This is a genomic window from Heyndrickxia sporothermodurans (assembly GCF_003055045.1).
Lineage (GTDB): Bacteria > Bacillota > Bacilli > Bacillales > Bacillaceae_C > Heyndrickxia > Heyndrickxia sporothermodurans.
In genome coordinates, this window is record NZ_NAZB01000019.1 from 56,730 (window position 1) to 114,400 (window position 57,671).

Annotated in this window: 64 protein-coding genes (1 of these 64 only partly in view); 57 read left to right on the forward strand and 7 right to left on the reverse strand. The window is 34.8% G+C overall.

Annotated features, from left to right (window positions below; translation table 11 throughout):
* Together B5V89_RS07900 and B5V89_RS07905 are read right to left on the reverse strand one after the other, a co-directional pair.
* Positions 1-53 carry the 5' end (the start) of a spore coat protein CotJB gene (locus B5V89_RS07900; RefSeq protein WP_108071356.1) on the reverse strand. Its footprint begins 238 nt before the window's first position, so only the first 53 of its 291 coding nucleotides appear in the window; it begins with the start codon at positions 51-53; its stop codon lies off the left edge, out of view.
* Positions 34-252: a spore coat associated protein CotJA gene (locus B5V89_RS07905; RefSeq protein WP_066228725.1), complete on the reverse strand. Its 219-nt coding sequence runs from the start codon at positions 250-252 to the stop codon at positions 34-36. The genes B5V89_RS07900 and B5V89_RS07905 overlap by 20 nt, the downstream gene beginning before the upstream one ends.
* A 186-nt stretch (positions 253-438) precedes the next feature.
* Between B5V89_RS07905 and B5V89_RS07910 the strand changes: the two genes are divergently transcribed.
* The 4 genes from B5V89_RS07910 to B5V89_RS07925 all read left to right on the forward strand — a co-directional run bounded on the left by B5V89_RS07910 (position 439) and on the right by B5V89_RS07925 (position 4,306).
* Positions 439-1,071: a CBS domain-containing protein gene (locus B5V89_RS07910; protein ID WP_108071358.1), complete on the forward strand. Its 633-nt coding sequence runs from the start codon at positions 439-441 to the stop codon at positions 1,069-1,071.
* Between the two features lie 130 nt (positions 1,072-1,201).
* A complete protein-coding gene (locus tag B5V89_RS07915; protein WP_108071360.1) occupies positions 1,202-1,753 on the forward strand; it encodes an adaptor protein MecA in 552 nt (183 codons plus the stop codon).
* 212 nt (positions 1,754-1,965) lie between these two features.
* Positions 1,966-3,243 (forward strand): Glu/Leu/Phe/Val family dehydrogenase, encoded by a 1,278-nt coding sequence (locus B5V89_RS07920; protein ID WP_108071362.1) that lies wholly within the window; start codon positions 1,966-1,968, stop codon positions 3,241-3,243.
* Between the two features lie 103 nt (positions 3,244-3,346).
* The gene (locus B5V89_RS07925) at positions 3,347-4,306 is read left to right on the forward strand and encodes a YpdA family putative bacillithiol disulfide reductase (RefSeq protein WP_066228714.1); all 960 of its coding nucleotides are present in this window, start codon (positions 3,347-3,349) and stop codon (positions 4,304-4,306) included.
* A 64-nt stretch (positions 4,307-4,370) separates the two neighbouring features.
* Here the strand turns inward: B5V89_RS07925 and B5V89_RS07930 are convergent, their stop codons facing one another.
* Positions 4,371-5,342, reverse strand: coding sequence for an asparaginase (locus B5V89_RS07930; protein WP_181294262.1), 972 nt, complete (start codon positions 5,340-5,342; stop codon positions 4,371-4,373).
* 111 nt (positions 5,343-5,453) lie between these two features.
* Between B5V89_RS07930 and prsW the strand changes: the two genes are divergently transcribed.
* From prsW to rpsA, 8 genes are all read left to right on the forward strand, one after another.
* Positions 5,454-6,158: a glutamic-type intramembrane protease PrsW gene (gene prsW, locus B5V89_RS07935; protein ID WP_066228709.1), complete on the forward strand. Its 705-nt coding sequence runs from the start codon at positions 5,454-5,456 to the stop codon at positions 6,156-6,158.
* Between the two features lie 138 nt (positions 6,159-6,296).
* Positions 6,297-7,094 carry a spore cortex-lytic enzyme gene (gene sleB, locus B5V89_RS07940; protein WP_425319827.1) on the forward strand — a complete coding sequence of 266 codons (798 nt, stop codon included), beginning with the start codon at positions 6,297-6,299 and terminating at the stop codon, positions 7,092-7,094.
* Positions 7,095-7,106: 12 nt separating this feature from the next.
* Positions 7,107-8,456 carry a germination protein YpeB gene (gene ypeB, locus B5V89_RS07945; RefSeq protein WP_108071366.1) on the forward strand — a complete coding sequence of 450 codons (1,350 nt, stop codon included), beginning with the start codon at positions 7,107-7,109 and terminating at the stop codon, positions 8,454-8,456.
* Positions 8,457-8,553: 97 nt separating this feature from the next.
* Entirely contained in the window at positions 8,554-9,204 is a 651-nt protein-coding gene (locus tag B5V89_RS07950) for a flagellar brake protein (RefSeq protein WP_066228698.1), read from the forward strand.
* A gap of 87 nt (positions 9,205-9,291) precedes the next feature.
* Positions 9,292-9,495, forward strand: coding sequence for a YpfB family protein (locus B5V89_RS07955; protein WP_066228695.1), 204 nt, complete (start codon positions 9,292-9,294; stop codon positions 9,493-9,495).
* Between the two features lie 94 nt (positions 9,496-9,589).
* On the forward strand, positions 9,590-10,270 hold the full coding sequence (gene cmk / locus B5V89_RS07960) for a (d)CMP kinase (RefSeq protein WP_107920389.1): 681 nt from the start codon (positions 9,590-9,592) through the stop codon (positions 10,268-10,270).
* Complete coding sequence (locus B5V89_RS07965; RefSeq protein WP_108071368.1) at positions 10,267-10,851, forward strand: lysophospholipid acyltransferase family protein; 585 nt, start codon at positions 10,267-10,269, stop codon at positions 10,849-10,851. Before cmk ends, B5V89_RS07965 begins: the two co-directional genes overlap by 4 nt.
* Before the next feature lie 184 nt (positions 10,852-11,035).
* Positions 11,036-12,175, forward strand: a complete 1,140-nt coding sequence (gene rpsA / locus B5V89_RS07970) for a 30S ribosomal protein S1 (RefSeq protein ID WP_108071370.1) — start codon at positions 11,036-11,038, stop codon at positions 12,173-12,175.
* Between the two features lie 96 nt (positions 12,176-12,271).
* Here rpsA and B5V89_RS07975 read toward each other — a convergent pair whose 3' ends face one another.
* Positions 12,272-12,406, reverse strand: coding sequence for a YpzI family protein (locus tag B5V89_RS07975; protein WP_066228686.1), 135 nt, complete (start codon positions 12,404-12,406; stop codon positions 12,272-12,274).
* Positions 12,407-12,510: 104 nt separating this feature from the next.
* Here B5V89_RS07975 and B5V89_RS07980 point away from each other — a divergent pair, with 104 nt between their 5' ends.
* The 29 genes from B5V89_RS07980 to B5V89_RS08120 all read left to right on the forward strand — a co-directional run bounded on the left by B5V89_RS07980 (position 12,511) and on the right by B5V89_RS08120 (position 38,400).
* Positions 12,511-13,113, forward strand: coding sequence for a YphA family membrane protein (locus B5V89_RS07980; RefSeq protein WP_108071372.1), 603 nt, complete (start codon positions 12,511-12,513; stop codon positions 13,111-13,113).
* Between the two features lie 249 nt (positions 13,114-13,362).
* Complete coding sequence (gene der / locus B5V89_RS07985; protein ID WP_066228838.1) at positions 13,363-14,673, forward strand: ribosome biogenesis GTPase Der; 1,311 nt, start codon at positions 13,363-13,365, stop codon at positions 14,671-14,673.
* Positions 14,674-14,715: 42 nt separating this feature from the next.
* The gene (locus B5V89_RS07990) at positions 14,716-15,756 is read left to right on the forward strand and encodes an NAD(P)H-dependent glycerol-3-phosphate dehydrogenase (RefSeq protein WP_108071374.1); all 1,041 of its coding nucleotides are present in this window, start codon (positions 14,716-14,718) and stop codon (positions 15,754-15,756) included.
* Between the two features lie 288 nt (positions 15,757-16,044).
* The gene (locus B5V89_RS07995; protein ID WP_066228678.1) at positions 16,045-16,248 is read left to right on the forward strand and encodes a DUF2768 domain-containing protein; all 204 of its coding nucleotides are present in this window, start codon (positions 16,045-16,047) and stop codon (positions 16,246-16,248) included.
* A 35-nt stretch (positions 16,249-16,283) separates the two neighbouring features.
* Positions 16,284-16,991 (forward strand): hypothetical protein, encoded by a 708-nt coding sequence (locus B5V89_RS08000; protein WP_425319822.1) that lies wholly within the window; start codon positions 16,284-16,286, stop codon positions 16,989-16,991.
* 250 nt (positions 16,992-17,241) lie between these two features.
* On the forward strand, positions 17,242-18,720 hold the full coding sequence (gene spoIVA / locus B5V89_RS08005; protein WP_108071378.1) for a stage IV sporulation protein A: 1,479 nt from the start codon (positions 17,242-17,244) through the stop codon (positions 18,718-18,720).
* A gap of 248 nt (positions 18,721-18,968) precedes the next feature.
* Positions 18,969-19,241, forward strand: a complete 273-nt coding sequence (locus tag B5V89_RS08010) for an HU family DNA-binding protein (RefSeq protein ID WP_066228667.1) — start codon at positions 18,969-18,971, stop codon at positions 19,239-19,241.
* Positions 19,242-19,445: 204 nt separating this feature from the next.
* The gene (gene folE / locus B5V89_RS08015) at positions 19,446-20,012 is read left to right on the forward strand and encodes a GTP cyclohydrolase I FolE (RefSeq protein WP_066228664.1); all 567 of its coding nucleotides are present in this window, start codon (positions 19,446-19,448) and stop codon (positions 20,010-20,012) included.
* A 117-nt stretch (positions 20,013-20,129) separates the two neighbouring features.
* Positions 20,130-20,915, forward strand: a complete 786-nt coding sequence (locus tag B5V89_RS08020) for a heptaprenyl diphosphate synthase component 1 (RefSeq protein WP_108071380.1) — start codon at positions 20,130-20,132, stop codon at positions 20,913-20,915.
* Between the two features lie 31 nt (positions 20,916-20,946).
* Positions 20,947-21,654: a demethylmenaquinone methyltransferase gene (locus tag B5V89_RS08025; RefSeq protein ID WP_066228658.1), complete on the forward strand. Its 708-nt coding sequence runs from the start codon at positions 20,947-20,949 to the stop codon at positions 21,652-21,654.
* 16 nt (positions 21,655-21,670) lie between these two features.
* Entirely contained in the window at positions 21,671-22,633 is a 963-nt protein-coding gene (gene hepT / locus B5V89_RS08030) for a heptaprenyl diphosphate synthase component II (RefSeq protein ID WP_066228655.1), read from the forward strand.
* A 103-nt stretch (positions 22,634-22,736) separates the two neighbouring features.
* Entirely contained in the window at positions 22,737-23,183 is a 447-nt protein-coding gene (gene ndk / locus B5V89_RS08035) for a nucleoside-diphosphate kinase (RefSeq protein WP_066228652.1), read from the forward strand.
* A 122-nt stretch (positions 23,184-23,305) separates the two neighbouring features.
* Complete coding sequence (locus B5V89_RS08040; protein ID WP_107920398.1) at positions 23,306-24,079, forward strand: CheR family methyltransferase; 774 nt, start codon at positions 23,306-23,308, stop codon at positions 24,077-24,079.
* Positions 24,080-24,234: 155 nt separating this feature from the next.
* Positions 24,235-25,407: a chorismate synthase gene (gene aroC / locus B5V89_RS08045; protein ID WP_108071382.1), complete on the forward strand. Its 1,173-nt coding sequence runs from the start codon at positions 24,235-24,237 to the stop codon at positions 25,405-25,407.
* Positions 25,408-26,466: a 3-dehydroquinate synthase gene (aroB, locus tag B5V89_RS08050; protein WP_108071384.1), complete on the forward strand. Its 1,059-nt coding sequence runs from the start codon at positions 25,408-25,410 to the stop codon at positions 26,464-26,466.
* 16 nt (positions 26,467-26,482) lie between these two features.
* On the forward strand, positions 26,483-26,851 hold the full coding sequence (gene aroH / locus B5V89_RS08055) for a chorismate mutase (protein ID WP_107920400.1): 369 nt from the start codon (positions 26,483-26,485) through the stop codon (positions 26,849-26,851).
* 9 nt (positions 26,852-26,860) lie between these two features.
* Positions 26,861-27,964, forward strand: a complete 1,104-nt coding sequence (gene hisC / locus B5V89_RS08060) for a histidinol-phosphate transaminase (protein WP_066228634.1) — start codon at positions 26,861-26,863, stop codon at positions 27,962-27,964.
* A 34-nt stretch (positions 27,965-27,998) separates the two neighbouring features.
* Positions 27,999-29,102, forward strand: a complete 1,104-nt coding sequence (locus B5V89_RS08065; RefSeq protein WP_108071386.1) for a prephenate dehydrogenase — start codon at positions 27,999-28,001, stop codon at positions 29,100-29,102.
* 37 nt (positions 29,103-29,139) lie between these two features.
* Positions 29,140-30,435: a 3-phosphoshikimate 1-carboxyvinyltransferase gene (gene aroA / locus B5V89_RS08070; protein ID WP_108071699.1), complete on the forward strand. Its 1,296-nt coding sequence runs from the start codon at positions 29,140-29,142 to the stop codon at positions 30,433-30,435.
* Positions 30,436-30,513: 78 nt separating this feature from the next.
* A complete protein-coding gene (locus B5V89_RS08075; protein ID WP_108071388.1) occupies positions 30,514-31,401 on the forward strand; it encodes a hypothetical protein in 888 nt (295 codons plus the stop codon).
* Positions 31,402-31,437: 36 nt separating this feature from the next.
* Positions 31,438-32,700 carry a tetratricopeptide repeat protein gene (locus tag B5V89_RS08080; RefSeq protein ID WP_108071390.1) on the forward strand — a complete coding sequence of 421 codons (1,263 nt, stop codon included), beginning with the start codon at positions 31,438-31,440 and terminating at the stop codon, positions 32,698-32,700.
* 35 nt (positions 32,701-32,735) lie between these two features.
* Entirely contained in the window at positions 32,736-33,275 is a 540-nt protein-coding gene (locus B5V89_RS08085) for a ReoY family proteolytic degradation factor (RefSeq protein WP_244913472.1), read from the forward strand.
* Positions 33,276-33,462: 187 nt separating this feature from the next.
* Positions 33,463-33,921 carry a YpiF family protein gene (locus B5V89_RS08090; protein ID WP_108071394.1) on the forward strand — a complete coding sequence of 153 codons (459 nt, stop codon included), beginning with the start codon at positions 33,463-33,465 and terminating at the stop codon, positions 33,919-33,921.
* A 155-nt stretch (positions 33,922-34,076) separates the two neighbouring features.
* The gene (locus B5V89_RS08095) at positions 34,077-34,586 is read left to right on the forward strand and encodes a QcrA and Rieske domain-containing protein (protein WP_108071396.1); all 510 of its coding nucleotides are present in this window, start codon (positions 34,077-34,079) and stop codon (positions 34,584-34,586) included.
* Between the two features lie 14 nt (positions 34,587-34,600).
* Positions 34,601-35,275, forward strand: a complete 675-nt coding sequence (gene qcrB / locus B5V89_RS08100) for a menaquinol-cytochrome c reductase cytochrome b subunit (protein WP_058002373.1) — start codon at positions 34,601-34,603, stop codon at positions 35,273-35,275.
* A 57-nt stretch (positions 35,276-35,332) separates the two neighbouring features.
* The gene (locus tag B5V89_RS08105) at positions 35,333-36,106 is read left to right on the forward strand and encodes a menaquinol-cytochrome c reductase cytochrome b/c subunit (RefSeq protein WP_066228611.1); all 774 of its coding nucleotides are present in this window, start codon (positions 35,333-35,335) and stop codon (positions 36,104-36,106) included.
* A gap of 89 nt (positions 36,107-36,195) precedes the next feature.
* Positions 36,196-36,798 carry a lipoprotein heptaprenylglyceryl N-acetyltransferase LhaT gene (lhaT, locus tag B5V89_RS08110; protein ID WP_108071398.1) on the forward strand — a complete coding sequence of 201 codons (603 nt, stop codon included), beginning with the start codon at positions 36,196-36,198 and terminating at the stop codon, positions 36,796-36,798.
* A gap of 79 nt (positions 36,799-36,877) precedes the next feature.
* Positions 36,878-37,663 carry a sporulation protein YpjB gene (locus B5V89_RS08115; protein WP_108071400.1) on the forward strand — a complete coding sequence of 262 codons (786 nt, stop codon included), beginning with the start codon at positions 36,878-36,880 and terminating at the stop codon, positions 37,661-37,663.
* 59 nt (positions 37,664-37,722) lie between these two features.
* Positions 37,723-38,400, forward strand: a complete 678-nt coding sequence (locus B5V89_RS08120; RefSeq protein ID WP_108071402.1) for a zinc metallopeptidase — start codon at positions 37,723-37,725, stop codon at positions 38,398-38,400.
* Between the two features lie 25 nt (positions 38,401-38,425).
* Here B5V89_RS08120 and B5V89_RS08125 read toward each other — a convergent pair whose 3' ends face one another.
* On the reverse strand, positions 38,426-39,298 hold the full coding sequence (locus B5V89_RS08125; protein WP_108071404.1) for a YitT family protein: 873 nt from the start codon (positions 39,296-39,298) through the stop codon (positions 38,426-38,428).
* A 277-nt stretch (positions 39,299-39,575) separates the two neighbouring features.
* Here B5V89_RS08125 and B5V89_RS08130 point away from each other — a divergent pair, with 277 nt between their 5' ends.
* The 16 genes from B5V89_RS08130 (at position 39,576) to nth (ending at position 54,138) form a co-directional block, all read left to right on the forward strand.
* Entirely contained in the window at positions 39,576-39,875 is a 300-nt protein-coding gene (locus tag B5V89_RS08130) for a nucleotide pyrophosphohydrolase (protein WP_084347486.1), read from the forward strand.
* Between the two features lie 26 nt (positions 39,876-39,901).
* On the forward strand, positions 39,902-40,705 hold the full coding sequence (gene dapB / locus B5V89_RS08135; RefSeq protein WP_066228593.1) for a 4-hydroxy-tetrahydrodipicolinate reductase: 804 nt from the start codon (positions 39,902-39,904) through the stop codon (positions 40,703-40,705).
* A 20-nt stretch (positions 40,706-40,725) separates the two neighbouring features.
* Positions 40,726-41,139 carry a methylglyoxal synthase gene (gene mgsA / locus B5V89_RS08140; RefSeq protein ID WP_066228591.1) on the forward strand — a complete coding sequence of 138 codons (414 nt, stop codon included), beginning with the start codon at positions 40,726-40,728 and terminating at the stop codon, positions 41,137-41,139.
* Complete coding sequence (bshB1, locus tag B5V89_RS08145; protein ID WP_066228588.1) at positions 41,132-41,836, forward strand: bacillithiol biosynthesis deacetylase BshB1; 705 nt, start codon at positions 41,132-41,134, stop codon at positions 41,834-41,836. Before mgsA ends, bshB1 begins: the two co-directional genes overlap by 8 nt.
* Entirely contained in the window at positions 41,833-42,987 is a 1,155-nt protein-coding gene (gene bshA, locus B5V89_RS08150; RefSeq protein WP_066228585.1) for an N-acetyl-alpha-D-glucosaminyl L-malate synthase BshA, read from the forward strand. The genes bshB1 and bshA overlap by 4 nt, the downstream gene beginning before the upstream one ends.
* Positions 42,984-44,192 (forward strand): CCA tRNA nucleotidyltransferase, encoded by a 1,209-nt coding sequence (locus B5V89_RS08155; RefSeq protein ID WP_066228582.1) that lies wholly within the window; start codon positions 42,984-42,986, stop codon positions 44,190-44,192. Before bshA ends, B5V89_RS08155 begins: the two co-directional genes overlap by 4 nt.
* Complete coding sequence (locus B5V89_RS08160; RefSeq protein ID WP_066228579.1) at positions 44,162-45,145, forward strand: biotin--[acetyl-CoA-carboxylase] ligase; 984 nt, start codon at positions 44,162-44,164, stop codon at positions 45,143-45,145. Before B5V89_RS08155 ends, B5V89_RS08160 begins: the two co-directional genes overlap by 31 nt.
* A 300-nt stretch (positions 45,146-45,445) precedes the next feature.
* Positions 45,446-46,279 carry a 3-methyl-2-oxobutanoate hydroxymethyltransferase gene (panB, locus tag B5V89_RS08165; protein ID WP_066228575.1) on the forward strand — a complete coding sequence of 278 codons (834 nt, stop codon included), beginning with the start codon at positions 45,446-45,448 and terminating at the stop codon, positions 46,277-46,279.
* Position 46,280: 1 nt separating this feature from the next.
* Positions 46,281-47,132 carry a pantoate--beta-alanine ligase gene (gene panC / locus B5V89_RS08170; protein WP_108071406.1) on the forward strand — a complete coding sequence of 284 codons (852 nt, stop codon included), beginning with the start codon at positions 46,281-46,283 and terminating at the stop codon, positions 47,130-47,132.
* Between the two features lie 14 nt (positions 47,133-47,146).
* Positions 47,147-47,530: an aspartate 1-decarboxylase gene (panD, locus tag B5V89_RS08175; protein ID WP_108071408.1), complete on the forward strand. Its 384-nt coding sequence runs from the start codon at positions 47,147-47,149 to the stop codon at positions 47,528-47,530.
* A gap of 117 nt (positions 47,531-47,647) precedes the next feature.
* Positions 47,648-50,452 (forward strand): ATP-dependent DNA helicase DinG, encoded by a 2,805-nt coding sequence (gene dinG, locus B5V89_RS08180; protein ID WP_108071410.1) that lies wholly within the window; start codon positions 47,648-47,650, stop codon positions 50,450-50,452.
* Positions 50,453-50,621: 169 nt separating this feature from the next.
* The gene (locus B5V89_RS08185) at positions 50,622-50,792 is read left to right on the forward strand and encodes a YpmA family protein (RefSeq protein ID WP_066228562.1); all 171 of its coding nucleotides are present in this window, start codon (positions 50,622-50,624) and stop codon (positions 50,790-50,792) included.
* 12 nt (positions 50,793-50,804) lie between these two features.
* Positions 50,805-51,287: a cell wall elongation regulator TseB-like domain-containing protein gene (locus tag B5V89_RS08190; RefSeq protein WP_066228560.1), complete on the forward strand. Its 483-nt coding sequence runs from the start codon at positions 50,805-50,807 to the stop codon at positions 51,285-51,287.
* Between the two features lie 18 nt (positions 51,288-51,305).
* Complete coding sequence (locus B5V89_RS08195) at positions 51,306-52,496, forward strand: pyridoxal phosphate-dependent aminotransferase (protein WP_108071412.1); 1,191 nt, start codon at positions 51,306-51,308, stop codon at positions 52,494-52,496.
* 254 nt (positions 52,497-52,750) lie between these two features.
* Positions 52,751-53,449 carry a DnaD domain-containing protein gene (locus B5V89_RS08200; RefSeq protein ID WP_066228555.1) on the forward strand — a complete coding sequence of 233 codons (699 nt, stop codon included), beginning with the start codon at positions 52,751-52,753 and terminating at the stop codon, positions 53,447-53,449.
* Positions 53,450-53,487: 38 nt separating this feature from the next.
* Positions 53,488-54,138: an endonuclease III gene (gene nth, locus B5V89_RS08205; protein ID WP_066228553.1), complete on the forward strand. Its 651-nt coding sequence runs from the start codon at positions 53,488-53,490 to the stop codon at positions 54,136-54,138.
* Between the two features lie 51 nt (positions 54,139-54,189).
* Here the strand turns inward: nth and B5V89_RS08210 are convergent, their stop codons facing one another.
* Both B5V89_RS08210 and recU read right to left on the reverse strand, forming a co-directional pair.
* Entirely contained in the window at positions 54,190-56,877 is a 2,688-nt protein-coding gene (locus tag B5V89_RS08210) for a transglycosylase domain-containing protein (protein WP_108071414.1), read from the reverse strand.
* 69 nt (positions 56,878-56,946) lie between these two features.
* Entirely contained in the window at positions 56,947-57,558 is a 612-nt protein-coding gene (recU, locus tag B5V89_RS08215) for a Holliday junction resolvase RecU (protein WP_107920404.1), read from the reverse strand.
* Positions 57,559-57,671 lie beyond the last annotated feature (113 nt).

Below are 57,671 nucleotides of genomic sequence, written 5' to 3' on the forward strand. Positions count from 1 at the left end.
TATTCAGGAGGTACTGGTTTTGGCACTTTTCTTTCACTCCTTTGCTCTTTCATATGGACTAAAATATGGATCATATAACGGTTGCCACAATGTTCCCTTTCGTAATGCTTCTTGTGGTGTGAATTGTGGTAAATTGGGTGGCTGAAAATCTATATATAAGTTAGGCGGTGTTGAAAAAGTTTTTACTTTTATCGGGGGACAAGGATCAAATGGGCTTATATAAGGTTTATAGCTTTTGTAATACGTAGGCATAATTCTCCCTCCTAAATTTGTCATCATTTAATTTTATGGAATAATATTGTCCATCATGTCAATAATCAAATTAATAAAAACGCCATTGTATTTTTCGTCAAAAAAAAATTTATCTTTTAAAGGGTATTTTTCGAATAATGTTGAAATATACATGCATGGTGGATTAATTTAATGAGGTGATTACATATGTTTGCGAAAAATATAATGATTCCTAAATCTCGCTGTTTTTATGTGAATGCAGAAGATACAATCGAACATGCTTTACAGGTGTTAAGGTCAAAAAAGGTGGACGGACTACCGGTTTTAAGTGGGGATGAGTATGTTGGAATGATTACTCATTATCATATTTATAAAAACTTTTTTAATTCCGAAATACCGAAGGAAGAATTTTTAAAAACAAAGAAAGTTAGTGAAATAGCGACACATCAAGAGATTTATTTTCAAGGGACCGAAATCTTCGAAAATACATTAGTTGCGTTAAAAGACTTCCCTTTATTTGCGGTCGTGGATGAAGCAAGGAAATTTTTAGGTGTCGTCACTCGATTTGATGTCATAGAGCAATTCCAAAGTGCATTTGGAATTAAACGTCCGGGGATTCGGATCGCATTTAGCTCTGTCGAGGTCGAAGGACGTATTGCGAGATTAGCTAATATTATCCAACAATATCATGAGTCGGTAATATCACTAGTTACTTTTGATGAAACCGATAAATTAGTAAGAAGAATTATTTTAAAAATCGAAAAACGTGATAATATCGATAAATTTATTAACAGTTTGGAGGATTCCGGTTTCCGTGTTTTAAATATTACTGAAGACTAACGAATAAATAGAAAATCCACCTTGTGTTTTATTGGGAGGATTTTTTATCATTACGTCCCGATTTTTAAGTGAACCTTCTTTTTTCGCTCACATAGTATGGTGTTAGAAGCCATATCAGGGGGCGGATTTAATGAAATTAGAACGAATATCTCAAAATAAAATTAAGTATTCGATTACTTTCGAAGAGCTTTTAGATAAAGGGTTGCATGAGGAAGAATTCGAATCATTTATATGGTATGAATTGTTTGATGAAATGGTGGAAATTGCTAAACAGAAATATCAATGTGATATACCGGATACCATCTCAATTGAAATCTTTTCGTTAAATTCCAGTGAGATCGTTTTAATATTAACTATGGACGAACTTTCCCTTCAAGAAGAAAATCAATCAAAACCACTTCTCTCGACAAAAAGTTGCTATTCTACCTTTATTTTTGAATCGATTGAAGACGTCATCGCGCTTGCATTTCATTTGGAAAATCTTCAGTTGCAGACGAATAGTAAATTAATTTTATTCGAAGACCAATACTTTTTAATTCTTCCGTTTCAACAACCTGTTTCGATCATTTGCGAGGAATTTGGAGAAAAGACGAATTTGTCGGTCTATATGCTCGAGGAATATGGAACAACCATTATTGATCACGATGCACTACAAATACTAGCAAACTATTTCAAACGTTAAAATAGTGTGAAAAATGACCTGTTACAGAAATTCATGTTCAGGTCATTTCTATGCTTTAATAAAAACTTTTGATGAATCTCCAAACGTTTGAGAGCGTTTACAAAAAATCGAAAAAGTATCCTCATTTATCTTGCATAAATACAGTAAAAGTGTATACTATGTCTGAAAGCATGAATACTTAATACCGATTGATTTTTAGGAGGTTTGCAACAATGGCAGCCGAGACGGGTGCAGATAATCAAGTTTTAGAAGAGAAACATGATGTATTAAAGTCTACACAAACAGTAATTCACAAAGCACTTGAAAAATTAGGTTATCCTGAAGAAGTTTATGAATTATTAAAAGAACCAATGCGCTTATTAACAGTGAAAATTCCTGTACGTATGGATGATGGTTCGATCAAAATCTTTACAGGTTACCGTGCACAACATAATGATGCTGTTGGTCCAACAAAAGGAGGAATTCGATTCCATCCTAATGTTACTGAAAAAGAAGTTAAAGCATTATCAATATGGATGACATTAAAATGTGGTATTGTTAACTTGCCGTATGGCGGAGGAAAAGGCGGAATTATTTGTGATCCTCGTGAAATGTCGTTTCGTGAGCTAGAAGCTTTAAGTCGTGGTTATGTTCGTGCTATAAGTCAAATCGTAGGTCCTACGAAAGACATACCAGCTCCGGACGTATTTACAAACTCGCAAATAATGGCATGGATGATGGATGAATACAGCAGATTGCGTGAAAACGATTCACCCGGATTTATTACCGGTAAACCACTCGTGTTAGGTGGTTCTCACGGACGTGAAACTGCAACTGCTAAAGGTGTTACTATATGTATTCGTGAAGCGGCTAAAAAACGCGGAATTAACCTTGAAGGCGCAAAAGTTGTAGTTCAAGGATTTGGTAATGCTGGAAGCTTTTTGTCTAAGTTTATGCATGATGCGGGTGCTAAAGTAATTGGGATTTCTGATGCTTATGGCGCATTATATGATCCGAATGGTTTAGACATCGATTATTTACTTGACCGCCGTGATAGTTTCGGTACAGTTACAAAACTGTTTGACAGTACCATTTCAAATAAAGAATTGCTTGAATTAGATTGTGATATTTTAGTGCCGGCTGCAATCGAAAACCAAATTACGGAAGAAAATGCACATAATATTCGTGCAAAAATCGTAGTAGAAGCTGCAAATGGTCCAACCACTTTAGAAGCTACACAAATTTTAACTGACCGTGGTATTCTACTGGTACCAGATGTATTAGCTTCAGCTGGTGGGGTTACTGTATCCTATTTTGAATGGGTACAAAATAACCAAGGTTATTATTGGACAGAAGAAGAAATAGATGAAAAACTTGAAAAAGTTTTAGTGAATTCCTTCGAAAATGTTTATAACACTGCTGAAACAAGAAGAGTCGATATGAGACTAGCTGCCTATATGGTAGGGGTAAGAAAATCAGCCGAAGCTTCTCGTTTCAGAGGTTGGATTTAGCACGAACATTGCAGCAATCATAAAAATCTCCTATCATTATAGATGGGAGTTTTTTTATATACTTTACTTAATATTATTCAAAAGGAATTAAGAGGTGGCAGCAATGCAAACAGAAGAGTGTATTATTGTCGGGGGAGGTCCATGTGGTCTTTCAGCAGCAATCGCTTTAAAGGATAAAGGAATTGACCCGCTCATTATCGAAAAAGGGAATATCGTTAATGCTATATATAATTACCCAACACATCAAACATTTTTTAGTTCGAGTGAGAAATTAGAAATTGGTGGAGTTCCATTTATCAACGAAAATTTAAAGCCAAGACGAAATCAAGCATTAACGTATTATCGAGAAGTTGTAAAAAGAAAAAACCTACGTATCAATCGATTTGAAAAAGTTGAAACGATAACAAAACAAAATGATGAAAGTTTCATCCTTACGACAAGTAAAAAAGAATACACTGCGAAAAATGTAGTAATAGCAACGGGATATTATGACCATCCAAATTATATGAATATACCGGGGGAAGATTTAGAGAAAGTTTTTCATTATTTTAAAGAAGCACACCCTTATTTTAATACAAATGTAGTCGTTATAGGTGGGAAAAATTCTGCCGTTGACGCAGCGATTGAATTAAATAAAGCAGGGGCAAATGTAACGGTTTTATATAGAGGAGAAGAATATTCTAAAAGCGTAAAGCCTTGGATTTTGCCTGAGTTCGATTCTTTAGTACGAAACGGCCAAATCACTTTAGAATTTAAGGCGGAGCTGTTAGAAATTACGGAAAGTACTGTGAAATATCGCGTGAATGAAGTAGTTAAGGAAATTAAAAATGATTTTGTTTTCGCCATGACTGGATATCATCCGGATCATCATTTCTTACGGGAAATGGGAGTAGCGATTGATCCGTTAACAGGTAAACCTGAATTTGATCCGAATACAATGGAAACAAATATAAAAGGAATATTTATCGCCGGTGTAATTGCTGCTGGTAATAATGCGAATGAAATATTTATTGAGAATGGACGTTTTCACGGAGAACTTATCGCTTCATGTATTTGCCCATAACATGAGCTTGTTAAATATATAAAGACCTGTACCATACGAGGTACAGGTCTTTTGCTAATATTATTTAATGAAACATTTCTTCGATAACTTTCATATCGTTTGTTTGTGAAAGTGCAATTAAAAGCTTTATTCTAGCTTTTTGCCCATTTAAACCATTTGAAAAAATGGCACCTAATTCTTTTAATTGTTTTCCTCCGCCATTATATCCGTAAATGTCTTGAGCAATTCCATTAAAGCATCTTGAGACGATGATCGTAGGAATATTTGCCTCGATTAACGATTTAATTCCCTCCACTGTATCAGGGGGCATATTACCTTGACCTAATGCTTCAATGACGATTCCATCGTATTGTAAATCGAGAATGGAATGAAAAAGTAACGAGTCCATTCCAGCATGGGCTTTTAATAATGCTACTCTTTTTGAAATTTGATCGATATCGTATTTTTCTTTATGGGTAGGGGTATTATGAAAAAATACTCCCTGCTTTGTAATGATTCCAATTGGTCCATACTGAGGACTTTGAAAAGTCGATACATTACTCGCATGTGTTTTCGTAACGTTTTCCGCAGTATGAATCTCATCGTTTAATACAACTAGAACACCTTTTCCTTTGGCATCGTCACATGCTGCAACACGAATTGAAGTGATTAAATTATATAAACCATCGGAACCAATTTCATTACTTGACCTCATTGCTCCTGTAACAACGATAGGTATTTCAAGATCTATCGTTAAATCAAGAAAATAGGCAGTTTCTTCTAGTGTATCTGTTCCGTGTGTAATAACTACCCCTTCAATCTTATTCTGATTCACCTCATCTTCAATTATTTTCTTTAATTGAAGCATTTCTTGCATTGTAATATGTGGAGAAGGAAGGTTAAAAGGTTCCTTAATGATTAGATTTGCTAAATTATTTAAACCTTTTGTCTGAGTTGACAAAGGATTTTCATTTCCGGGTTTAACGGCACCTGTCTCACTATCTTCAAACATTGAAATAGTTCCACCGGTATGCACAACTAAAATGTTTTTTTTCATCAAATATACCCCCATAAAAAAACAAAGCTTTTCCAAATTTTGAATAAAATATTTTCATTCTATATTATACATGTTACGATTAAAAAAACGTTATAGAAAAGAGGACGAAAAATGCTGGTAATATTATCAGCAGGAATAGCACCAGGTTTAGCTTTATTAAGTTATTTTTATTTAAAGGATCAATATGAATTTGAACCAATTCAATCTGTTTTTAAAGCATTTTTATTTGGTGCATTTCTTACATTCCCAATCATGTTTATTCAGCATGTATTAATGACAGAGCATGTATTACAAGGAAATATTTTTAATGCATTTATTAATATATCATTATTAGAGGAGTTTTTTAAATGGTTTATCCTCTATTTTGTTGTGTACCAACTAGGAGATTTTAACGAGCCTTACGATGGAATTGTTTACGGTGCTAGTGTTTCACTTGGTTTTGCAACTGTGGAAAATATTTTGTATTTATTTGCAGATGGCGTATGGACAGCGTTTGGGCGAGCATTATTACCTGTTTCAAGTCATGCATTATTTGGCGTATTAATGGGATATTATTTAGGAAAAGCTAAATTTTCAGTTGATCATTTAAAAAAGAAGAAAGCATTGATCTATTCTTTTTCCATTCCACTAATTCTTCATGGTTCATATGATTATATCCTTTTATCAAAGACGAAATGGATTTATTATATGATCCCATTTATGCTATTTCTTTGGTGGTTAGCATTAAAGAAAGTAAAACATGCCCATATCCTTTCGAAAAATCATCATGAAGTAGTAACGGAAAACAACAAATCAACAATTAATACAATCGGATAATATGTCCGATTGTTTTTTATTATGAAATTTTGAATAAAAACCCTCTTGGAACAAAAACTAGCTTTAATTCTAAATCATTTTATGGAGGGTTAAGATAGAATGAAGTATAACACTTTGTTAAAAGTCATGTTCGTGTTAATGCTTTGTCTCATGACCTTATCACTATCAAGCAAGGAAAAACCTGTTCAAGCTTTTACTAATCAGGTGATACAAAAAGGAGCGGTAGGTGATGATGTAATTGAGTTACAGGCACGTTTGCAAAATATTGGTTTTTACCGAGGGAAAATTGATGGCGTTTTTGGTTGGGGTACCTATTGGGCATTGCGAAATTTTCAAAAGGATTTCGGATTGCCAATAGATGGTCTTGCCGGGTCAAAGACAAAAGCTAAATTAGCAAAGGCTTCAAATTATAATAAGGCATTTGTAAAAGACCAAATTAAAAAAGGAAATGAATTTACTTACTACGGTGGTGTAGATATCAGTAAACAGATTAAACCAAAGAAATCGTCTGCGAATAAAACAACAACAAAAAAACCATCGAATACATCAAAAGTTAGTGCTGCCAATGTTCCAAACGGTTACTCACAAAATGATATCCAATTATTGGCGAATGCGGTATATGGTGAATCTAGGGGAGAACCGTATGAAGGACAAGTTGCAGTAGCTGCTGTTATATTAAACAGAATTGAGAGTTCCTCATTTCCTAATACTGTGTCCGGAGTTATTTTTGAACCTGGAGCATTTACGGCTGTAGCGGACGGGCAAATATGGTTAACACCGAATGAAACTGCAAGAAAAGCAGTTATTGACGCGATAAATGGTTGGGATCCAACTGGTGAAGCTTTGTATTATTTTAATCCCGAAACAGCAACAAGTAAGTGGATCTGGTCAAGACCGCAAATTAAGAAGATTGGAAAACACATCTTTTGTATGTAAAGGGGGAGAAAAATGATTAGAGGTATTATAATTACAGTTCTTACGCTCGGGGTAATTGGTACAGGCGCTTGGGGCTATCAGGAACATCGGGAAAAAAACGCAATATTAATGAATGCTGAAAACAATTACCAACGAGCATTTCATGATTTAGCTTATCAAATGGATACTTTACATGACAAAATTGGTACGACATTAGCGATGAATTCCAGAAAATCATTGTCGCCTGCACTTGCTGATGTTTGGAGGTTAACATCTGAAGCCCATAATAATGTCGGTCAATTGCCTTTAACATTATTACCATTCAACAAAACAGAGGAGTTTCTTTCAAATATCGGTAAATTCAGCTATCGAACAGCAGTAAGAGATTTAGATAAAGAACCTCTCACAAAAGATGAGTACGGAACATTAAAAAAGTTATACTCACAAAGTGCAAACATTCAGGATGAATTGCGTAAAGTACAACATCTTGTATTAAAAAATAATTTACGTTGGATGGACGTTGAAATGGCCCTTGCAACGGGAAAAGAAGCATCCGATAACACGATTATTGATGGTTTTAAAACCGTGGAAAAAACGGTTAAGGGTTACGACGAATCCAATATGACGGATCCCTCACTAATGAGCTATCAAAAGAAAAATCAAAACTTTGAGGATGCACCAGGGAAAAAAATTAGCAAGGAAGAAGCAATTCAGATTGCGAAAAAGTTTACAAATAAGAATAACCTTTCAAAGGTGAAAGTAACTGAAAGTGGAAAAGGTTCAAAATTTGGGTTTTTTAGTGTGACCTTTGTTGATAGTAACGGAAATGAAGGAAATATAGATATTACTAAAAAAGGCGGTCACCCTATTTATTTTATTGAACGAAGGGATATTGCAAAGCAAAAGCTTAGTTTAAATGAAGGAATGAGCTCAGCGAAAAAGTTTATCGATAATAATCATATTAAAAATATGGAAGAATTTGAAACGACCCAATACGATACGATAGGGGTATATTCATTTGTAACAGTTGAAAATGATATTAGAATATACCCCGAGACATTAAAAATAAAAATAGCCTTAGATAATGGTGAAATAGTGGGCTTCACTGCACAAGATCTTTTAAAGAATAAAAAGAAACGAAATATTCCTAACCCTAAATTAAGTAAAAAAGAAGCAAAAAAACATATAAATCCAAATTTGAAAATCATGGAAGATCGACGATCCCTAATAGTCAATGACTTAGGAAAAGAAGTCCTATGCTATGAATTTTTAGGGACACTAAATAATGATACGTATCGAATTTTTATTAATGCCGATTCGGGTGTAGAGGAAAAAGTAGAAAAGTTAAAAAATGCCGAAAAGGTTTATGAAAACACTCTTTAAGAAAGGCGCTTGCCTTTCTTTTTTTTTCTAGAAAAGTTCAAATAGTAATGTCATAATAATTATATAATTAAATTTGATTAGGAAGGATTGCAAGGGAATGCTAAATGTGGGAACGGCCCTTACGCTTGAATCATTAGAAGATGATGGTGAGAAATATAAATGCAAAATAGCGGATATCGATGAGGATAAAATTTATATTGATTATCCTATTAGCTTAACGACAAACCGTACTGCTTTTCTTTTAAATTCATTTCAATTAAATGCAGTCTTTATTACCGAAAACAACGTGGCGTACCAATTTCGAACTCAAGTAATAGGAAAAATAAAAAAGAATATCCCATTAATTATTTTACAATTGCCACCTAAGGAAACATTTAAAAAAATTCAACGGCGACAATTTGTTCGTGTGAATGCCGCTATTGACATTTCAATAAATTGTAAAGAATCTAATTGTCATTTTACTACGATTACTGAAGATGTTAGTGCAGGAGGATGCGCAGTATTATTACCTAATAATATAAAGCTTGTCCAAAATGAAATAGGTAATATGATACTTGTTCTACCAATGCATTCAGGAGAATATCACTATATTCAAACAAATTTTAAAATCATTCGTATTAATGAAGGAGAAAAAAATATAGCTTCAATCGAATTTATTGATATTCAAGAAAAAGATAAACAGCTTTTATTCCGCTTTTGCTTTGAAAAGCAGCTAGAGTTACGAAAAAAAGGATTATTAAAAAACTAACTTTTAGTAACTTCGTATAAAATGTTTCCATAAACCCAATAATGAAAAACAAATTACTAATATTCGTTGTTGGAGGAGTGGAAGCCTTTGAAAACAATTGAGCGCTGGTTTATAAAATTAATTGTCATTCATTTTATGTTTTTATTAATTATCCAAGTGTTTTTACATAGTTCACGTTACTTTCAAGACTTACAAAAAATCACCATTTATGAAGGCGTAAATAAAATGAATGAGACTCCGATTGTTGAAACATGGAGCCATTTAATAGACGATTATAATGAAGGCAGATAATTTTCTGTCTTCTTTTCTTTATTGATAAAATATATGTTAAAATAAAAAAGATATTGTGAAATAAGGTAATTTTATTAGATTAGGGTGGAATGAAATGAACAAAAAAATTAGAATCGCAATTGATGGTCCTGCAGCTGCCGGAAAAAGTACAGTTGCTAAAATTGTGGCAGAAAACTTGTCGTTTATATACATAGATACGGGAGCTATGTATCGATCATTAACACTTAAGGCCATTGAAAATGAAGTGGACATAAATAATGAAGAAGCGTTAGCGGATCTCCTGCATGCGACATCAATAGAACTTAAACCGGGTAAAAACGGACAACTTGTATTTGTAGATGGAATTGATGTAACGAATGAAATCCGTCAAGGCCACGTAACAAACAATGTATCAAATGTTTCAAAACATCGTTTAGTGCGTGAAGAAATGGTAAAGAGACAACAAGCTTTTGCCAAGGATGGCGCTGTTGTCATGGATGGGCGGGATATTGGAACACATGTTATCCCCGATGCAGAATTAAAAATCTTTTTACTTGCGAGTGTAGAAGAACGTGCGGTAAGACGTCATAACGAAAATATTTCAAAAGGTTATCCATCAGACCTTACTCAATTAAAAAAGGAAATTGAACAGCGGGACAAGCTTGACTCTGAACGTGAAGTTGCACCTTTGAAAAAAGCAGAAGATGCAATTATTATCGATACTACATCGTTATCTATCGATGATGTTGTAAATAAAATAATGAACTTAGCTAATGAAAGGATCGAATTAGCGTGACATTTTATTCTTTTGCAAAAGTCGTTGTATGGAGAATTTTTAAACCTCTATTTAGAATTCAAGTAATAGGATTAGAGAACTTTCCTAAAAGTGGCGGGGTTCTTTTATGTCCTAATCACATCGATAATCTTGACCCGCCAGTTGTCGGTATTACCGCCCCAAGGCCAGTTATTTTTATGGGAAAAGAAGAATTATTTAAAACACCTATCGTTAAAACACTAATGAAACACTTAAATGTCTTCCCTGTAAAGAGGGGAATGAACGATAGGGAAGCTTTGAGAAAAGGGCTAAAAGTGCTTAAAGATAATCAAGTATTAGGATTATTTCCGGAAGGTAAGCGAAGTAAGACTGGTGAACTTGGAGAAGGTCTTTCTGGTGCCGGATTTTTTGCGTTAAGATCGGAAGCGGCAGTTGTTCCATGTGCAATTATCGGTCCGTATAAGCCATTTAAAAAATTGAAAGTTGTATATGGTCAACCGATTGACATGAAAGAACTACGTGAAAAAAAAGCAAGTGCAAGTGAAGTTACCGCTGTCATAATGGACCATCTCAAAAAATTAATAGAAACTCATCGTTGCTAAGTCTCTTTACTTGACAAAATGTAGCATTTGTTAGAAGTTTATAGAAGGATTATATTTTGAATTATAAGAAATTAGAAAAGCATGGAAGCTAAATGGAAATATTTATTCGAGTTTCATAGAGAAAAAAGAACTCAAAAACACATGTAGCATCTGCTTTCGGTATTTAGATTAAGGAGGAATACATATGACAGATGAGATGAATCAAGTAGAAGTAAGGACCTTTTCAGAAAATGACAAAGTAAAAGGAACTGTTACAAAGGTTGAGGAAAAGCAAGTTCTTGTTGCCATTGAAGGCAGTAAAATAGATGGTATTATCCCAATCAGTGAATTATCAAGCCTTCATATTGAAAAAGCATCTGACGTTGTAAGTGTCGGTGATGTCCTTGATCTCGTTGTAATAAAAGTCGAAGAGGAAGCTCTTGTTGTTTCAAAACGGAAAGTTGACGCAGAATTGGCGTGGGATGAATTGAAACAACGTTTTGAAAATAATATTGTGTTTGACGCAGTTGTTAGTGATGTAGTTAAAGGTGGCTTAGTGGTTGATTTAGGAATTAGAGGGTTTGTTCCGGCATCACTTGTTGAAGATTATTATGTTGAAGACTTTGAAGATTATAAAGGCAAAACATTGTCATTTAAAATTGTTGAATTAGATCGCGAAAAGAATCGAATTATTCTCTCTCATCGAGCAGTCGTTGAATCTGAAAAATTAGAGAAAAAGAAACAGGCTTTAAAACAAATACAAGCTGGACAAACACTCGAGGGAGTTGTTCAAAGAATTACAGATTTTGGAGCTTTTGTTGATATCGGCGGTGTAGACGGACTTGTTCATATTTCTCAATTGTCCCATGAGCATGTTGATAAACCGTCCGACGTTATTGAAGAGGGTCAAACAGTTAAAGTGAAAGTACTTTCTGTTGATCATGATAATGAACGAATTTCTTTATCCATTAAAGAAACTCAACCTGGGCCATGGGCAAATATTGAAGAGAAAGCACCTAAAGGAACAGTTTTTACGGGTAAAGTGAAAAGATTAGTTTCTTTTGGCGCATTTGTTGAGGTGCTACCGGGTGTTGAAGGATTAGTTCATATTTCTCAAATTTCCCATAAGCATATAAATACACCACATGAAGTATTAAAAGAAGGTCAAGAAGTGCAAGTGAAAGTATTAGATGTAAACTCTGAGGAAAATCGTTTGTCACTTAGCATTAAAGATCTTGAAGAGCGTAATACAGAAGAAGTCATTGATTATGAACTTCCGGAGGAAGCAAAAGGCTTTCAATTAGGAGAAGTAATTGGTGAAAAGTTAAAAGAATTGAAAAACTAAATTTAAAATAAAAACTCTCATTACGAGAGTTTTTTATTTTTGATTAAATATATATAGCTTTCCTGTCCAGCTGCAGCGTCTAGCGCTCAGCTTTTCTTATCCTCTTTGGTTTTTTCTAGCATCTTCCGGTCCTTCAAGCTTTGTTGATCCGTTATAGTGTAGTGCTTGGTCGCGATCTGACTCTACTCGACGACTTGCCTTCAACTTTTTTTCTTGCCGATCTTTTCCCATTGCAAAACACCTCCCTCGATAATTAGCATTTGTACAGAAAAAATTACTATTCATGGTTAGAACTTTTTTTCTTTTCCCATAATGAAAAGAAAGGAGGTGTTTTTGTGAGTGGATTTTTTTATTTATTTTTTCTTTGGAGTGTCTGGATTTTCTCGACTTTTATCATAAGTAAACAAAATAAAATAAGAATCTGGTTAGCGACATTATCATTGCTTTTATTAATTCTTTTTCCGTATAAAATCAATTTATTTACATTAACAATTCAATTGCCATCATTAGTAATGTTAGCTATTTGCTTTTATCATTTCTCAAAACTTTCACTCGTGAAGAAGATATATATGTTTGTAGCAATTCTCATCATGATGACTGGTTTTTGTGGTATGTTATTATTGGAATTATATGATCCGGTTTGGATGTTTTTTGATCGTCGATTTTTACTTGGAGGGTTTCTCTTCTTATTGTCAAAGCTACTTTTTTCACAAACATTATATTCTCAAATCATTTGTACAACTGCAGGAACTTTGCAAGGAGAGGTTATCTATTCGCTTATTCTAAAAAAATGGAATTTTCCCTATACGATAGGGAGTGCTGATTATTTAGATGTATATACAATATTTTTAAGTATAAGTTTTACTTGGACATTTATGAATTATGCATTTTCGAATATTTCTACGAAAAGTAATATTGAAAGAGAAAAGCAAGGTTAAATTTTCATTAATCGCTTATCTCTTCCAATCTATTTATTGCTTGTCAAACATATTATTGATAAACTATCTAGGTTAGTCGTTTACAACATCAATTTTTTATAAGCTCTGTTAAACTTGGTTGTTGATTTTTCGCTGCAGATGCTCGCTTCAATTAACTAGTACAAAAATCAACATAGCACTTTAACGTAGCTTTTTAATCAACAAAAAGTGAATGAGATGGAAGAAAATATATATGAAAGGGTGATTACGGTGACAAAACCAGTTGTCGCGATTGTAGGTCGTCCGAATGTAGGAAAGTCAACAATTTTTAATCGCATTGTCGGTGAACGTATTTCTATCGTTGAAGATGTACCCGGGGTTACTAGAGATCGAATTTACAGTTCTGCGGAGTGGTTAACTCATGATTTTAATATTATTGATACTGGTGGTATTGATATTGGAGATGAACCATTTCTTGAACAAATTAGAAGTCAAGCGGAGATTGCTATTGATGAGGCAGACGTTATTATTTTTATCGCTAGTGGACGTGAAGGAATTACCTCGGCTGACGAAGTAGTTGCAAAAATTTTGTATAAATCAAAAAAGCCTGTCGTTTTAGCAATAAACAAAATTGATAATCCAGAAATGAGAGATCAGATTTATGATTTCTATTCACTTGGATTTGGTGATCCCTTTCCTATTTCAGGGGCACATGGAATTGGATTAGGTGACCTTTTAGATGAAGTAGCCAAACACTTTCCTAAGTCCGAGGATACAGAATATGACGAGGATACAATTAAATTTAGTTTTATTGGACGGCCTAATGTTGGAAAATCATCACTTGTAAACGCTATACTAGGAGAAGAGCGTGTAATTGTAAGTGATATTGAAGGAACAACTCGGGATGCAATTGATTCAATGTACACGTTCGATGATCAAGAATATGTCATTATTGATACTGCAGGGATGAGGAAAAAAGGGAAAGTGTATGAGAGTACCGAAAAATATAGTGTTCTTCGTGCACTACGAGCAATTGAACGATCTGATGTCGTCTGTGTTGTATTAAATGGCGAAGAGGGAATAAGAGAACAGGACAAGCGTATTGCTGGTTATGCCCATGAAGCTGGTAGAGCAATAGTAATTGTTGTGAATAAATGGGATGCGGTTGAAAAAGACGAAAAAACGATGAAAAAATTCGAAGAAAATATTCGTGAACATTTTCTCTTTTTATCGTATGCACCAATCGTATTCTTGTCAGCCAAAACGAAAAAAAGAGTCCAAACATTAATTCCAGTTATTCAAACAGTTAGTGAAAATCATGCCATGCGTGTTCAATCAAGTATTTTAAATGAAGTGATTATGGATGCTGTTGCAATGAATCCTACACCAACGGATAAAGGGAAGAGGTTAAGAATTTACTATGCCACACAAGTGGCTATTAAACCACCAACCTTTGTTGTTTTTGTTAATGAACCCGAACTAATGCATTTTTCTTATGAGAGATTTTTGGAAAATCGAATACGTGATGCGTTTAATTTTGAAGGAACACCGATAAAAATTATTTGTCGTCGAAGAAAATAAGTAAAGAAAAACGCTATATTATTTGATAATTAGGTGATGAAAATGACTTGTAAAAATGAAAAAATTGCAGTAATTGGTGCAGGTAGCTGGGGGACAGCACTTGCAATAGTACTAGCTGATAATGAACATGAAGTTCACTTATGGGGTCATAAGAAAGAGCAAATTGAGGAGATAAATCGTTCTCATACAAATAAAAAATATTTACCTGATATTCAATTATCCGAATCTATCATTGGCTATGATTCTTTAGAGATGGCAATGAACGGCATTAATAATATTGTACTCGCCGTTCCGACAAAGGCTATTCGTGAAGTGTTAGGGAAAATTGCCAAGTTTCAAACAAAACCAATTACAATTATCCATGTTAGTAAAGGGATTGAACCTGATACATTACTTAGAATTTCAGAAATGATTAAAGAAGAATTTCCAAATGATCTCTTGCAAGACATTGTTGTTTTATCTGGACCGAGTCACGCCGAAGAAGTAAGTTTAAGGCATCCAACAACCGTAACTGTTTCCTCGGAAAATGAAGAAGCCGCTAAGCATGTGCAAGATTTATTTATGAACCAAAATTTTCGTGTTTATACCAATTCGGATATTATTGGTGTCGAAATTGGCGGTGCGTTGAAAAACATTATTGCATTAGCCGCAGGGATCTCTGATGGTCTTGGTTACGGTGATAATGCCAAAGCAGCATTAATTACTAGAGGATTAGCTGAGATAGCTCGATTAGGAACAAAAATGGGCGCTAATCCGTTAACATTTTTAGGCCTTTCTGGTATTGGGGATTTAATTGTTACATGTACTAGCGTTCATTCAAGAAATTGGAGAGCTGGAAATATGCTTGGTAAAGGAATGAAACTTAATGAAGTGCTGGAAAATATGGGAATGGTTGTAGAAGGTGTAAGAACAACTAAAGCAGCACACCAGCTGGCGAGGAAATATGATGTACAAATGCCAATTGCTAATGCATTATACAGTGTGTTATTTAATGAATTTAATCCAAAGGAAGCGGTCGATAGCTTAATGGGTAGATTAAAAACACATGAAAACGAAGATTTAACAAATTTATTAAATGATTAATTATCTTCTTATTAGGCATTCGACGATGCAAAACTGTATGAAATTGCATAAAATGCCATGAAGTAAAAGCTTTAAACTAGTGGAATGGGTATCTGTCTAATATTTTTACTGAGGTAAGGTTAACGCCGCTTACCTCAGTTTTTTTATTTTCAGTTACTTTCATTTTTTAAAACAACAATCCATGCTAGCGATTAGTAAGGAATATGTTATAATATGTTCCGTAGTTTGTAGAAAATTAATCTAAAATATGTAGCATGCACCAAATTTTTTGAAAAGGTGGAAATAGGTATGTCTGAATCGATGCTGAAAATGTGGATTTCCATTGCAGGAATGGGTTTATTGGCCGTTGCGATGATTGCCATTTATTTTAGTAGGTACAAAATTAAAATGAAATTATTAAAAGCGATTACTGCATTATTTGCATATTTATGTTTAATTGTTGGCGGCATTATTATGGTATTTGTTGTATTTACTGGACCAACAGGCAATTAAAATTATACCTTTTCGGAAAGGATTGAAATAGTATTTTGAAGAGATTTACACTTCTAATTCTAGTTTTATCATTGATTGCATTTTTAAGTGGATGTATGTATCCTCAAGATAAGTTAGCAAAAAATCAAGTGCCTTATGAAAGTCAAATCGAAGAAGTTCAAAAAGCAGTTAACAAATTTCAAAAGGATAATGATGGAATACTTCCCATTAAAACAAAAGATCAAAGTACACCAATATATGAAAAATATCCAATAGATTTTAAAAAGATGATTCCAAACTATTTATCGGATGCTCCGGGAAATTCATATGAAAATGGGGGTATTTTTCAATATGTTCTAATAGATGTTGAAAACAAACCTAAAGTGAAAATATTTGATTTACGGATAGCTGAGAAAGTAAGAGAAATACATATGCGTATTGACGCTCAAGGGTATCCTCCTTTCAAAGACCAAGTTAGTAAAAATGTATATACGATTAATTATAAAAAAATTGGATATAAAGAGGAGCCGTATGCAATTTCTCCTTATACGAACAATAATCTTCCCTTTGTAATCACAACAAAGGGAGAGATTTATGTGGATTACAGCAGTGACTTATACCAAGCTTTAAAAAATAATAAAGAACATGTGAAACAAGGTGAAGATATCCGCTCTATACTAACGAAAAACTCGCAGTTTGTTCCAGCGTACTCTTTACCTTATACAGTGGATGAAAAAAACGAACCTATTTTTTTGACAAAGTAGTCATAACCCTTTCTTTACAAAATATATTGTAGAGGAAGGGTTTTATTTTTATGGCTTTGTTATTATTTTATGTTGAAATGGGAATTATCCTCTATTTTTCGAAGAATAAGTTAACATGGCCAAAAATGATAGAAAAAAGATGATTATTCATCATTTTATTGTCATAAGAGAATAGGACAACATCATACACATATAGTGTCCAAATCATTTTAAAGATGTACCCGGTAACTTAATGTGGGGAGGGAATCTCTTGGAAAAGGTTGATATTTTTAAAGATATCGCTGAGAGAACAGGCGGCGACATTTATTTAGGCGTAGTTGGAGCAGTACGTACAGGAAAGTCTACATTTATAAAGAAATTTATGGAATTAGTGGTGTTACCGAATATTGCGAGTGAAGCAGATAGAAATCGCGCACAAGATGAATTACCCCAAAGTGCTGCTGGAAGAACCATTATGACAACAGAACCGAAGTTTGTCCCAAACCAAGCTGCTTCTGTCCATGTCGATGACGGTTTGGATGTAAATATTCGTCTTGTTGATTGTGTTGGTTACACTGTACCAGGTGCAAAAGGATATGAGGACGAGAACGGCCCTCGAATGATTCATACGCCATGGTATGAAGAACCAATTTCTTTTCATGAGGCTGCAGAAATTGGAACAAGAAAAGTTATTCAGGAGCATTCGGTAATCGGGGTTGTGATTACTACTGATGGATCAATTGGCGAAATTCCTAGGCATGATTATGTTGAAGCCGAAGAAAGGGTCATTGCGGAATTAAAAGAGGTTGGAAAGCCATTTATTATGGTTGTCAATTCAGCTCGGCCCCATCATCCTGAAACGGAGTCATTACGTAGTTCACTTGCTGAAAAATACGATATTCCTGTTTTAGCAATGTCAGTTGAAAGTATGCGTGAAGGCGATGTATTAAATGTACTTCGTGAAGCGCTTTATGAATTCCCGGTACTTGAAGTAAATGTAAATCTACCAAGTTGGGTAATGGTTTTAACGGAGAATCATTGGCTCCGGGAAAACTATCAAGAAGCGGTAAAAGAAACAGTTAAAGATATTAAAAGGCTAAGAGACGTAGATCGAGTCGTCCAACAATTTAGTGAATACGAATTTATTCATGATGCCGGTTTGGCAGGAATTGAAATGGGGCATGGGGTCGCTGAAATTGATCTTTATGCACCTGACGAATTATATGATCAAGTATTAAAAGAAATTGTTGGTGTTGAAATTCGTGGAAAAGATCACTTACTCGAATTAATGCAGGATTTTTCACATGCAAAAAGAGAATATGACCAAATATCCGATGCATTGAAAATGGTTAAACAAACAGGTTATGGAATTGCTTCTCCAACATTAGGTGATATGAGTTTGGATGAACCGGAAATTATCCGTCAAGGTTCAAGATTCGGTGTAAGATTAAAGGCGGTTGCTCCTTCCATCCACATGATTAAAGTAGATGTGGAATCAGAATTTTCTCCAATTATTGGGACAGAAAAACAAAGTGAAGAACTTGTACGTTATTTAATGCAAGACTTTGAAGATAATCCGCTTTCAATCTGGAATTCCGATATATTTGGCCGTAATTTAAGTTCAATTGTACGTGAAGGAATTCAGGCTAAACTATCGCTTATGCCGGAAAATGCACGATATAAGCTTAAAGAAACATTGGAAAGAATAATTAATGAGGGGTCAGGCGGATTGATCGCCATTATCCTTTAATAGCAAAATGTCAGGCAAAATGCCTGGCATTTTGTCGTTTTTAAGAAAAGTTTCCCATTATTTCACGATTTATTCTTGCTAACGTGATTTTATTGTGATAATCTTTTATCAGAATTGTTGTTGATGCTATTTCAGCAACATTCTTAAGGTTTTTAACGGTTTACATGTATATAAACCGGATAAAATGTTTACTAATGTAAATAAACAAAAACAAAATGTTTTTAATATTTCGGGAGGAGGTGAACGGCATGAACAAAACAGAATTAATCAATGCTGTTGCTGAAAGCACAGAACTTTCCAAAAAAGATGCAACTAAAGCGGTTGATGCGATTTTTGAATCAATTCAAAATGCATTAGCAAATGGTGATAAAGTCCAATTAATTGGATTTGGTAACTTTGAAGTACGTGAACGTGCTGCTCGTAAAGGACGTAATCCACAAACTGGTGAAGAAATTGAAATTGCTGCTAGCAAGGTTCCTGCATTCAAACCAGGTAAAGCGCTTAAAGATGCTGTGAAATAATAAGTACATACGTTTCGCTTTGAGCGTGAAAGAAAGGGCTGATTTTATTAGCCCTTTTTTTCTATTTATAGGGAAGTTTATCAAAGCCATTTTTAAAGAATTTTAGTATGCTTTATGTTTTACTATTTGTATTTTGCTGTGTCCTTTCCTGTATGCTAATATTAAGAAGTTATGATGCACGATTTACAATGCAGGAGGTACAACATGGGAGAGATCAATCGCGAACAAATTGAAGAAGCAATCCGGCTGATTATAGAAGCAGTAGGAGAAGATCCCAATAGAGAAGGGCTACTAGACACACCTAAACGTGTTGCAAATATGTATGAAGAAATATTTAGTGGTATTAATCAAGATCCGAAGGAGTTATTTGAGCTTGTTTTTAGTGAAAATTATGAGGAACTTGTTTTAGTTAAGGACATCCCATTTTATTCAATTTGTGAACATCATCTCATCCCTTTTTTTGGAAAGGCCCATATTGCTTATTTACCACGAAACGGAAAAGTTACTGGTCTTAGTAGGCTTGCCCGCGCAATCGAAACAGTTGCAAAACGCCCACAGTTACAAGAACGTATTACCTCTACTGTAGCAGATGCTATTAATGAAAAACTAGATCCACATGGTGTAATGGTTGTTATAGAGGCGGAGCATATGTGCATGACGATGAGAGGTGTGAAAAAACCAGGTTCAAAAACGATAACAACAGCAGTTCGTGGTTCTTTTGAAACTGATCAATGCGCACGCTCAGAAATTTTGACATTAATTAAATCTTAATTATTCAAATCTCACAGAAAATAAACTTTATATGTTATAATAAATTTTATGTGAATCGTAGTAGAAAAATAAATTTAACATTGTCAGAAATTGAGGAAGAAATGGGGATTAAGGGAAATGAACTTGCAAGAAAGGATGCAACAAGTTGCTTCAATCAAAGAAAATATTCAACAAAAAATATCACAAAATTATTTAATGCAATACATAGATAAACCGTATATTGATGAGGATCGTATCATGATTCTTATTGAAAGCTTATCTGCACTGAACTTGCCTGCTGCAAGCATTGAGCGCTATGTAACAACTGCTATGCTCATCCAAATTGCCCTTGATACCCATGATAAAGTTAATAACGCTAACGAGCCGTTAAAAAAACAGCAACTAACAGTCCTTGCAGGGGATTATTATAGCGGATTATATTATAAACTATTAGCAGAAGTAGAAAATGTCCCACTAATAAGTTCTTTGGCTAGTGGCATTAAGCTTGTTAATGAATATAAAATAATCTTGTATCGAATTGAAGACAATAACCTAAAAGACTATATTCATACATTAAAGAAAACTGAATCTACAATCGTGTCTAAGTTTATCCACTTTTTTGGATTTAATCATTTGTCTCTACTTAGTGAAGAAATATTGTTATTAAATAAACTATTGAGGGAAAAAGAAAAAGCATTAGAAGGCGGATCCTCTTACTTTTTTGAAGCGTTAAAAAAGTTTATCTTCCCTACGAATCAAGATTCTTTTCATCAGCTTTCAAATGAAAATAAGAATGTATTAATTCAGACTTGTCAAAAATACATAAAGCAAACAAAAGATACTATTTTAAATGTGAAGGAACAGGTAAAACTTAATGAACTAATGGATCAGAGGATAAATATACTCCTTAATCAGGAAAGCTAAATGAAACTATTTTTGGAAGAGGGAGAGTCAGGTGCAATCAAAAGAAGAACGTGTACATCATGTATTTGAGTCCATCTACGGTAATTATGATAAAATGAATTCTGTCATTAGTTTTCAACAACATCTTAAATGGCGAAAAGATACAATGAATAAAATGGCTGTTGGAAAAGGAAAAACAGCATTAGATGTTTGTTGCGGTACAGGAGATTGGACGATTGCATTAGCAGATGCAGTAGGGCCAGAGGGAAAAGTTATTGGATTAGATTTTAGTAAAAATATGCTTAAAATTGCAGAGGAAAAAGTTCAAACATTAGGCTTAAAACAAGTGGAAATCATTCATGGTAATGCGATGGAGCTGCCATTTGAAGACGATACATTTGATTATGTAACTATTGGTTTTGGTTTAAGAAATGTACCTGATTATTTACACGTACTAAAGGAAATGTACCGTGTCCTTAAACCTGGCGGATTAGCCGTATGCCTAGAAACTTCTCATCCTACGTTATTAGGTTATCGTCAACTGTTTAATTTCTATTTTCGTTTTATTATGCCTATTATGGGTAAGCTATTTGCCAAAAGTTATAAGGAATATTCTTGGTTGCAAGAATCTGCAAGGGATTTTCCAGGAATGAAAGAGCTTGCGATTTTGTTTGAGCATGCTGGATTTAACAACATTCAATATAAGTCATATAGTGGAGGTGCGGCAGCATCGCATATAGGCTATAAAGAGAAAAGATAAGCTGGGTGGAAATAATATGAAATTACAAAGATTGTATTCGTTTTTAAAAACGGATATCGATATTATTGAAAAAGAACTTATCACTGCGATACAATCTGAATCGGCTTTATTACAAAATGCTTCTTTGAATTTGATTCAAGCTGGTGGAAAAAGAATTCGCCCTATTTTTGTTCTACTATCAGCTAAATTTGGAAACTATGATATTGAAATGATTAAAAATGTTGCAGTTTCATTAGAACTTATTCATATGGCTTCACTAGTGCATGATGATGTAATTGATGATGCAGAATTACGTCGGGGGAAGCCAACTGTAAAAGCTACATGGGATAACCGTACCGCAATGTACGCAGGTGATTATATTTTAGCTTGTTCCCTTGAGTATATGACAAAGATTAATAACCCAGCAGCCCATCGAATTTTGGCAGATACAATGGTAGAAGTATGTATTGGGGAAATTAAACAAATACAAGATAAATATCGTTTTAATCAAAATCTAAGAGATTATCTTCGTCGAATTAAGAGGAAGACGGCAATCTTGATTGCTGCTAGTTGCCAATTAGGAGCCGTTGCCGCTGGTACTGATGAAGAATTACATAAAAAATTATATATGTTCGGCTATTATGTCGGTATGTCTTATCAAATCACTGATGATATATTAGATTTTACTGCATCGGAAAAAGAACTTGGAAAGCCGGCCGGTGGTGATTTACTTCAGGGGAATATTACTTTGCCTGTTTTGTACGCAATGCAAAATCGTGATGTTGCAGTAATGATTGAGAAAGTGAATGAAAGTACAACTAAAGATGAGATGAAATATCTCATTTCTATGATCAAAAAAACAGGTGCGATCGAAAAGTCATATGAAATGAGTCAAAGGTATTTAAAGAAAGCAATGTCTATATTGGAAAAGCTTCCTAATAATCGTTTTAGAAAATCTCTTTTTGATGTTGCCAATTTTATAGGGAAACGAAAGTACTAGAACGAATAATTGAAGCGTTTTCTTATTGCTAAAACTCGTAAATAATGGTACTATTTTCGAGGATACATAAGTCCAGTCGAGATACAGCGTAGGAGGCATAATGATGGAAAAGACTTTTTTAATGGTAAAACCTGATGGAGTGCAAAGAGAATTAATCGGTGAAATCGTTTCCCGTTTCGAGAAAAAGGGATTTCATCTTGTTGGTGCAAAATTGATGAGCGTTTCAAAAGAATTAGCTGAACAACATTATGGTGAACATAAAGAGCGCCCTTTCTTCGGTGAGCTAGTCGACTTCATTACTTCAAGTCCGGTATTTGCAATGGTTTGGCAAGGAGAAAATGTCATTGCAACTGCACGTCAAATGATGGGTTCTACAAATCCTAAAGATGCTGCTCCGGGAACAATTCGTGGTGACTTTGGAGTAACGGTAGGCAAAAACATCATTCATGGATCAGATTCACCTGAAAGTGCGGAAAGAGAAATTGGTCTTTTCTTTAAAGAAGAAGAACTCGTGGAATATACAAAATTAATTAATAACTGGATTTATTAATCTGAAAAGATCGGCATTAATTGCCGATCTTTTTTTATAGCAATGAAAATAAAAAAATATCCACTTTAATATAAAATTCATTATACTTAAGTAAAGATGACTTTTTCATGGGAGATTAGACAATGAGTATTGATTACAAAGAATTTATCAGCCAAGTAAAAAGAAAAACAAATATTGATTTGTCTTTATATAAAGAGGCACAAATGAAAAGACGGTTAACATCATTGTATGAAAAAAAAGGATATACCTCATTTCAAGAATACTTTCAATCTATGAATGCTAATTCTGACATTTTACATGAATTTTTAGACAGAATGACGATAAACGTTTCCGAGTTTTATCGTAACAAACAGAGGTGGGACGTTTTGGAAAATAAAATATTCCCACGTTTATTAGCTGAAAGGAAGTCATTAAAAATATGGTCCGCCGCTTCGTCAACCGGTGAGGAACCTTATACAATAGCAATGGTATTATCTAAATATATACCTTTATCTAGCATCTCTATATTGGCTACTGATTTAGATAGTAACGCAATCGAAAAAGCGAAAATCGGAATATACCCGGAAAGGTCGTTAAATGAAGTTCCCGTAGAAATGAAGAAAAAATACTTTACACTAGAAGGCACGTATTATCGGGTCTCAGATGAAATAAAAAAAACCGTGACTTTTAAACAACATAATTTACTTGCGGATTCCTTTGAATCAAATTTTGATTTAATCGTATGCAGAAATGTTTTAATTTATTTTACGGAAGAGGCAAAAGATCTTCTTTATCATAAATTTAATTCCGCACTTCGAACGGGGGGAACTTTATTTGTAGGAAGTACTGAACAAATCTTTAATCCGCAATCCTATAATTTTACGATTGAAGACACATTTTTTTATAAAAAAATGTAAGTGATGCTACGATCGATACGAAGAATAGATAAATAAGATGTATATTTCGTGCCTTTGTTATTTTCGCAAAGATTCGAAATTTTTTAGTTTATCTATATTGGAAGTTATGATATAGTGATACATAAATCCTTTAAAGTGCTAAAAGGAGGAACATTATGAGGTATTTAACAGCAGGTGAATCTCATGGCCCGCAACTTACAACAATTATTGAAGGATTGCCGGCAGGTATGCCGCTAATAGCAGAAGATATTAACTATGAACTTACCCGAAGACAGAAAGGTCATGGACGGGGAAGAAGAATGCAAATTGAAACAGACCAAGCCAATATCGTAAGTGGTGTCCGGCATGGGTTAACTTTAGGTTCTCCGGTAACGCTTGCCGTCGAGAATAATGATTGGAAATATTGGACAAAGATTATGGGTATACCCCCATTAGAGGATGGACAAGCGGAAGAAATTAAAAGAAAAGTAACACGTCCAAGACCAGGGCATGCCGATTTAGTTGGTGGAATAAAATACGGTCATCGTGACATGCGAAATGTCCTTGAACGGTCATCTGCAAGGGAAACGACAGTAAGAGTTGCTGCCGGTGCGGTTGCTAAAAAGCTTTTATCTTTATTAGGTATTGAAGTAGCCGGACATGTTCTAGAGATAGGTGGAATTCGTGCGAATCCAGCCGAATATACTTCTTTACAAGAATTAAAGGAAAAAACCGAAAATTCGCCAGTTCGTTGTTTTGATGAAACGGCTGAAGCTAAAATGATGGAAGCGATTGACCAAGCTAAAAAGGATGGTGATTCCATCGGCGGTATCGTGGAAGTTATCGTTGAAGGAGTGCCTTCTGGATTAGGTAGTTATGTCCATTATGACCGTAAACTTGATGCGAAAATTGCAAGTGCCATCATTAGTATTAATGCATTTAAAGGCGTAGAATTTGGCCTGGGATTTGAAATGGCAAGAAAACCGGGCAGCCAAGTACATGATGAGATCATATGGAATAAAGAAACAGGTTATAAAAGAAAAACAAACCGACTAGGGGGATTTGAAGGTGGCATGACGACCGGTATGCCTATCGTTGTTCGAGGTGTCATGAAACCAATTCCTACTTTATATAAACCTTTGCAAAGTGTGGATATTGATACGAAGGAGCCATTTACGGCTAGTATTGAACGTTCTGATAGTTGTGCCGTTCCCGCTGCTAGTGTTGTAGCTGAAGCAGTTGTTGCTTGGGAAGTAGCTGATGCAATAGTTAACCAATACTATAGTGATCGTTTTAGTACACTAAAAGAACTAGTAGAGCAAGAAAAAGCGAACGGCAGGAAGTTTTAAATGGAAAAAGTAGCTATTCATACAGCATCAAAAAACTACTCTGTTTACATTGGTTCTGATATTATGCATCTCCTATCCAGTTGCCTAGAAGAATATACTAAAATCATGTTAATTACGGATGAAACAGTAAGTAAGTTGCATTTAGGGACACTAATTGAGCAGCTTCCTAATCTGATTGTTTATACAACTCCTAGCGGTGAGAAAGCAAAAACATTTAAAATTTATGAAGACTGTCTTTCTTTTGCATTAAAAAACGGTCTTGATCGAAAATCCGTAATTCTTGCTTTCGGTGGAGGAGCAGTTGGAGACCTTGCTGGTTTTGTAGCCGCTACATATATGCGCGGGATTCCGTTTATACAAATTCCAACGACCATTTTAGCCCATGATAGCGCGGTTGGTGGAAAAGTGGCAATTAATCATCCACTTGGTAAAAACATGGTAGGAGCTTTTTATCAACCTGAGATGGTGATTTATGATACGAATTTTTTACATAGTTTGCCGGAAAGACAAGTTAGAAGCGGCTTTGCTGAAGTGATTAAGCATGGTTTAATTGCAGATCCGGCTTTTTTGCAAGAGTTAATGGAGAATTTGTCCTCTTTAAATCACTTAGACAATATTCAACTGGCCAAATACTTGAAAAAGGGAATTGAGATTAAATCATCGTTTGTAAGCAAAGACGAAAAGGAAACAGGGATTCGGGCATATTTGAATTTTGGGCATACATTAGGACATGCAATAGAAGCAAAAGCCGGTTTTGGCGAGCTTACACACGGAGAATCAGTTATGTGTGGAATGGTTTATGCGTTAATACTGAGTAAACATCTTTTAGGACTAACCTTTGATATTCAGTCTTTTATTAACTGGATAGAAAAATTAGATTATAAATGGCGAATCCCTTCTTCTATGGAATTTAACACTTTATATGAATTAATGAAAAGGGATAAAAAGTCTACATCAGGAAAGCCTGCCTTCGTCCTTCTAGAAGAAATTGGTAAACCGACTATGTTTGAAGTAGAAAAAAGCCTTTTGGAGGATACCTTTTATAAATTATCCGAGTAACAAGAGGGGGAATAGCATGATTCGCGGGGTTAGAGGAGCAACGACTGTTTCTGAAAATAAGGAAAAGGAAATAATTGAAGCTACTGAAACATTAGTGCAAGAAATGATAGAACAAAATAATTTAGAAGCAACGAATGTTGCTTCTGTTTTCATATCAGTAACCGATGATATTGATGCTACTTTTCCGGCAAAAGCATTACGCAGATTCCCTTCTTGGATATATGTACCTGTTATGTGTATGAAGGAAATCAATGTAGATGGGGGTTTACCACTTTGTATTCGCATTATGATGCACATAAACACTGAAAGTAAACAGCACGAGATTAACCATGTATATTTAAAAAATACAAAGATTTTACGACCGGATCTCCAAAAAAATAGGTAGGTGGATATAATGAAATGGAAAAATCAAATAGTTAATTTACATGCTTATCAGCCAGGTAAATCCATTGACGAAGTGAAAAAAATGTATAATCTTAAAGAAATATTTAAATTGGCTTCTAATGAAAACCCCTATGGATTTTCCGAAAAAGTAAAAAAAGTTCTGGAAGAGGATGCAACATCAACGTTTTCCTATTATCCTGATGGATACGCTACTAATCTTCGCGAAGAAGCTGCCAAATTTCTTGGTGTTAAACCTACCCAGCTAATCTTCTCAAATGGCACAGATGAATTATTACAAATCATTTCAAAGGCCCTTCTTGAGCCGGGAAAAAATACAGTTATGGCATGTCCAACTTTTTCGCAATATAAACATAATGCAATAATGGAAGGTGCGGAAGTACGGGAAATTCCGTTAGTTGATGGCAACCATGATCTTGATAATATGCTAAAAGCATTGGATCACCAAACAGCTATCGTATGGTTATGCAGTCCCAATAATCCTACAGGTACGTATATCACTAATGATAAATTGATGAATTTTCTCCAACAAGTACCAAAGGATATATTAATTGTTTTAGATGAAGCGTATTATGAATATGTTGACGCTGATGATTATTATGATGCATTATCGCTTATTGACAAATATCCGAATTTAATTGTTACGAGAACATTTTCTAAAATCTATGGACTTGCAAGTTTTCGAGTGGGCTATGGGATAGCTTCCGAAGAAATTATCAGTGCGTTAGAACCTGTTCGGCAACCATTCAATACGAATGTCCTTGCTCAAAAGGTAGCATCGGAGGCATTAAAGGATCAAGAGTTTGTTTCTCAATGCGCAGCATTAAATAAAAAAGAATTGGAACGATTTTATGACTTTTGTCAAAAACATAATTTACATTACTATCAATCTCAAGGCAATTTTATTTTAATCGATTTTCAATGTGATGGCGATGATGTTTTTACATTTTTACTATCAAAAGGGTACATTGTCCGTTCGGGGAAACAATTAGGATTTCCTACATCCATTCGGGTAACGATCGGTACGAGTGAACAAAATAGCGGTGTCATCGACGCGATGAAGGCATTTCTTGAAAAACAGGCGATTAAAAACTGAAAATATTTAATATAACATCCAGGGGGAGACGTTTTTGCAAGGAAATATTTTTATTATAGGTTTAGGGTTAATAGGAGGATCTATTGCATTATCGATTAAAAAATCGTATCCTGATATGAAAATTATCGGATATGATGTGGATCATAACACTACACATCAAGCGAAAATTTTAAAAGTTATTGATCATGAAGAAAATAATTTACAACATGGTGCGGAAAATGCGGATTTTATTGTTATATCAATCCCAGTTGTGGAAACAGAAAAAATGATTGAACGATTATCACATTTTCAATTAAAAGAAAATGTAATTGTAACCGATACAGCAAGCACGAAGAAATCTATAATTAATAAAGCATCTATCCTAACGGAAAAAGGAATTTGCTTCATTGGCGGTCATCCAATGGCAGGTTCCCATAAAAGTGGTGTTACAGCTGCGAGAGAACATTTATTTGAAAATGCTTTTTATATTTTATCTTCTGTATCAAAAGTATCGAATGGAAGAATAAATGAGTTAAGACAATTACTTAAAGGAACAAATGCAAAATTTTTGGAATTGTCAGCTGATGAACATGATGAAATGACGGGAATTTTAAGTCACTTTCCGCATATAATTGCTGCCTCACTCGTTGGCCAAGCTCGTTCGTATCAAGATAAATATCCTTTGTTATCAAGACTGGCAGCAGGTGGATTTCGCGACATTACTAGAATTGCTTCATCAAATCCAAGCATGTGGTCGGATATTACAATTAGAAATAAACAGGTAATATTAGGATTATTAAATGAGTGGAATCAAGATATGGAAAATATTCGCGGTATGATTGAACAAGAAGATTACGACAGGATTTTTCAGTTTTTTATTCAGGCGAAAACTTATCGAGACGAATTACCGGTTCACACGAAAGGTGCTATACATTCATTTTATGATCTATACGTTGATGTACCTGACTATCCAGGTGTAATTTCTGAAATAACAGGATATTTAGCAGAAGAAAGAATTAGCATTACAAATGTTCGAATTTTGGAAACGCGTGAAGATATTTATGGTGTTCTGCGAATCAGTTTTCAAAATGCTGAAGACCGTGAAAACGCAAAAAAATGTTTGGAAAACCGGACTTCCTATGAATTATTTATCCAATAGACTGAAAAAGATTGAAATAAAGGTGATGAAAAATGAAATGAGTGTAACTGAGCTTCATCCAGTAAATAAAGGACTAAAAGGAACAATTAAAGTTCCGGGAGATAAATCGATCTCACACCGGGCTATTATGTTTGGTGCAGTCGCAAATGGAGTCACTATCGTTCGTAACTTTTTACAAGGAGCGGACTGTCGAAGTACAATCGAATGCTTTCGAAAATTAGGTGTAAAAATAGAGGAATCAATCGATGAGATTAGAATATATGGAATAGGATTCGATGGTTTATTAGAGCCTGTCGACATATTGGATGTGGGTAATTCAGGCACTACTACACGCCTTATTCTTGGTTTATTAGCGGGAAGACCATTCCATACAGTTATTATTGGCGATGAGTCGATAGCGAAAAGACCTATGCATCGAGTAACACAACCCCTCCAAGAAATGGGAGCAATTATTCAAGGACGTAATCAAGGTAATTACACTCCTTTATCGATTGTTGGAGGCCAATTAAAGCCAATACAATACGAGATGCCTGTAGCTAGCGCCCAAGTAAAATCAGCATTATTGCTAGCGGCATTACAAATTGATGGTGAAACGACAATTATTGAACCGGTTTCTACGCGAGATCACACAGAGAGAATGATTAAACAATTCGGCGGCAAAATAAAATTAGAGCAACATACGATTAAAATAACAGGGAAACAGGAGCTCCATGGAGCGAAAATAGATGTCCCCGGAGATATATCTTCTGCTGCGTTTTTTATGGTAGCTGCGGCCTTAATCAATAATAGTGAGGTAGTATTGGAAAATGTAGGACTAAATCCAACAAGGATTGGTATTATTGAAGTTTTAAAAGAAATGGGTGGAGACATTCATATTGAAGAAAATTGCGACCAAACGTATGAACCTGTAGGAAACATCACGGTTAAAACATCAAATTTAAAAGGAATAGAGATTGGCGGGGACTTAATTCCGCGTTTAATAGACGAATTGCCAATTATTGCCCTTCTTGCGACACAGGCTGAAGGAACGACGATTATTAAAAATGCTGAAGAATTAAAAGTGAAAGAAACGAATCGTATTGATACTGTTGTAAAAGAGTTGAAAACTTTAGGAGCAGATATTGAAGCAACAAACGATGGAATGATAATTAAGGGCAAAGTCCAGTTAAACGGTGGACATGTTCATAGCCATGGCGACCATCGAATAGGAATGATGTTGGGTATTGCTTCGTTAATTTCAAAAGACACTGTCCATCTTGAAGGCACGGACGCAATAAACGTTTCCTATCCGACATTTTTTGAAGATTTACATCAACTGCTAGCAACTAAGTAATTATAGTTAATTTCAATGTCATTTTCCCCTCTTTTGGTGCATAGCTTGTCTATATACCATTTCGATGGAGGGGAAATCATGTATATTATTGAAAGGGCAAATGTTTATTCCGAAGAGGAAGAATGTATAAAAAATATCTCCTTTTATATTAAAAATAATGCAGTCCAATCGATTAAACCTGCAAACGTTAAAACGCCAATTTTGAAAATGGATGTTTCATCTTTTATTATGACTCCAACTCATGTCATGCTCGATTCCCATCTCCCCAGTGAAAACTTTCAGTTATTAAAACAATACTCCAAAAGACATTATTTATTAAAGGGGTGTCACACAATCATTACTCCCTTTTCTATTCAATACGAATATCAATTTGATCGAGAGCTTCACAAAAAGAGAGTATCACTGCTAAACAGTCCTGTTGATTATGTTTTAGCATTAAGGCTTCCAATAAAAATACTCTCCCCAAGTCTAATACGCAAATGTAAAAAGGAGAAAATAGCAATAATCTTTGTGGAACTGGATGATGAATCTTTACTATCTCAAATGCCTTGGGGGTGGATCCGAGAAGCGATGTTTCCGTATAATCCAATTTTAATTCCAGCAATATTGTCAAATAAAGACACGAAACGGAAAACCATTATAAAAAGATGGAATGAAGTATTGGATGAGGAAAAAATCCCTAGATTATTTGATGAAATTCAAGAAAAAACGCCAATATCTGTGAAAAATTTGAAGAAATTTGGTCTATATCCGAAAAGAGGAGATTTGCATATTGGTGGAGAAATAAACTATAATCTATATTTTAAAAACAAGATAGTTGCTGAACAAAAAGGGATTCATTATGATTATGATAGATTAGCTATAATGGTACACAAAGGCCGGGTGGTCACATCTGAAAACGCAGTTGCGTTCCGTCCGGGTTGTGGGGAAGAAATAATTATAAATAGAACTTCTCTTTTTGTATAAATATATTATTGGCTTTAGAAAGGGATCAATATTTTTATGAAAAATATTCAGCAAATCATACAGTTTTTAGAAAAAGGTGAACTAGAAAGAGCGAAAGAGAGTATTTCAAAGGTAAAATCATCCGGAAGCCACGAAGACATTTTTTTACTTGCAGAAGAATTATTACAATTAGGCTTTTTAAACGAGGCAAAAGATTTATATGAATATTTATTGGCGTTATATCCGAATGAAGGAGAATTAAAAGTAACATTGGCTGAAATATTAATTGAAATGGATAATGAAGAAGAAGCGATCTCTTATCTAGATTCAGTCAATGAGACGGATCCTGATTTTCCAAGATCATTATTAATTTTAGCTGACCTTTATCAAATGCAAGGTTTAACAGAAGTAAGTGAATATAAATTGTTGCAAGCGAAGGAAATATTGCCTAACGAGCCTATAGTTGATTTTGCCTTAGCAGAGCTATATGCTTCTCTAGGGAGAAATATTGAAGCAATTAAGTTTTATGAAGAACTAATTGTATCCGGAAATGATACATTCGTTGGAGTAAATGTACACAGTCGTATCGGAGAGGCGCTAAGTGCAGCTGGAAAATTTGAAGAGGCACTTCCGTACTTTGAGCAAGGTTTAGAAGAAAATAATGATATTAATACATTATTTGGCTATGCATTTACGGCTTATCAAGCAGGTTTTTACAAGAAGGGTATCGAATTATTTAATAAGCTGAAGGCGATAGACCCTGAATACCATTCACTTTACTTATATTTAGCTAAGTGCTATGAAAGTGAGGAAGAGCTTCCAAACTCCTTGCAAGCGGTTAAGGAAGGAATAGCTGTTGATGAGTATAATAAAGAGCTATTTCAATTTGGGGGTAAACTCGCTTTAAAAATGGGTAAAGAGGAATTAGCTGAAACTTATTTTCGGAACGCGTTAGCATTAGACCCAGGGTATATTGATGCAGCATTAACTTTAAACAAGTTATTCCTACATCAGAACAGGTATGAGGACGTGATAGACCTTACTTTACAAATGGATAAAGAGGGGGACATGGATCCGCAATTACACTGGGACGTTGCCATTTCATTTCAAAATCTCGAGAAATTTCACGATGCATTAAACCACTACCAGCAAGCATATAATGATTTAAAAAATAATCCGGAGTTTTTAGCGGATTATGGATATTTTTTGATTGAAGATGGAAAGCGAGTGGAAGCAATATCTATTTTTCGATCGCTCGTTCATGAAGATCCATTAAATGAAGAATGGACCTCACTTTTGGAACGATTAGAAAACAATTAAAAAGCATAAATCATTATGCAGAGGAGGGATTTTCATTGGCTGCCACCCCTGTATCTGTCAACGAGAAGAAGGATTTTATACGTTGGTTTTTAAACCATTATCAACTAAAGAGAAGAGAATCAGTTTGGATTTTGAACTATCTTATGAGCCATGACCAGCTGATGGAGAAAGTCCATTTTGTTGACGAAGCTCAGTTTTGTCCCCGTGGATTGATTATGTCGACACATTGTGTGGAGAGTGTACCGTTCCGTTTTTATAAGGAAAATATTATGACAACGGATGCAGAAAAATCATTCCATGATATTCGCTTAAATAGAGAAGAGGATATTTATATACAACTCAATTTCAAAGCTGCCAATATTTCTTATCAATATGCAGCAGTACTGGAAGAAAACCCATTTATGCCAAATTTGTTACACATTAATGATGAGGATCGAGTCATTGCTGAGAAGTTTTTACAACAAAGTATTGTAAGTTTTCAAAAAGAAAAATTACTCAGTCAAATTGATGAAGCTTTAGATAATCATGATATAAGCGCCTTCCGAAAATTAACAGAGCAGTTAAAACAACTTTAGCAGTCAAGTTCTTTCCCCTCTTGCATGTGCAAGAGGAGTTTTTATTTATCTCAAAAGACTTTATTTAAATTAATTGTGATACATATTATCTTTAATTATAATGGTAATGCATAGATGGGGAAAAGTACTGTAAGTTTTTTGCATGTTTTGGAAAAGAAAACGAAATAATAAACATAGGAGTGTTTATATGCTTTGGAATAGTAAAGATGTGGAAGTATATTTAAAAGAACAACAATTTATTGATACAGCGGTGGTACCGCTATTGCCTATTTCATTTGGTCATGAAATGAAACAAGCTGCGTCCCAAGGAGAATTTATCGATTTATTATCCTTGCATCTCGAAAGACAATTTAAAGGAAGAATGCTTCTATTTCCCGCATTTACTTATTTATCAACTCTTGAAAAAGAACAACAAATGAACATGCTTCAAAATTGGGAGGTGAAATTAAAAGAAACCGGATTTTCACATATCTTTTATTTAACATCTGATAGTTCTTGGAGCAATCAAGAAAAAATCAAAGATATTATATGGTTACCATCTGTCCCGCTTGAACACATGGATGAACAATATAAACATTCCATTATGGAGGACCAAGTAAAGCAATTAATAAATATTATTGTTCAAAAATGGCAAACTATAAAATAATTCGATTATTCGTCACATTGTTGACATGTTTTTGAATGACTATCATATTGACCTTGGTAGGAGATTGGTATATCATGGTTATGTCCTAGTTTGTATTTGTGCGATTATAATTTTTTGTCCATTGGACTTACCTTACTGTTAGAGGGGGGAAAAGGATGAGCAAGAATCCTGTAACAAGACGTCAATTTCTTAGCTACACACTTACGGGTGTAGGTGGGTTTATGGCAGCCGGAATTTTAATGCCAATGGTTCGTTTTGCCGTGGATCCTGTATTACAGCATAGAGGTGCTGGGGAATTTCATGCAACGAGCAAAAAAGTAGCTGACTTGACAAATGAGCCTACACGTGTCGAATTTAAATACGAACAAGTCGATGCATGGTACAAGTCAAATGTTACTCAAACCGCATGGGTGTATAAAGATGAAAAAGGAGAAATTATAGCCCTTTCACCTGTTTGTAAACACTTAGGTTGTAACGTTACTTGGGGAGAAAACAAACAACACCCAAACCAATTCTATTGTCCTTGTCATGGTGGACGCTACGAACTTAACGGCAAAAACGTACCTGGTACACCACCATCGAAGCCATTGGATGCATATCCAACGAAAGTTAAAGATGGTTTCTTGTATTTAGGTAAACCGAAAGAAAATCCATTTGTGAAGTAAAGGAGGCGTAATCATTGCTTAATAAAATCTATGATTGGGTTGATGAGCGCTTAGATATTACGCCTTTATGGCGAGATATCGCTGATCATGAAGTACCGGAACATGTAAACCCTGCACACCATTTTTCTGCGTTTGTTTACTGTTTTGGTGGTTTAACCTTTTTCATTACGGTTATCCAAATCTTATCTGGTATGTTTTTAACAATGTACTATGTACCGGATATCAAAAATGCTTGGGAATCCGTTTACTATCTTCAAAACGAAGTAGCATTCGGACAGATTGTTCGCGGTATGCACCATTGGGGAGCAAGTTTAGTAATTGTTATGATTTTCTTACATACACTACGTGTTTTCTTCCAAGGGGCATATAAAAAACCACGTGAATTAAACTGGATTGTCGGAGTACTTATTTTATTTGTTATGCTTGGACTTGGTTTAACAGGTTATTTATTACCTTGGGATATGAAAGCATTATTTGCTACAAAAGTTACATTGCAAATAGCAGACTCGGTACCGTTAATAGGACCGTATGCGAAAGAATTGCTTTCGGGACATCCTGATATTGTTGGTGCACAAACATTGACTCGTTTCTTTGCGATCCATGTATTCTTCTTACCGGCAGTGTTATTAGGATTAATGGCAGCCCATTTCTTAATGATTCGTAAACAAGGTATTTCGGGTCCACTATAAAATTTAATTGGAACACTATTTGTTTAATGACTTTTTATGAAGAAGGAGGGGGACTTAATGCATCGTGGAAAAGGGATGAAGTTTGTAGGGGATTCACGTATCCTTGACCCTTCAGTACGAAAACCGATGGGCCCTAAGGATTACTCAGAATATCCCGGTAAAACAGAAGCATTTTGGCCGAACTTTCTATTGAAAGAATGGATGGTTGGTGCAGTATTTCTAGTCGGTTTTTTATGTTTAACTGCAGCGCATCCAGCACCACTTGAGCGTATAGCTGATCCAGCAGATGCAGGATATATTCCAATGCCTGACTGGTATTTCTTATTCCTTTATCAAATGTTGAAATATTCTTATGCATCAGGACCATATAATATCATTGGATTAATTATTCCGGGTATTGCATTTGTTGGTTTGCTTTTAGCTCCTTTCATTGATCGTGGTCCACAACGACGTCCATTAAAACGTCCATTTGCAACAGGATTCATGCTATTATCAGTTGCGGCTGTCTTCTATTTGACTTGGGAAGCTGCAGCACATCATGACTGGAAAAAAGCTGCTGAGCAAGGTAAAATTGTTGCAAAAGTGGATATTGATAAAGAAGATCCAGGATATAAAGTTTTCTCAAAACAATCTTGTATTCAATGTCATGGAGAAAACCTTACAGGTGGACCTGCTGCACCTAGTTTAATTGGCACTGGTCTAAGCGCTAAAGAAGTAGCTGACATTGCACAGCATGGTACAAAAAGCGGTAAAATGCCTGCGAACCAATTTAAAGGTTCTCCTGATGATTTGAAAAAATTATCCGAGTTTATCGCTGGGCTAAAAAAATAATTAAGCATTGGAAAAGCTGGCAAACATGCCAGCTTTTCTTTCAATATAAATTTATTGAAAAGTAAAAAAATAGAAAGAGAGGGGAGTAAATGAGGTATCTCTTTCCGATTTTAGCGAATCGAACAGTTGTCTGGATATTGTTTATCGTAAATTTAATAGGGACTATTTATGGATATATATGGTATAAACCGCAATTTGAGGTAACGCCAACCAAATTTCTGCCCTTTGTCCCGGATAGCCCTACAGCAAGTTTGTTTTTCACTATTGTTTTGTTTGCATTCTTAATCAAAAAAAATTGGCCCTATATCGAAGCCTTAGCAATTGTTACGTTATTTAAATATGGGGTTTGGGCGGTTGTAATGAACATCTTAACACTGAAATTTACGGGATATCTGCCGTGGCAGGGATATATGCTGATTATTTCACATGGTTCGATGGCAATAGAAGGCATTTTATATTCTCCTTTTTATCGAATTAAGCTAAAGCATATTGTGGTTGCTGCAATATGGACATTACATAATGATATAATTGACTATGTATTTATGCAATTTCCTAAGTATGGTGCATTAGATGTGTATGCCCGTGAAATAGGATATTTTACATTTTGGTTGAGCATTCTATCATTAGGTCTTGCATATTATTTTTCAGTTAGAAAAAATAGTCTTAAATTGACAATGTGGCATAACCGTTAAGCATATACATATTTTTATTTTTGGTCTACACTTGTCCTCTTTTACATACACTTTACTAGTAGTTAGAGGAGGGACAAGAATGAAAGTGAGATTAATTATCCTTCTAGTGACGATGTCATTTTTTTTAGCAAATAACGTATTTGCCTCTTCCGCTGTCGTTATTGAAAAAATGGACAGGTCTGCAGATGAAGCATTACAATTGACCAAATTCGGGCAGTATGAAGGAGCGGAACGTATTCTTAAGCAACTTTCAAATGATATTGTAGAAGCCGCCGGTTTAAATCAATACTTTTCTATGGATGAAATAAGGATTCTTGAAGACTCTCTTAAAGAAGCATTATTTGCCGTCAATAATGTAAAGCTTTCACCTGAAGAAAAAATAAATAGAGTAACAACATTCCGTTTAGTTGTTGATGCGATGAATTCTCGTTATCAACCACTATGGACAGAATTACAAGATCCAATAATGACGGCATTTTCTCAAGTAAAGGAAGCAGCAAAAGAAAACAACTACGACAGCTTCCGAACCAAGTTGAATTCATTTTTAACTAAATATTCACTCATTCAGCCCAGTTTAAAAATAGATTTGTCAGTGGATAAAATTCAAAAATTAGAAGCAAAAATTACATTTATTGATAAATATAGTTCAAAACTTTTAACTGATACGAGCGGGATTGTCCAATTAACAAAATTAGAGGCTGACCTTCAAAATATGTTCGAAAATGCAGATAAGGATGAAACGGATCCGTCATTATGGTGGGTGATTATTACAACAGGAAGTATCATAATTCTTACACTTTCTTACACTGGATGGAGAAAATATAAAGGTGAAAACAAAAGAAAACAGAAAGAGCATAATGATTGACCCTTTGATACGAATCTAATAAAATAATACTAAGAAATATTATCTACATGGAGGATAAAATGGAGTTCATCATTTACTACATCATTATTGCGCTCATTCCCATTTGGGCACAAATGAAAGTGAAAAGTACATTTAACAAATTTGCTAAAGTTCCAACTACAGCAGGTATGAATGGTGCGGAAGTTGCAAGAAGAATTTTAGACGAAAACGGATTGTATAATGTAAAAGTAGTAGAACACAGTGGCTTTTTAAGCGATCACTATAATCCAATGACGAAAACCGTTCATTTATCTTCGTCTAATTACCATGGACAATCGGTTGCAGGTGCGGCTGTTGCAGCACATGAGGTGGGCCATGCCATTCAGGATAAAGACGGTTATGGACCTTTAAGATTTCGTCATTCGTTAGTACCCCTCGCAAATATTGGGTCTAATGCATCGTGGATTTTTATCATTATTGGAATGCTTTCACGTATACCTAATATGTTATTAATCGGAATCGTTTTAATGGGACTAGGAGTTCTTTTTCAACTAGTTACACTGCCGGTCGAATTCAATGCATCATCTAGAGCGTTGGATCAAATTGTTGGTCTCGGTATTATTAATAACAGTGAAGAACGAAATGCACGGAAAGTATTAAACGCCGCTGCATTGACTTATGTTGCAGCAGCAGCTGTTGCTGTCATTGAAATGCTTCGTATGATTCTTATTTTCACAAATATTTCAAGAGACGAGTAAAAGGAAGGGTTTCATCCCTTCCTTTTTATATTTCAATTGGTTTTTTATTTTCGTCTAGTGTAAATCCTTCCCCAAGCACATCGTGTACGATAGACACGGATACAAATGCATGTGGATCAATTGAATTAATCAAGCCTTTTAAACGGACAATTTCATTTTTTCCAACAACACAGTAAAGGACATCTTTATCCTCTTTTGTATAGGACCCATGACCTCTTAATACGGTCACACCTCTGTCCATATCTTTCATAATAAGGCTAGCGATTTCATCGTGCTTCGGTGAAATAATTAATGCTCCTCTTGCGGAATAGGCTCCTTCTTGCATAAAGTCAATAACCCTCGCGCCAACAAAGACGGCAACTAATGTATACATGGCTTCACGATAATCTAAATACGTAATAAGTGATAATGTAATAACACATGCATCAAAGATAAACATCGTTCTTCCCATTGCTAGTCCTTTATATTTGAAGACGAGTCGGGCGATAATATCTACACCACCAGTTGTTCCTCCGTATCTAAAGATAATTCCTAAACCAATACCTATAAAAATACCTGCAAACAGCGCTGCAAGAAACATATCATGCTCAAGTGGTATAGTAAAATGTTTCCTTTGGAAAACCCATAAAAACAATGATGTTGCAATCGTTCCGATAATCGTATAAATAAATGCTCTTTTTCCAAGTAACCTCCATCCAATAAAAAAAATAGGGATGTTTAATATTAAATTGGAATACGAAGGATCTATTTTAAAAAGGGAATAGAGAAGTAATGTAATTCCTGTAAAACCGCCCTCAGCTAAATTATTTTGCATATTAAAATGTACGATTCCAAATGCAAAAATTGCAGAACCTAATAAAATAAACAATATATTTTTTGCTTTTATACCAATTCGCATATATGCATCCTCCTGTTCGTTTGTGTATAGAATATCCAATTGATGGACTTTAAGTCGATATAAGAAAATTAAACCAATTTAGCACAACGGTCTTATTATATAAAACAGATGAAAAACTAGCAATGGTTGGTTATTATTTAACTAATAGAAAAATGCGATTGCATGCAATTATCAAAAATATATTCTGAACAAAAATATTTGTAAATAAATGCGGATTTAGCTAACATGAAATATACGAGTGAGGTGTTTAATAGTGAACGATAAAACAATCAAAGTCATGCAGCAAGAAGTAGATCAATATATTAGCCAATTTAAAGAAGGATATTTTAGTCCACTTGCGATGGTTGCTCGTTTAACAGAGGAGCTAGGTGAATTGGCTAGAGAAATTAATCACTACTATGGAGAAAAACCAAAGAAGGAATCAGAAGATGAAAAAACAATTGAGGAAGAATTGGGTGACTTGCAGTTTGTTATTATGTGTCTTGCTAATTCATTAAATATTGATTTGGAAGAGGCTCATAATCGGGTTATGCATAAATTCAACACCCGAGATAAAGATCGTTGGACGAAAAAATAAATAGTCAAAAAGTGAGGAGAACATAAATGAGTAAGATTCGTGTCATCATTGCTGGACCGCGAGGAAAAATGGGTAAAGCAGCAGTGAAAATGGTTCATCTAAATGAAAAGTTTGAATTAGCAAGTGTTTTGGATCATAAGTATGATGGTCAAATGCTTAATGAAATAGACGGTTTTGATAAATATACAGACATTCCTATTTTCACTAATATAGAAGAGTGCCTCCAAAAGTCAAACGCTGACGTATTAGTTGATTTAACCACGCCTGAATTCGGATTCTTACATACAAAAACAACGCTTCAATATGGAGTGAGACCGGTTGTCGGAACAACGGGATTTACACTAACACAACTCGATGAAATTAAACAACTGGCCGAAGAGAAAGAGATTGGCTGTATCATTGCTCCCAACTTTGCAATTGGAGCTGTGTTAATGATGAAGTTTTCTCAAATGGCAGCCAGATACTTTAACGATATAGAAATTATCGAACTGCACCATAATCAAAAATTAGATGCTCCTTCAGGCACAGCTGTTAAAACAGCAGAAATGATTTCTGAAGTACGGAAGAAAAAAGAACAAGGACATCCAAATGAAAAAGAAACGATTAGTGGTGCTAGAGGGGCAAATATTGATGGCATGCATATACATAGTGTCCGTTTACCTGGTCTTATCGCTCACCAGCAAGTAATGTTTGGTTCCGAAGGTGAATCACTAACAATACGCCATGATTCGTATAATCGTGATTCGTTTATGTCAGGCGTTAAATTATCGATTGAAACGGTTATGAATGCAAGTACATTAATTTACGGATTAGAAAACATTATCGAATAATCATTTAAGGGGATGGTTATATGGAAATTGCATTAATCGCGCACGATAAGAAAAAAGATGATATGTTACGTTTTGTTACCGCGTATAAAAGGATTTTTTCGAAGCATCAGCTTTATGCAACAGGCACAACAGGAAAAAGAATAATGGAAGAAACAAAATTATCTGTCCATCGTTTTCAGTCCGGTCCATATGGTGGCGACCAAGAAATCGGTGCATTAATTGCAAAAAATAAACTAGATATGGTTATCTTTTTTCGGGATCCATTAACAGCACAACCGCATGAACCAGATGTTTCTGCTTTAATGAGATTATGTGATGTTTATTCCGTCCCACTTGCAACAAATATGGGGACAGCAGAGGTACTTATACGCGGATTGGATAAAGGTGACTTAGAATGGCGAAGTATTACTAGAGGTGAAACGAAAAATGAATAATACAATAGATATTCTTGCGTTTGGGGCCCACGCAGATGATGTTGAAATTGGAATGGGAGCATCCATCGCAAAATGGTCTTCAGAAGGAAAATCAGTTGTCATTTGTGACTTAACTGAAGCAGAATTATCTTCAAATGGAACAGTTGAAAATAGAAAAAAAGAAGCCTATGAGGCAGCAAACATGTTAGGGGTAAAAGAGAGAGTATCTCTTACAATACCGGATCGCGGCCTTTACATAAATAACGATCATATACAAATGATTGTAGAAATTATTCGCACATACAAACCATCTATTATTTTTGCCCCTTATTTTGAAGATAGACATCCGGATCATGGGAATTGTGCACAGCTTGTGAAAGAAGCTGTATTTTCAGCCGGTATTCGGAAATTTACAACTGGCTCATTAGAGGCACATAAGGCAAAAAATTTATTCTATTATATGATTAATGGATTTCATAAACCGGATTTTGTTATTGATATCACTCCTTTTATGGAACACAAAATTGCAAGTTTGCATGCCTATCAAAGCCAATTTGTTCAAATGGACAATGGCGTTAAAACACCTCTAACAGAAGGGTATATTGAAAGTGTGAAAGCTAGGGAAAGAATGTTCGGAAAAGAGGTGGGAGTACCTTTTGCCGAGGGATTTAAAGCTACAAAACCTTTATTATTAAATATGGATGTGTTTGGTGAATGAATAAAAAGTTAAAAATAGGTATCACTTGTTATCCTACTGTAGGAGGATCAGGTGTCATTGCCACTGAATTAGGGAAATTTCTAGCTGAAAGAGGTCACGAAATTCATTTTATCACATCAAGTATACCGTTTCGATTGAATAAAATGTATCACAATATTTACTTTCATCAAGTAGAGGTAAATCAGTATGCTGTTTTTCAATATCCTCCGTATGATATAGCATTGGCAAGTAAAATGGCCGAAGTGATAAAAAGAGAAAAATTAGATATTCTTCATGTCCATTATGCAATGCCACATGCAGTTTGTGCCATATTAGCAAAACAAATGGCTGGAACAAATGTGAAAATTGTTACCACACTTCATGGTACAGATATTACGGTCTTAGGTTATGATCCATCGTTAACAGAAGCAATACGTTTCGGCATTGAGCAATCCGATTATGTTACCGCTGTTTCTAATTCATTAGTACAGCAAACAAATGAATTAATCCAGCCCAATAAGTACATAGATACTGTTTATAATTTTATTGATGAAAGAATATATAAAAAAATGGATTCGACACATTTGAAATCGGAATATGGTATTTCTTCTGATGAAAAGGTGTTAATTCATGTATCAAATTTTCGTCAAGTAAAAAGAGTTCCGGATGTTGTTAAAATGTTCGCTAAAGTAAAAGAGCGTATCCCGGCAAAATTACTTCTTGTTGGAGATGGCCCTGAAATGACGATTATTTGTAAACTTGTTCAAGAATTAAACTTAAGTGAGCATGTTTTATTGTTAGGAAAGCAAGACAGCTTAGAAGAATTGTATTCGATCAGTGATTTAATGTTGTTGTTATCACAAAAAGAAAGCTTTGGATTAGTCGCGTTAGAAGCAATGGCCTGCGGTGTTCCATGTATAGGGACAAATATAGGAGGAATTCCCGAAGTAATAACAGATAAATATAATGGGTTTATTTGTGAATTAGGCGATATCGATGCGATGGCAGATCGAGCAATTACACTATTAATGGATGAAAAACGTCATCAACAATTTTCTCAAAATGCACTAGAAAGTGTACATACCAGGTTTCTATCCAAAAAAATTGTAAATCAATATGAAGCAATCTATTATCACCTTAAATTAGAAAATGAAAAGGTGGGAATGGAATGAAAGAACCATTCCTAAGTGCTAAGCCAATTATTCAAAAATTAGAAGAACAACGTTTTGAAGCGTATTTTGTTGGTGGCTCCGTCCGTGATTATTTATTGAATCGTTCCATTGCTGATGTTGATATTGCTACTTCAGCAACACCCGAGGAAGTAAAAAACATTTTTTCTGTAACGATTGATACAGGTATTGAACACGGAACAATATTAGTCATTTACAAAGGAAAAGGTTACGAGGTGACAACCTTCAGATCTGAATCTGAATATATCGATCATCGCCGACCGGAAAAAGTGAGATTTATTCGATCTTTAACAGAAGATTTGAAACGACGAGATTTTACAATGAATGCGATCGCAATGAATATACATGGTGAAATCATTGACCCGTTTCACGGACGCCTTGCTCTTAAAAATCGCGTGATTGAGTGTGTCGGCAAAGCAAATGAGCGATTTCATGAGGACGCGTTAAGAATGATGCGGGCAATCCGATTTGTAAGCCAGTTAAGCTTTTCCTTAGAACATGAAACGAAGCTGGCAATTAAAGCAAATGCGCCACTTTTGCAACATATTGCAGTTGAACGTATTTTGCAAGAATGTACAAAACTTTTTCAAGGGAAAAATAAAAAACAAGCACTTCGATTTTTATACGAATGTGATTTGTGGAACTATTTACCGGAATTGAAACATCATAAAGACCTTTTTCCTTGCCTTCAAAAATGGGAAATTGATCACTTATCGGAAAATCAAGTATGGTTATTGTTGCTTTTTCTTTCAAAAACGAATAACCCAACTAGTTTTCTAAAATCATGGAGAATGCCTACAAAGAAAATCAACTATTTATCAAAAGCATTGTTTTTTTTACATAAAAGGTTGCAAGAGGAATGGACCGTATATTCGCTCTATCAGGCAACGAAAGAAATTTCAATAGATGTAGAATCGGTCTATCAAATGATCCAAAAACAATCAGACGAAAATATCGAACAAAAGATTAATGAAATATTTTTGTCAATGCCTATCCAAAAGCGAGAAGAATTGAAAGTGACGGGTACTGATTTAATGACATGGTTTGAACGTCCCGGAGGACCATGGATTAAGCAAGCATTAGAAATGATTGAAAAGGCTGTAGTGTTAAAAATAGTTGCTAATGAAAAGAAAGCAATAAAGGGGTGGATTCTAACGTGCAATCTCCAACAAGAAAACGATTGCTAGAAGCTTTTACAGAAGCAAATGGAGAATTTTTATCAGGACAAGCGCTAGCAGATATTTTAGGTTGCTCAAGGACTGCAATTTGGAAGCATATTGAGGAATTACGAAAAGAAGGCTTTGAATTAGAGGCTGTCCGAAAAAAAGGATACAGAATCGTTTCAACTGAAGATCGTGTATCGGAAAATGAAATTAGACTTGGCCTTAACACAAAATTTCTTGGTCATTCAATCCATTATTTAGATTCAACCGATTCCACCCAAAAGGTAGCGCATAAACTATCCCAGGAGGGCTGTCCAGAAGGAACAATCGTCATTGCAGAGGAACAAAAAAATGGCAGAGGCCGGTTGACAAGACATTGGTACTCACCAAAATACACAGGCGTATGGATGAGTATTGTTTTAAGACCTAACCTTTCTCCACAAAAAGCTCCTCAATTTACTCTAATCGCAGCTATAGCTGTTGTTCAGGCAATAGAGGAATTGACGAATGTACTACCGGAAATTAAATGGCCCAATGATATATTGATAAATGGAAAAAAAGTGACGGGGATTTTAACTGAATTACAAGCGGATGTTGACAAAATTGATTCGATTATAATAGGGATTGGTATTAACGTTAATCAACAATTATCGGATTTTCCGGATGAGCTTCAATCCATAGCTACATCATTAGCGATTGAAAGCGGTCGAAAAATTACTCGCGCAAAACTGATACAATGCATTTTAATGAAAATAGAAAAATATTATCATGTATATTTGGAAAAAGGGTTTGCTCCCCTTAAAATTTTATGGGAAAGCTATGCCATTAGTATTGGTAAAGAGATAATTGCCCGTACGGTAACGGGAGAAATTGCTGGAAGAGCAATAGGGATTACAAATGAAGGAATATTAAAAATTGAAGATGATGCTGGTATAATTCATGAAATATATTCAGCGGATATCGAAATTAAGAAATAAAATGATAGTTACAATATATTTTTTTTGATATACTTTTATTGGGTAGTATCCATTGGAACTGCACCTTGCTTTAAATGTTATTAATTTCATAGTATTCTGCCTTGATCCGTTATGGACGGGGACGGAGGGTCGAGATTTAATGTGTATGATAAAGGGGTCCTTCTGCCGGTCGGAAGGACTCCTTTTTGCTTAAAATTAATGAAAAAATAAGTACCCAATCCTTAACCTATAAAGCAAGGTCGCATTTGTTCAAGCTACTTTCTTATGAAGTCATGTATTGACAAAAAAGGAGGAAAAAGCATGAAACAAACGACTGATTTTTTGAAAATGAAAGAAACGAACGAAAAAATTGCGATGGTTACAGCATATGATTTTCCTACAGCAAAATTATCAGAAGAATCAGGTGTTGATATCATTCTCGTCGGCGACTCATTAGGTATGGTTGTGCTAGGATATGATTCTACAGTACCCGTTACGATAAATGATATGATTCACCATACGAAAGCGGTAAAACGGGGAGCGAAGTCGACATTTATCGTTACTGATATGCCATTTATGACCTACCATTTAAACCGTGAAGCGACGTTAACAGCAGCGGCAAATATTATTCAAGATGGAGAAGCAAATGCTGTTAAAGTGGAAGGTGGCGGTAATGTTATTCAAATGATTGAAGCGCTTACTACTTCTGGAATACCTGTTATGGCACATCTCGGATTAACTCCACAAACTGTCGGTGTTTTAGGCGGATATAAAGTGCAAGGAAAAACAGCAGAGGCAGCAAATCAATTAATCGAAGATGCCTTAAAATGTGAAGAAGCTGGTGCATTTGCCTTAGTTTTGGAATGTGTTCCGAAACAGTTAGCGAAAGAAGTAAGCAAGCGGCTTTCTATTCCTGTCATAGGCATTGGAGCAGGTGCAGATGTTGATGGGCAAGTGTTAGTTTTTCATGACTTGGTCAAATTAGGTGTCGATCGAGTGCCGAAATTTGTAAAAACTTATGCAGATGCGAATGAATTAATTAGCAAAGGATTAAAAGAATACGTCCGAGAAGTAAAATCTTTACAATTTCCGGAAGAAAAACAAACCTTTACGATGAAACAAGAAGAATTGTCGACATTATACGGAGGAAAATAAAATGGAAGTAATTACCGATAGGGTAGAGATGAACCGAATTGTAAAAAATCACAAATATAAAGCAAAGACAATTGGATTTGTTCCTACAATGGGATTTTTACATGAAGGTCATCTCTCCTTAGTAAAGAAAGCAAAACAGGACAATGATATTACGATCATGAGTATTTTTGTAAACCCTACCCAATTTGGACCTAACGAAGATTTCGAAACGTATCCGAGGGATTTTGAACGAGATCGACGTTTGGCGGAAAACGCGGGTGTAAATTATCTATTCGCCCCATCTGTAGATGAAATGTATCCAAATGAAATGGGAAACCAACTGTCGGTAATGAAAAGGACAAATGTTCTTTGTGGAAAAAGCCGTGAAGGTCATTTTGACGGAGTTATCACCGTTTTATCAAAATTATTCCATATCGTTATCCCTGATAAGGCTTATTTTGGGAAGAAAGATGCCCAGCAAATAGCAGTTGTTGAGGGACTCGTACACGATTATTTTTTCCCTATTGAAATCGTGGCAGTCGAAACTGTAAGAGAAAAAGATGGATTAGCGAAAAGTTCTAGAAATGTATACTTGTCAGTTGATGAAAGACGTGAGGCGCCTGCATTATATAAAAGCTTAGTACTGGCGAAAAATGTTATTTTGAACGGTGAAAAATCTCCGGCAGAAATAAGAGAAAAAATAAAAGAATATATACAAAAAAATACAAGTGGAATAATTGATTATATAGAAATATACTCGTACCCCGCACTGGAACCAATAGCAAACATTCATGGTAAATTTATCATTGCTCTAGCGGTGAAATTTTCCAAAGCAAGGTTAATCGATAACATCATTATGGAAGTAGAGCAGTAAAAGGAGGAAACTTTATGTTTCGCACGATGATGAACGGAAAAATCCATCGAGCAACGGTTACGGAAGCAAATTTAAATTACGTAGGAAGTATAACCATCGATGAAGATATACTAGATGCAGTAGGTATGGTCGCAAATGAAAAGGTTCAAATTGTTAATAATAATAATGGTGCTAGATTTGAAACATATATCATACCCGGTATGCGCGGAAGCGGTGTCATTTGTCTAAATGGGGCTGCAGCAAGACTAGTTCACACCGGAGATATTGTCATTATCATCTCCTATGCACTCGTCCAAGAGGAAAAAGTAAAAACCCATCAACCAAAAATTGCCTTACTTGATGAAAATAATCGGATTACACAAATGATTTCATATGAACCTGAAGCAACTATTTTATAAATAAAAGCAAAACCGTATCATCCTTCGATACGGTTTTTTGCCTTTTTATTAAAAGTGTATTGTAAAGCCTTTTATGGTAGACTTATAAAATAATGTTTGAGACGTAAGGTGATTTTAATGACAAATCGTTTTGTTGTAATAGATATAGAAACAACAGGAAACTCATCAAAGAAAGGCGATCGGATAATTCAAATAGCAGCTGTTATCGTTGAAAACGAGCAGATTGTTGATCAATATACTACTTTTGTTAATCCATGTACATCGATTCCTGTATTTATTGAAGAGTTAACAGGAATAAATGATGAAATGGTAAAGGATGCCCCTTTATTCGAAGAAATCGCTGATGATTTGTTGAAAATATTAGAAGGAAGTATATTCGTAGCCCATAATGTATTATTTGATTTATCTTTTTTACAAGAAGAATTTAAAAGAATTGGGCGTTCGGAATTTGTCGGACTAACTATCGATACAGTAGAGCTTTCGAGGGTATTATTTCCGTCTTCTGACAGCTTTAAGCTTTTTGATTTAACCGAAAGTTTTTCTATTCACCATGAAAGACCACATCAAGCAGATAGTGATGCATTTGTCACAGCGAAACTTCTTTTGCATTGTATTAATTTTGCTAAAGAATTACCGCTTATAACACTTGAACAATTATCTCTGCTAGCTGTTGGTTTGAAAAGTGATATAGAAGTACTGTTTGAGGCGATCCTCCATCGAAAGAAAAAGCATATAGAAAATTTACCGGAACATTTAGAAGTTTATAGAGGAATTGCATTACGTAAAAAAAAGAAAAAACATATCGAAAGAAATTATCGTGAAAGATACGAATATCCCATTAGTCCGAATGAAAAAGAAAAATTGTTGTCTCAAACGATAAAGCACTTTGAGGTTAGGGACGGACAGTTTGAAATGATGGACATCGTATATGAGTCTTTACGTTTGAAAAAAACGGCCTTAATCGAAGCGGGAACCGGGGTAGGAAAATCTCTAGCATATTTACTTCCAAGCTTGTATCAAAGTGTTCAAGAAAATAAACCGATTCTAATTAGTACATATACAGTTCAATTACAGGAACAATTATTGCAAAATGAAATTAAGAAGCTGGAGAATATGCTTCCATTTGCGTTTAAAACAGTTTTATTAAAGGGAAGACAACATTACATAAATTTATTTATGTTCGAACAATCCTTACACGATGAAGACACACAGTATGATGAAATACTCTCGAAAATGCAAATATTAGTATGGCTTCTAAATACTGAGACAGGCGATATAGATGAAATTAACCTTTCAAGCGGAGGAAAATTATTTTGGAACCGAATTAAACAAGGTGGTTGGCATTTAAAAGATAAGGATCCTTGGGTTTCAAGAGATTTTTATTTAAATGCAAGGAAAGAAGCGGAAAATGCTGATTTAGTCATTACTAATCATGCCATGATGCTTATAGATTTTAAACAAGAATCATCCCTTTTTCGCACATTTGACTACGTAATTATTGATGAGGCTCATCATTTCGAAAAGTGCGCAAGACATTTTTTTGGGAAAAAACTAGAATACATTCCTTGTAAATATTTATGTAGTAAATTAGGTGCATTTGAAAAAAAACAAGCCTTTTTCCAGTTAGAAAAGCTAATTGATTCAAATAAAATCACTCCCAAAACACCCGCTTTTGAACTTGATTTCTCCATTATTGAATTGGAAAGAAGTATAGATGAATTATTTTTAGGTATAGCGGATAGATGGATGTTTGAACGAAATAAACAAGGTACCCAGGCAAAAACACAAATACGTCTAGTAAATAAATGGATGGATGAAAGCAAGTGGCAACCGGTTAAATATTGTGCAGAGAAAATAATTGCAACAATTAACGAAATAAATTCGTCTATAAATGGGCGACTAACAAGTTTAAAACGAATAAGTGAGAAATTAAATGAGAAAGAAAAAGCGTTTGTTGAAGAAATTTATAACATTATGAATGAATTTCATGAATTGCAAAAGACAATACAAATGCTTTTAATTCAACACTCAAATGATCATGTTTACTGGATTGAGGGGGATGTAAAGGTTATTCCCAATAGTATTACCGTTCAATCTCAACCAATTTCTGTGAAAAATCAATTAGGGACTGCATTTTTTTCAAAAAAGAAGAGTACGATTCTCACTTCAGCAACATTAACGGTAAATAACTCTTTTAGCTTTTTCGAAAATGAATTAGGGCTGAATCATTTAGAACATCTTGTGAAAAAGCAAATACCTTCTCCATTTTACTATAAAGAAATGACCAAGTTGATTATTCCAAATGATGTACCGGAAATACTTCATGTTTCCTCAAAGGAATATGCAGAGTCAATCTCTAGTCATTTAATTGCTATTGCACAAGCAACAAAAGGGAGAATGCTTGTCCTATTCACCGCAAATGAAATGTTAAGACAAACACATAATTTTATGAAAGAAAGTGGACTGTTAGAAGATTTTGTCTTAATCGCTCAAGGGATTACAGCGGGAAGTCGAACGAGGCTAATTAAGAATTTCCAACGATTTGAGAAAGCGATCTTATTCGGCACAAATAGTTTTTGGGAAGGCGTAGATATACCTGGAGAAGATTTATCATGTTTAGTCATCGTAAGGCTGCCTTTTTCACCTCCTGACGAACCTTATATATGGGCAAAAAGCAAAGCGTTAACTGCGGAAGGGAAAAATCCTTTTACGGCTTATTCACTACCGGAAGCCGTCATTCGTTTTAAACAAGGTTTTGGACGACTAATTAGAAGAGATACTGATAAAGGAATTGTTATCGTATTCGACCGAAGGATAGATACAACAAAGTATGGTAAAGCCTTTTTACAATCAATACCAAAAATTCCTGTTAAACATGCATCGCTAAAAGAAATCATTGAAATTGTTGAGAAATGGTTTTAACCTAAAAAAATACGTTGCAATAGCAACGTAAAAAAAGTGGACTAGAAAAATTTTTTAAAATCAAAAATGAATTGATTTTTTGATATAATGTTGATTAGTGTATTTATATTGTGGCTTTAATCAGCTACGATATTTATAACAATATTTGTTTATTTGTAGGGGGATTTATATGGATAGTAAGATTGAAATATTATCGACGATTAAAATCGATTATCAAGCTGATTTATATAAAATTGTTGATTTTTTAAACCGAACATTGAAGCAAAAAGATTTAATGTTTGGTTTAGCCCTCGATTCAGAGGATAAAAGTAAAGCGATTTTTACAATTTATCGTACATAATAGGGGTTTAAAATGAAAAAATGGATTATAGGTTTATGTTTATTGTTATTAATTGTATTGGGATTTTCCGTAAATGTGTATTATCAATCAACAAAACCGATTAATAAAGCGGAAAGTTTAGCTAAAAAAAAGGCAAAGGAAAAGGCAAACCTTGTTTCAATGGATCAGTTCTATGTATATAATGGGAAAGAAAGCTATTATATCACCGTTGGTAAGCAAAAAAATGGAGAAAAGATTGCCGTTTGGATTCCTGAAAAAAATAGCGAACGAGTTACAATTGAAAAAATGTCTGATGGACTATCGAAACAAGATGCAATTAACAAACTAAAGGAAAAAGAAACACCTAAAAAAATATTAGGAAGTAGACTAGGGATGTTAAACAACGAGCCGGTCTGGGAAATATCTTATCTTGATCAATCATCCCGTTTAAACTACGCATACATTTACTTTTTAAAGTCAAGTAATAAAACACCATATATGATTTATAATATTTAGAAAGAGTGAGGAGAAATTATGGCCGTACAATTAGCAAATCGTGTGAGTGCCCTTACACCATCATCTACATTAGCAATTACTGCTAAAGCAAAGGCTATGAAGGCGGAAGGAATCGATGTAATCGGTTTAGGTGCTGGGGAACCGGATTTTAATACGCCACAACATATTATAGATGCAGCAGCTGAATCCATGAATAAAGGATTCACAAAATACACTGCAACAGGTGGTTTACCTGAATTGAAAAAAGCAATAATAAATAAGTTTAAGCAAGATCAGCATATTGATTATCACGCTTCTGAGATTATTGTGACAAATGGAGCAAAACATGCTTTATACACCCTTTTTCAAGTTCTATTAAATAGGGGTGATGAAGTAATCATTCCTATCCCATATTGGGTAAGTTACCCTGAACAAGTAAAACTCGCCGGCGGTCAGCCTGTATATATTAACGGTCAAGAAAAAAATAATTTCAAAATTACACCTGATCAACTTACAGCTACAATTACAAATAAAACGAAAGCACTTATTATTAATTCTCCAAGTAATCCGACAGGGATGCTTTATACGAAAGAAGAATTAACGAAAATAGGTGAAATTTGTTTAGAGCATAACATTTTAATTATTTCTGATGAAATATATGAAAAATTAATCTACGATTTCCATCAACATGTTTCGGTAGCAGAAATTTCACCGGAATTAAAGAATCAAACGATTATTATTAACGGTGTTTCCAAGTCACATTCGATGACCGGATGGCGGATTGGCTATGCAGCAGGTAACAGTGAAATAATTAAAGCGATGACAGACCTTGCAAGCCATTCTACATCAAATCCAACAACACCATCACAATACGGAGCTATTGCAGCTTATAACGGTTCACAAGAAGCCGTAGAAATGATGCGTGAGGCATTTGAGAATCGATTAAATAAAATTTATAAAAAATTGATTTCAATTCCGGGAATTAGCTGTCTTAAACCTCAAGGTGCTTTCTATTTATTTCCTAATGTAAAAGAAGCTGCCGAAATAACAGGGTTTAAAACTGTAGATGAACTAGCAACAGCATTGCTTGAGGAAGCTAATGTTGCGGTAATCCCGGGTTCCGGATTTGGAGCTCCTGACTATATACGTTTATCCTATGCCACTTCATTAGAAAATCTAGAAGAGGCAGTAAAAAGGATTGAGCACTATATTAGCAACAAAATAAATTAGCTGTTAATCCACCAAAGGAGGGGTTTTGGGTTAGGTCTAGAAAGGACAGTTGCCTGGAATTTCAGATTAGAACCTTACCATTGCCTCCCTTACTGAATAGGTTTTAACCAGTTTTAATGCATAAAAGCCATGCATACGTATGGCTTTTTAAATTTGGCGATATTTTAGAACATGATCGTTGAAAAATTATAGGACAGATTTTCCTTATTCCTTTTTTGATATGCATGTTTTATACTTGTTATGAGGTGTACTGTATGGAAAAAGATATTATTTTAGCATGGATAGAAGAGGGAAGCCTTCAGATTCCTCAATTATTAATGGCTAATTATAAAAAAATTGGTTTAAATGAAACGGAAGTTATGTTAATCCTGCAAGTCTATTCCTTTTTAGAAAAAGGGAATGATTTTCCGACACCTGAAGAGCTTTCCGAACGGATGACCATACATAATAGTATGTGTTCATCAATCCTACGAAAACTTGTGCAAAATCAATATATTAGTATTGAAGAAGGCGTCAGTGAAGATAATATCCGATTGGAAAAATACTCTTTAACTCCTTTATGGAATAAACTTATTGAAAATATTCTTTATGATAAAAAACAAAAAGAGCTTGAAAAGAATTTACACGATGAAACTAATCTTTATACAGTTTTTGAGAAGGAATTTGGCCGACCACTTTCTCCGTTAGAATGTGAAACATTGGCAATGTGGCTTGATCAAGATCATCAATCTCCAACAGTCATTATTGCTGCACTAAGAGAGGCCGTTATTTCCGGAAAGTTAAATTTTCGATATATCGATCGTATTTTATTTGAATGGAAGAAAAATGGAGTACAAACGATCGAACAGGCTAGAGACTTCGGACAAAAATTTCGGCAACAACAACGCAAAAAAACACAATCAGTACAAAAAAGCTCGAACACTGTGCCATTTTACAATTGGTTGGAGCAATAGGCACTTATTTTGTTCGGAAATGTAAGGTGGCAATAATTATGTTGAATTTGCAGCAGATTAGATTTTGTTTAGATGAAATGGGTAAATTATTTCCAAATGCTCATTGTGAACTAAATCATTCTAACCCTTTTGAATTAGTTATAGCGGTTTCCCTTTCTGCACAATGTACAGATGCACTTGTAAATAAAGTGACTGAAACTCTTTTTAAAAAATATAAAACCCCGGAAGACTATTTATCCGTTTCCCTTGAGGAATTACAAAATGATATTCGATCAATTGGCTTATTTCGAAATAAAGCAAAAAATATACAAAAGCTTTGTCAAATGCTGATTACTGATTATAATGGCGAACTTCCTCGAGATAGGGACGAATTAACGAAACTTCCCGGAGTTGGCCGAAAAACAGCAAATGTGGTTGTTTCCGTTGCTTTTGGAATTCCTGCTATTGCAGTCGATACGCATGTAGAAAGGGTTAGTAAACGACTGGCTATTTGTAAATGGAAAGATTCTGTACTTGAAGTAGAAAAAACATTGATGAGAAAAATTCCACAAGAAGAATGGTCAATTACACATCATCGCATGATATTTTTCGGAAGGTATCATTGTAAAGCGCAAAACCCTAAATGCGATAGTTGTCCTTTACTAGATCTATGCCGAGAAGGTAAAAAGAGAACAAAAAATAGAGGGTGACCTTAGGTCATCCTCTATTTTTATACAAAATTATTCATCACTTATCGATTTTTAATGATTTGAGCCGTCATCGGAAGGATCCGGTGTTGTTTGTTCACCATTATCTCCATTATCGTTTCCTCCACCGTCATCATTACCATTGCCTTTATCATTATCATTGCCATTGCCTTGACCATTGCCATTGCCTTTATCATTACCATTGCCTTTATCATTGCCATTGCCTTTATCATTTCCGTGCCCATTACCATTACCATTGCCATTATCGTGGCTATTATCATTGCCGTTACCATTATCGTGGCCATTACCATTACCATTTTCGTTGTCGTTTTTATCCTTATCTTTTTCTTTATCTTCTTTATCTTTAGACTCACCTAATTTAATCGTAATACTAGCGGGTTTACTTCTTTGATTGCCTAGTATAGCCGTTACATCTATTCGGTATGTTCCGCCTAAATTTGGATTTGCAATGGATAATGTTGTATCCTTCGTGCTTCCTAATGATTGTTTTGCCTCATTATTAAATGAAGCTGAAATTTCGAAGGAAACACCTTCTTTTAATTTCGGATGGTCCCAATTAATTACAATTTCATTTGTCGCTTGATTGTATGTTCCTTTAAGTCCTGTTGGTGCTTCTAGTTGATCATATTTTTGTGAAACCTGTGATGGTTCTTCATGTCCTCGTACGAATAATTCATACACAATATTGCCACTTGGTGTATATGAACTTGGTTTTTGAGGAGGGGTTGTTCCAGCCTCTACCGGTACTTTTACAACACTTTGCGGCATTTCAAAGTCAGGTGTATCTTTACCTTGAGATACATGTGACATTAAATTTTTAAATATTAGCTGTGATATTTTTTGTTCACTAGATGTTAAATAGTACTTAAATTTGTTATTCTCATCATATTTGCTATCGTATCCCGTCCAAACTGCCGCGGTGTAATTTGTTGTATAACCGACAAACCAGGCATCTTGGCTTGCTCCCTTAGGTATACTGTATTTTTGTACCTCATCAGCAGGGAAGTTAGTTGTTCCCGTTTTACCTGCAGCATGTAGGCCGGGGACATTTGCTGCCGTTCCAGTCCCTTTTGTAAGCACATCTTTAAGCATATCGGTAATCATATAGGCAGTATAGTCTTTCATTGCAACCTTTGGTTCAGGATTTGTTTTAATTACCGTATCTCCGTCATGAAGAACAATTTTTCTTACAGTATGCGGTTTTGTATAAATCCCATTATTACCAAATGCCGCATAAGCACCCGCCATTTGAACTGGTGAGACACCAACGCCGCCACCAATTGAATAGGCTTCATGCATTTCCTTGAAATTTATTCCGAGGTTTTTGGCGAATGCTTTTGCATTGTCTAAACCTGCCTCTTGCAAAGCTTTTAATGCAGGGATATTTCTGGAATTATATAACGCTTTTCGAATAGAAATTTGTCCTTGATAGCGGAAATCCCAGTTGTTAATAGGTGTTCCATCAAAATATTGATACGGTTCATCTTTAATTTGATGATAAGTAGACCATTGTTTATGTTCAATTACCGGACCATAATCAAGTATTGGTTTAATTGTTGATCCAGGTGAGCGCTCAATATCTGTTGCATAGTTCATTCCACGTGCTACTTTCGGATTTCTTGCTCCTCCGATCGCACGAATTTCACCTGTTTTTGTATCTAATAATGTAATTCCGGCACGAAATTTATCATCAGGATACTGAACAATATCATTTGAATTTAAGATTTTTTCCGTATACTCTTGTGCATCTGGATCGATCGTAGTATAAATTTTTAAACCATCAGAGAAAATATTATAGCCCATTGCTTCTACTTCATCGATTACTACATCTACAAATGCATCATATTTATGTTGAGCAGGTTTTTTTCTATCTTTTTTCTTTACAAGACCTTTCGTAACCGGTGTATTTTTCGCTTTTTCCATCTCTTGTTTTGTGATTTTTTTATGTTGATACATTAAGCCTAATACAACATTTTTTCGTTTTTCCGCAAGATCAGGGTGATTAAAAGGATTATAATTATTTGGACTTTGCTGTAGTCCCGCTATAAGTGCCATTTGTGGCAAGGTTAATTTATCAAGACTTTTATTATAATAATATTTTGCAGCCGTCGAAATTCCATGGACACCATCTGACATATAAATTTTATTAACATACATTTCAAAGATTTCTTCTTTTGTATATTGTCTTTCTAATTGTAAAGATAGCCATGCCTCTTGGGCTTTACGCTCCAACGTCTTTTTCTCGGTTAGAAAGGACATCTTCACTACTTGCTGAGTGATTGTACTTGCACCTTCAGAGCCAAATCCACGTTTAAAGTTTGCTAACACGGCACCACCCAATCGTATCGGATCGATCCCGTGATGTTTAAAGAAGCGAATATCTTCGGTAGCTAAGATGGCATCTTTCATCCGATCAGGTATTTTATCATAGGCGATATAATCGCGATTGACGGAACCGACCGTTTCGATCGGTTTATTGTTCATTCCATATATTACTGAAGCGATTGGATCTTTTAGCATTTTTTTATCTAATTTCGGTGCCTTACTTGCATAATAAGCAAATGTTCCAGCACCAGCTAAGAAACCGATGATTCCAATCATAACAATTGTCAAAATGATTCTCTTGAAGATGGACTTTTTCTTCCCTTTTTTTTGTTTTTTATTTTTTGCGGTTTCTTGCTGTTTCCTACGCTCTTCACGAGTTTGGTATTTTTCTGTCATAATAAAGTTTCCTCTCTTTCCTAAATCAAACTTTTCGATTTAGAAGTGTAAAACAATGGTTGATATGCTCTAACCATTTTTAATAATTTTTTCGATAATTTGTAAATAATCAATTCGAGGATGAAGACCTATAGGTAAAAGGTATCCAAATTGTTTAATTTCCTCTTTTTTTATCGATTTTCTTCCGCCAGAGGTCATCCGGTTCCAAAAGTTAAATAAATATTGACTCTCTAATAAAAAAATCTCTTCCGTTTTAGCAAATCGAAGGATGACGAAAGAAATACCATTTTGTTGGACAACTTTTTTCATATGATCAATTTGATGTTCATGGAAATTCTGCAATGGAAAAGATGTTGTATTGTTTGTTTCTTTTGCTTCAAAATCAATATACTTTCCTTTATAAACACCATTATAATCAGTTGTTGATGGTTGCTTAAAATAAGCCTCTTTAATGACAGCTGTACTTCTGGACTTATAATCAACATGGACAATTTGAACAGGCGTAGGTTTCTTATGAATGACAGCCAGATCATTTTGCAAATAATATTGATTGGTTATATTTAAGTCTTCTTCTAACGTCATACCTCTATTACTGTACGAAATACTATTCGATGTTTTCCGTGTATTTTTGTCCTTTTTGTCGAGAATGTACTTTTTCCCATTTGGGTATCTTAATTCCACCCATCCTCACCTCACAAGCTAAATTATATCATAGCAGAAATATATGTTGATTGGGTGAATAAAAAGTCCGATTTCTCGTTAAGAACACTCATCATCGATGAAGTTAGCTTGTT

Excerpts from the sequence above, each read along its gene's own strand:
- B5V89_RS07905 (WP_066228725.1), bottom strand. The coding sequence starts at position 252 with ATGCCTACGTATTACAAAAGCTATAAACCTTATATAAGCCCATTTGAT.
- B5V89_RS07910 (WP_108071358.1), top strand. The coding sequence starts at position 439 with ATGTTTGCGAAAAATATAATGATTCCTAAATCTCGCTGTTTTTATGTG.
- B5V89_RS07915 (WP_108071360.1), top strand. The coding sequence starts at position 1,202 with ATGAAATTAGAACGAATATCTCAAAATAAAATTAAGTATTCGATTACT.
- B5V89_RS07920 (WP_108071362.1), top strand. The coding sequence starts at position 1,966 with ATGGCAGCCGAGACGGGTGCAGATAATCAAGTTTTAGAAGAGAAACAT.
- B5V89_RS07925 (WP_066228714.1), top strand. The coding sequence starts at position 3,347 with ATGCAAACAGAAGAGTGTATTATTGTCGGGGGAGGTCCATGTGGTCTT.
- B5V89_RS07930 (WP_181294262.1), bottom strand. The coding sequence starts at position 5,342 with ATGAAAAAAAACATTTTAGTTGTGCATACCGGTGGAACTATTTCAATG.
- prsW (WP_066228709.1), top strand. The coding sequence starts at position 5,454 with ATGCTGGTAATATTATCAGCAGGAATAGCACCAGGTTTAGCTTTATTA.
- sleB (WP_425319827.1), top strand. The coding sequence starts at position 6,297 with ATGCTTTGTCTCATGACCTTATCACTATCAAGCAAGGAAAAACCTGTT.
- ypeB (WP_108071366.1), top strand. The coding sequence starts at position 7,107 with ATGATTAGAGGTATTATAATTACAGTTCTTACGCTCGGGGTAATTGGT.
- B5V89_RS07950 (WP_066228698.1), top strand. The coding sequence starts at position 8,554 with ATGCTAAATGTGGGAACGGCCCTTACGCTTGAATCATTAGAAGATGAT.
- cmk (WP_107920389.1), top strand. The coding sequence starts at position 9,590 with ATGAACAAAAAAATTAGAATCGCAATTGATGGTCCTGCAGCTGCCGGA.
- rpsA (WP_108071370.1), top strand. The coding sequence starts at position 11,036 with ATGACAGATGAGATGAATCAAGTAGAAGTAAGGACCTTTTCAGAAAAT.
- B5V89_RS07975 (WP_066228686.1), bottom strand. The coding sequence starts at position 12,406 with ATGGGAAAAGATCGGCAAGAAAAAAAGTTGAAGGCAAGTCGTCGAGTA.
- B5V89_RS07990 (WP_108071374.1), top strand. The coding sequence starts at position 14,716 with ATGACTTGTAAAAATGAAAAAATTGCAGTAATTGGTGCAGGTAGCTGG.
- B5V89_RS07995 (WP_066228678.1), top strand. The coding sequence starts at position 16,045 with ATGTCTGAATCGATGCTGAAAATGTGGATTTCCATTGCAGGAATGGGT.
- B5V89_RS08010 (WP_066228667.1), top strand. The coding sequence starts at position 18,969 with ATGAACAAAACAGAATTAATCAATGCTGTTGCTGAAAGCACAGAACTT.
- folE (WP_066228664.1), top strand. The coding sequence starts at position 19,446 with ATGGGAGAGATCAATCGCGAACAAATTGAAGAAGCAATCCGGCTGATT.
- B5V89_RS08020 (WP_108071380.1), top strand. The coding sequence starts at position 20,130 with ATGAACTTGCAAGAAAGGATGCAACAAGTTGCTTCAATCAAAGAAAAT.
- hepT (WP_066228655.1), top strand. The coding sequence starts at position 21,671 with ATGAAATTACAAAGATTGTATTCGTTTTTAAAAACGGATATCGATATT.
- ndk (WP_066228652.1), top strand. The coding sequence starts at position 22,737 with ATGGAAAAGACTTTTTTAATGGTAAAACCTGATGGAGTGCAAAGAGAA.
- B5V89_RS08040 (WP_107920398.1), top strand. The coding sequence starts at position 23,306 with ATGAGTATTGATTACAAAGAATTTATCAGCCAAGTAAAAAGAAAAACA.
- aroC (WP_108071382.1), top strand. The coding sequence starts at position 24,235 with ATGAGGTATTTAACAGCAGGTGAATCTCATGGCCCGCAACTTACAACA.
- aroB (WP_108071384.1), top strand. The coding sequence starts at position 25,408 with ATGGAAAAAGTAGCTATTCATACAGCATCAAAAAACTACTCTGTTTAC.
- aroH (WP_107920400.1), top strand. The coding sequence starts at position 26,483 with ATGATTCGCGGGGTTAGAGGAGCAACGACTGTTTCTGAAAATAAGGAA.
- hisC (WP_066228634.1), top strand. The coding sequence starts at position 26,861 with ATGAAATGGAAAAATCAAATAGTTAATTTACATGCTTATCAGCCAGGT.
- aroA (WP_108071699.1), top strand. The coding sequence starts at position 29,140 with ATGAGTGTAACTGAGCTTCATCCAGTAAATAAAGGACTAAAAGGAACA.
- B5V89_RS08075 (WP_108071388.1), top strand. The coding sequence starts at position 30,514 with ATGTATATTATTGAAAGGGCAAATGTTTATTCCGAAGAGGAAGAATGT.
- B5V89_RS08080 (WP_108071390.1), top strand. The coding sequence starts at position 31,438 with ATGAAAAATATTCAGCAAATCATACAGTTTTTAGAAAAAGGTGAACTA.
- B5V89_RS08090 (WP_108071394.1), top strand. The coding sequence starts at position 33,463 with ATGCTTTGGAATAGTAAAGATGTGGAAGTATATTTAAAAGAACAACAA.
- B5V89_RS08095 (WP_108071396.1), top strand. The coding sequence starts at position 34,077 with ATGAGCAAGAATCCTGTAACAAGACGTCAATTTCTTAGCTACACACTT.
- B5V89_RS08105 (WP_066228611.1), top strand. The coding sequence starts at position 35,333 with ATGCATCGTGGAAAAGGGATGAAGTTTGTAGGGGATTCACGTATCCTT.
- lhaT (WP_108071398.1), top strand. The coding sequence starts at position 36,196 with ATGAGGTATCTCTTTCCGATTTTAGCGAATCGAACAGTTGTCTGGATA.
- B5V89_RS08115 (WP_108071400.1), top strand. The coding sequence starts at position 36,878 with ATGAAAGTGAGATTAATTATCCTTCTAGTGACGATGTCATTTTTTTTA.
- B5V89_RS08120 (WP_108071402.1), top strand. The coding sequence starts at position 37,723 with ATGGAGTTCATCATTTACTACATCATTATTGCGCTCATTCCCATTTGG.
- B5V89_RS08125 (WP_108071404.1), bottom strand. The coding sequence starts at position 39,298 with ATGCGAATTGGTATAAAAGCAAAAAATATATTGTTTATTTTATTAGGT.
- B5V89_RS08130 (WP_084347486.1), top strand. The coding sequence starts at position 39,576 with ATGCAGCAAGAAGTAGATCAATATATTAGCCAATTTAAAGAAGGATAT.
- dapB (WP_066228593.1), top strand. The coding sequence starts at position 39,902 with ATGAGTAAGATTCGTGTCATCATTGCTGGACCGCGAGGAAAAATGGGT.
- mgsA (WP_066228591.1), top strand. The coding sequence starts at position 40,726 with ATGGAAATTGCATTAATCGCGCACGATAAGAAAAAAGATGATATGTTA.
- bshB1 (WP_066228588.1), top strand. The coding sequence starts at position 41,132 with ATGAATAATACAATAGATATTCTTGCGTTTGGGGCCCACGCAGATGAT.
- bshA (WP_066228585.1), top strand. The coding sequence starts at position 41,833 with ATGAATAAAAAGTTAAAAATAGGTATCACTTGTTATCCTACTGTAGGA.
- B5V89_RS08155 (WP_066228582.1), top strand. The coding sequence starts at position 42,984 with ATGAAAGAACCATTCCTAAGTGCTAAGCCAATTATTCAAAAATTAGAA.
- panB (WP_066228575.1), top strand. The coding sequence starts at position 45,446 with ATGAAACAAACGACTGATTTTTTGAAAATGAAAGAAACGAACGAAAAA.
- panC (WP_108071406.1), top strand. The coding sequence starts at position 46,281 with ATGGAAGTAATTACCGATAGGGTAGAGATGAACCGAATTGTAAAAAAT.
- panD (WP_108071408.1), top strand. The coding sequence starts at position 47,147 with ATGTTTCGCACGATGATGAACGGAAAAATCCATCGAGCAACGGTTACG.
- dinG (WP_108071410.1), top strand. The coding sequence starts at position 47,648 with ATGACAAATCGTTTTGTTGTAATAGATATAGAAACAACAGGAAACTCA.
- B5V89_RS08185 (WP_066228562.1), top strand. The coding sequence starts at position 50,622 with ATGGATAGTAAGATTGAAATATTATCGACGATTAAAATCGATTATCAA.
- B5V89_RS08190 (WP_066228560.1), top strand. The coding sequence starts at position 50,805 with ATGAAAAAATGGATTATAGGTTTATGTTTATTGTTATTAATTGTATTG.
- B5V89_RS08195 (WP_108071412.1), top strand. The coding sequence starts at position 51,306 with ATGGCCGTACAATTAGCAAATCGTGTGAGTGCCCTTACACCATCATCT.
- B5V89_RS08200 (WP_066228555.1), top strand. The coding sequence starts at position 52,751 with ATGGAAAAAGATATTATTTTAGCATGGATAGAAGAGGGAAGCCTTCAG.
- nth (WP_066228553.1), top strand. The coding sequence starts at position 53,488 with ATGTTGAATTTGCAGCAGATTAGATTTTGTTTAGATGAAATGGGTAAA.
- B5V89_RS08210 (WP_108071414.1), bottom strand. The coding sequence starts at position 56,877 with ATGACAGAAAAATACCAAACTCGTGAAGAGCGTAGGAAACAGCAAGAA.